At 41.6% G+C, this 57,402-nt stretch carries 58 protein-coding genes, 2 pseudogenes and 1 riboswitch (2 of these 61 running past the window's edge); of the genes and pseudogenes, 18 read left to right on the top strand and 42 right to left on the bottom strand.

Annotation, left to right across the window (positions count from 1 at the left end; translation table 11 throughout):
* The 3 genes in view from rseP to NML75_RS01145 are tightly spaced (at most 21 nt apart) and all read right to left on the bottom strand, a layout consistent with a single transcriptional unit that may run on beyond the window.
* Positions 1-210 carry the 5' end (the start) of an RIP metalloprotease RseP gene (gene rseP / locus NML75_RS01135; protein WP_254731342.1) on the bottom strand. Its footprint begins 1,047 nt before the window's first position, so the window shows 210 of its 1,257 coding nt (coding positions 1-210); the start codon lies at positions 208-210; its stop codon lies beyond the left edge, outside the window.
* Positions 211-231: 21 nt separating this feature from the next.
* On the bottom strand, positions 232-1,035 hold the full coding sequence (locus NML75_RS01140; protein WP_254731345.1) for a phosphatidate cytidylyltransferase: 804 nt from the start codon (positions 1,033-1,035) through the stop codon (positions 232-234).
* A gap of 9 nt (positions 1,036-1,044) precedes the next feature.
* The gene (locus NML75_RS01145) at positions 1,045-1,797 is read right to left on the bottom strand and encodes an isoprenyl transferase (protein WP_254731348.1); all 753 of its coding nucleotides are present in this window, start codon (positions 1,795-1,797) and stop codon (positions 1,045-1,047) included.
* A gap of 213 nt (positions 1,798-2,010) precedes the next feature.
* Between NML75_RS01145 and NML75_RS01150 the strand changes: the two genes are divergently transcribed.
* The 4 genes from NML75_RS01150 to NML75_RS01165 all read left to right on the top strand — a co-directional run bounded on the left by NML75_RS01150 (position 2,011) and on the right by NML75_RS01165 (position 6,551).
* Complete coding sequence (locus tag NML75_RS01150; protein ID WP_004250587.1) at positions 2,011-2,406, top strand: helix-hairpin-helix domain-containing protein; 396 nt, start codon at positions 2,011-2,013, stop codon at positions 2,404-2,406.
* Between the two features lie 362 nt (positions 2,407-2,768).
* Positions 2,769-3,329 (top strand): GNAT family N-acetyltransferase, encoded by a 561-nt coding sequence (locus tag NML75_RS01155; protein WP_036758099.1) that lies wholly within the window; start codon positions 2,769-2,771, stop codon positions 3,327-3,329.
* Positions 3,329-3,907, top strand: a complete 579-nt coding sequence (locus NML75_RS01160; RefSeq protein WP_036758101.1) for an AAA family ATPase — start codon at positions 3,329-3,331, stop codon at positions 3,905-3,907. The genes NML75_RS01155 and NML75_RS01160 overlap by 1 nt, the downstream gene beginning before the upstream one ends.
* A complete protein-coding gene (locus tag NML75_RS01165; protein WP_254731351.1) occupies positions 3,900-6,551 on the top strand; it encodes a valine--tRNA ligase in 2,652 nt (883 codons plus the stop codon). Before NML75_RS01160 ends, NML75_RS01165 begins: the two co-directional genes overlap by 8 nt.
* A 54-nt stretch (positions 6,552-6,605) precedes the next feature.
* Here NML75_RS01165 and NML75_RS01170 read toward each other — a convergent pair whose 3' ends face one another.
* The 14 genes and pseudogenes from NML75_RS01170 to NML75_RS01235 form a co-directional block, all read right to left on the bottom strand.
* Complete coding sequence (locus tag NML75_RS01170; protein WP_254731354.1) at positions 6,606-7,205, bottom strand: response regulator transcription factor; 600 nt, start codon at positions 7,203-7,205, stop codon at positions 6,606-6,608.
* Positions 7,206-8,303, bottom strand: a complete 1,098-nt coding sequence (locus NML75_RS01175) for a sensor histidine kinase (protein WP_254731357.1) — start codon at positions 8,301-8,303, stop codon at positions 7,206-7,208. It lies immediately after the preceding gene.
* On the bottom strand, positions 8,303-9,040 hold the full coding sequence (locus NML75_RS01180; RefSeq protein ID WP_254731360.1) for an ABC transporter permease: 738 nt from the start codon (positions 9,038-9,040) through the stop codon (positions 8,303-8,305). Before NML75_RS01180 ends, NML75_RS01175 begins: the two co-directional genes overlap by 1 nt.
* Position 9,041: 1 nt before the next feature.
* A complete protein-coding gene (locus NML75_RS01185) occupies positions 9,042-9,926 on the bottom strand; it encodes an ABC transporter ATP-binding protein (RefSeq protein ID WP_254731363.1) in 885 nt (294 codons plus the stop codon).
* Positions 9,913-10,107, bottom strand: a complete 195-nt coding sequence (locus NML75_RS01190; RefSeq protein WP_004250555.1) for a hypothetical protein — start codon at positions 10,105-10,107, stop codon at positions 9,913-9,915. The genes NML75_RS01185 and NML75_RS01190 overlap by 14 nt, the downstream gene beginning before the upstream one ends.
* Positions 10,104-10,295, bottom strand: coding sequence for a hypothetical protein (locus NML75_RS01195; RefSeq protein ID WP_000681201.1), 192 nt, complete (start codon positions 10,293-10,295; stop codon positions 10,104-10,106). Before NML75_RS01195 ends, NML75_RS01190 begins: the two co-directional genes overlap by 4 nt.
* 140 nt (positions 10,296-10,435) lie before the next feature.
* The gene (locus NML75_RS01200; protein ID WP_225749942.1) at positions 10,436-12,100 is read right to left on the bottom strand and encodes a DAK2 domain-containing protein; all 1,665 of its coding nucleotides are present in this window, start codon (positions 12,098-12,100) and stop codon (positions 10,436-10,438) included.
* A gap of 2 nt (positions 12,101-12,102) precedes the next feature.
* The gene (locus NML75_RS01205) at positions 12,103-12,468 is read right to left on the bottom strand and encodes an Asp23/Gls24 family envelope stress response protein (protein ID WP_000216443.1); all 366 of its coding nucleotides are present in this window, start codon (positions 12,466-12,468) and stop codon (positions 12,103-12,105) included.
* Positions 12,469-12,621: 153 nt separating this feature from the next.
* Positions 12,622-12,810: a 50S ribosomal protein L28 gene (gene rpmB / locus NML75_RS01210; protein WP_001140948.1), complete on the bottom strand. Its 189-nt coding sequence runs from the start codon at positions 12,808-12,810 to the stop codon at positions 12,622-12,624.
* A 106-nt stretch (positions 12,811-12,916) separates the two neighbouring features.
* Positions 12,917-13,591, bottom strand: a complete 675-nt coding sequence (locus NML75_RS01215; protein ID WP_036758119.1) for a LiaF transmembrane domain-containing protein — start codon at positions 13,589-13,591, stop codon at positions 12,917-12,919.
* A gap of 4 nt (positions 13,592-13,595) precedes the next feature.
* The gene (locus tag NML75_RS01220; protein ID WP_254731366.1) at positions 13,596-14,042 is read right to left on the bottom strand and encodes a LytTR family DNA-binding domain-containing protein; all 447 of its coding nucleotides are present in this window, start codon (positions 14,040-14,042) and stop codon (positions 13,596-13,598) included.
* A 118-nt stretch (positions 14,043-14,160) separates the two neighbouring features.
* Complete coding sequence (locus tag NML75_RS01225) at positions 14,161-14,664, bottom strand: phosphatase PAP2 family protein (RefSeq protein ID WP_254731369.1); 504 nt, start codon at positions 14,662-14,664, stop codon at positions 14,161-14,163.
* Positions 14,665-14,777: 113 nt separating this feature from the next.
* Positions 14,778-14,942: pseudogene (locus tag NML75_RS01230) on the bottom strand (ABC transporter ATP-binding protein); the annotation flags it as partial.
* A pseudogene (locus NML75_RS01235) lies at positions 14,934-15,104 on the bottom strand (ABC transporter ATP-binding protein); the annotation flags it as partial. The pseudogenes NML75_RS01235 and NML75_RS01230, both read right to left, overlap by 9 nt.
* Before the next feature lie 186 nt (positions 15,105-15,290).
* On the opposite strand from NML75_RS01235, the gene NML75_RS01240 reads away from it, so the two are divergent.
* Positions 15,291-15,962, top strand: coding sequence for a CD20-like domain-containing protein (locus NML75_RS01240; RefSeq protein ID WP_254731372.1), 672 nt, complete (start codon positions 15,291-15,293; stop codon positions 15,960-15,962).
* A 44-nt stretch (positions 15,963-16,006) separates the two neighbouring features.
* On the opposite strand, the gene NML75_RS01245 is transcribed toward NML75_RS01240, so the two are convergent.
* Together NML75_RS01245 and NML75_RS01250 are read right to left on the bottom strand one after the other, a co-directional pair.
* Entirely contained in the window at positions 16,007-16,723 is a 717-nt protein-coding gene (locus NML75_RS01245) for a YebC/PmpR family DNA-binding transcriptional regulator (protein WP_254731376.1), read from the bottom strand.
* Positions 16,724-16,820: 97 nt separating this feature from the next.
* Entirely contained in the window at positions 16,821-18,191 is a 1,371-nt protein-coding gene (locus NML75_RS01250) for an MATE family efflux transporter (RefSeq protein WP_254731379.1), read from the bottom strand.
* A 108-nt stretch (positions 18,192-18,299) separates the two neighbouring features.
* Here NML75_RS01250 and NML75_RS01255 point away from each other — a divergent pair, with 108 nt between their 5' ends.
* On the top strand, positions 18,300-18,854 hold the full coding sequence (locus NML75_RS01255; protein WP_049496861.1) for a GNAT family N-acetyltransferase: 555 nt from the start codon (positions 18,300-18,302) through the stop codon (positions 18,852-18,854).
* Positions 18,855-18,898: 44 nt separating this feature from the next.
* On the opposite strand, the gene recA is transcribed toward NML75_RS01255, so the two are convergent.
* The 6 genes from recA to NML75_RS01285 form a co-directional block, all read right to left on the bottom strand.
* Positions 18,899-20,047 (bottom strand): recombinase RecA, encoded by a 1,149-nt coding sequence (recA, locus tag NML75_RS01260; protein WP_006149228.1) that lies wholly within the window; start codon positions 20,045-20,047, stop codon positions 18,899-18,901.
* A gap of 54 nt (positions 20,048-20,101) precedes the next feature.
* Positions 20,102-21,358 (bottom strand): competence/damage-inducible protein A, encoded by a 1,257-nt coding sequence (locus NML75_RS01265; RefSeq protein WP_254731382.1) that lies wholly within the window; start codon positions 21,356-21,358, stop codon positions 20,102-20,104.
* Positions 21,359-21,434: 76 nt separating this feature from the next.
* Complete coding sequence (lytR, locus tag NML75_RS01270; RefSeq protein WP_254731385.1) at positions 21,435-22,484, bottom strand: glycopolymer--peptidoglycan transferase LytR; 1,050 nt, start codon at positions 22,482-22,484, stop codon at positions 21,435-21,437.
* A 4-nt stretch (positions 22,485-22,488) separates the two neighbouring features.
* Positions 22,489-23,010, bottom strand: coding sequence for a GNAT family N-acetyltransferase (locus NML75_RS01275; RefSeq protein WP_254731388.1), 522 nt, complete (start codon positions 23,008-23,010; stop codon positions 22,489-22,491).
* Positions 23,000-23,443 carry a tRNA (adenosine(37)-N6)-threonylcarbamoyltransferase complex ATPase subunit type 1 TsaE gene (gene tsaE, locus NML75_RS01280; RefSeq protein WP_042759478.1) on the bottom strand — a complete coding sequence of 148 codons (444 nt, stop codon included), beginning with the start codon at positions 23,441-23,443 and terminating at the stop codon, positions 23,000-23,002. Before tsaE ends, NML75_RS01275 begins: the two co-directional genes overlap by 11 nt.
* An 88-nt stretch (positions 23,444-23,531) precedes the next feature.
* A complete protein-coding gene (locus tag NML75_RS01285; protein WP_195183424.1) occupies positions 23,532-24,953 on the bottom strand; it encodes an NCS2 family permease in 1,422 nt (473 codons plus the stop codon).
* Between the two features lie 196 nt (positions 24,954-25,149).
* Here NML75_RS01285 and NML75_RS01290 point away from each other — a divergent pair, with 196 nt between their 5' ends.
* A complete protein-coding gene (locus tag NML75_RS01290) occupies positions 25,150-25,962 on the top strand; it encodes a Cof-type HAD-IIB family hydrolase (protein WP_254731391.1) in 813 nt (270 codons plus the stop codon).
* A 133-nt stretch (positions 25,963-26,095) separates the two neighbouring features.
* On the opposite strand, the gene NML75_RS01295 is transcribed toward NML75_RS01290, so the two are convergent.
* From NML75_RS01295 to uvrA, 10 genes are all read right to left on the bottom strand, one after another.
* The gene (locus tag NML75_RS01295; protein WP_049496839.1) at positions 26,096-26,521 is read right to left on the bottom strand and encodes an SP_0198 family lipoprotein; all 426 of its coding nucleotides are present in this window, start codon (positions 26,519-26,521) and stop codon (positions 26,096-26,098) included.
* Positions 26,522-26,621: 100 nt separating this feature from the next.
* Positions 26,622-27,857 carry a bifunctional folylpolyglutamate synthase/dihydrofolate synthase gene (locus NML75_RS01300; protein WP_254731394.1) on the bottom strand — a complete coding sequence of 412 codons (1,236 nt, stop codon included), beginning with the start codon at positions 27,855-27,857 and terminating at the stop codon, positions 26,622-26,624.
* A gap of 218 nt (positions 27,858-28,075) precedes the next feature.
* Positions 28,076-28,381 (bottom strand): DUF1292 domain-containing protein, encoded by a 306-nt coding sequence (locus NML75_RS01305; protein WP_000017624.1) that lies wholly within the window; start codon positions 28,379-28,381, stop codon positions 28,076-28,078.
* A gap of 15 nt (positions 28,382-28,396) precedes the next feature.
* Positions 28,397-28,816 carry a Holliday junction resolvase RuvX gene (gene ruvX / locus NML75_RS01310; protein WP_006152930.1) on the bottom strand — a complete coding sequence of 140 codons (420 nt, stop codon included), beginning with the start codon at positions 28,814-28,816 and terminating at the stop codon, positions 28,397-28,399.
* 3 nt (positions 28,817-28,819) lie between these two features.
* Positions 28,820-29,086, bottom strand: a complete 267-nt coding sequence (locus tag NML75_RS01315) for an IreB family regulatory phosphoprotein (protein ID WP_004250500.1) — start codon at positions 29,084-29,086, stop codon at positions 28,820-28,822.
* A gap of 97 nt (positions 29,087-29,183) precedes the next feature.
* Positions 29,184-29,756 carry an SP0191 family lipoprotein gene (locus NML75_RS01320; protein WP_254731397.1) on the bottom strand — a complete coding sequence of 191 codons (573 nt, stop codon included), beginning with the start codon at positions 29,754-29,756 and terminating at the stop codon, positions 29,184-29,186.
* A 60-nt stretch (positions 29,757-29,816) separates the two neighbouring features.
* Entirely contained in the window at positions 29,817-30,215 is a 399-nt protein-coding gene (spx, locus tag NML75_RS01325) for a transcriptional regulator Spx (RefSeq protein WP_006149601.1), read from the bottom strand.
* Positions 30,216-30,350: 135 nt separating this feature from the next.
* Positions 30,351-33,011 (bottom strand): magnesium-translocating P-type ATPase, encoded by a 2,661-nt coding sequence (gene mgtA, locus NML75_RS01330; RefSeq protein WP_254731400.1) that lies wholly within the window; start codon positions 33,009-33,011, stop codon positions 30,351-30,353.
* Positions 33,012-33,354: 343 nt separating this feature from the next.
* Positions 33,355-33,508: riboswitch (M-box (ykoK) riboswitch) on the bottom strand.
* 53 nt (positions 33,509-33,561) lie between these two features.
* The gene (locus tag NML75_RS01335; protein WP_254731404.1) at positions 33,562-34,623 is read right to left on the bottom strand and encodes a M24 family metallopeptidase; all 1,062 of its coding nucleotides are present in this window, start codon (positions 34,621-34,623) and stop codon (positions 33,562-33,564) included.
* Positions 34,616-37,447 (bottom strand): excinuclease ABC subunit UvrA, encoded by a 2,832-nt coding sequence (gene uvrA / locus NML75_RS01340; RefSeq protein WP_254731407.1) that lies wholly within the window; start codon positions 37,445-37,447, stop codon positions 34,616-34,618. The genes NML75_RS01335 and uvrA overlap by 8 nt, the downstream gene beginning before the upstream one ends.
* 142 nt (positions 37,448-37,589) lie before the next feature.
* Here uvrA and NML75_RS01345 point away from each other — a divergent pair, with 142 nt between their 5' ends.
* From NML75_RS01345 to NML75_RS01360, 4 genes are all read left to right on the top strand, one after another.
* Positions 37,590-38,534 (top strand): magnesium transporter CorA family protein, encoded by a 945-nt coding sequence (locus NML75_RS01345; RefSeq protein WP_049508953.1) that lies wholly within the window; start codon positions 37,590-37,592, stop codon positions 38,532-38,534.
* 12 nt (positions 38,535-38,546) lie between these two features.
* A complete protein-coding gene (locus tag NML75_RS01350; RefSeq protein ID WP_254731410.1) occupies positions 38,547-39,221 on the top strand; it encodes a DUF1129 domain-containing protein in 675 nt (224 codons plus the stop codon).
* Between the two features lie 198 nt (positions 39,222-39,419).
* Entirely contained in the window at positions 39,420-39,683 is a 264-nt protein-coding gene (locus NML75_RS01355; RefSeq protein WP_049496815.1) for a SemiSWEET family transporter, read from the top strand.
* 148 nt (positions 39,684-39,831) lie between these two features.
* Positions 39,832-40,869, top strand: coding sequence for a S66 family peptidase (locus tag NML75_RS01360; RefSeq protein ID WP_070678368.1), 1,038 nt, complete (start codon positions 39,832-39,834; stop codon positions 40,867-40,869).
* Positions 40,870-40,923: 54 nt separating this feature from the next.
* Here NML75_RS01360 and NML75_RS01365 read toward each other — a convergent pair whose 3' ends face one another.
* From NML75_RS01365 to mutL, 4 genes are all read right to left on the bottom strand, one after another.
* Complete coding sequence (locus tag NML75_RS01365; RefSeq protein ID WP_070678365.1) at positions 40,924-41,487, bottom strand: DNA-3-methyladenine glycosylase I; 564 nt, start codon at positions 41,485-41,487, stop codon at positions 40,924-40,926.
* Position 41,488: 1 nt separating this feature from the next.
* Positions 41,489-42,058 (bottom strand): hypothetical protein, encoded by a 570-nt coding sequence (locus NML75_RS01370; protein ID WP_074324458.1) that lies wholly within the window; start codon positions 42,056-42,058, stop codon positions 41,489-41,491.
* The gene (ruvA, locus tag NML75_RS01375) at positions 42,058-42,651 is read right to left on the bottom strand and encodes a Holliday junction branch migration protein RuvA (protein WP_074324457.1); all 594 of its coding nucleotides are present in this window, start codon (positions 42,649-42,651) and stop codon (positions 42,058-42,060) included. The genes NML75_RS01370 and ruvA overlap by 1 nt, the downstream gene beginning before the upstream one ends.
* A 119-nt stretch (positions 42,652-42,770) precedes the next feature.
* Positions 42,771-44,720 (bottom strand): DNA mismatch repair endonuclease MutL, encoded by a 1,950-nt coding sequence (gene mutL / locus NML75_RS01380; RefSeq protein ID WP_074324456.1) that lies wholly within the window; start codon positions 44,718-44,720, stop codon positions 42,771-42,773.
* 183 nt (positions 44,721-44,903) lie between these two features.
* Between mutL and tyrS the strand changes: the two genes are divergently transcribed.
* On the top strand, positions 44,904-46,160 hold the full coding sequence (tyrS, locus tag NML75_RS01385) for a tyrosine--tRNA ligase (protein ID WP_074324455.1): 1,257 nt from the start codon (positions 44,904-44,906) through the stop codon (positions 46,158-46,160).
* Between the two features lie 53 nt (positions 46,161-46,213).
* Positions 46,214-47,062: a putative RNA methyltransferase gene (locus NML75_RS01390; RefSeq protein WP_074324454.1), complete on the top strand. Its 849-nt coding sequence runs from the start codon at positions 46,214-46,216 to the stop codon at positions 47,060-47,062.
* A 70-nt stretch (positions 47,063-47,132) separates the two neighbouring features.
* Here NML75_RS01390 and glgP read toward each other — a convergent pair whose 3' ends face one another.
* Together glgP and malQ are read right to left on the bottom strand one after the other, a co-directional pair.
* Complete coding sequence (gene glgP / locus NML75_RS01395) at positions 47,133-49,391, bottom strand: glycogen/starch/alpha-glucan family phosphorylase (RefSeq protein WP_254731413.1); 2,259 nt, start codon at positions 49,389-49,391, stop codon at positions 47,133-47,135.
* A 23-nt stretch (positions 49,392-49,414) separates the two neighbouring features.
* Positions 49,415-50,932 carry a 4-alpha-glucanotransferase gene (gene malQ, locus NML75_RS01400; protein WP_254731416.1) on the bottom strand — a complete coding sequence of 506 codons (1,518 nt, stop codon included), beginning with the start codon at positions 50,930-50,932 and terminating at the stop codon, positions 49,415-49,417.
* A 418-nt stretch (positions 50,933-51,350) separates the two neighbouring features.
* On the opposite strand from malQ, the gene NML75_RS01405 reads away from it, so the two are divergent.
* The 5 genes from NML75_RS01405 (at position 51,351) to NML75_RS01425 (ending at position 56,878) form a co-directional block, all read left to right on the top strand.
* Positions 51,351-52,619 (top strand): extracellular solute-binding protein, encoded by a 1,269-nt coding sequence (locus NML75_RS01405; RefSeq protein ID WP_006149197.1) that lies wholly within the window; start codon positions 51,351-51,353, stop codon positions 52,617-52,619.
* 123 nt (positions 52,620-52,742) lie between these two features.
* Positions 52,743-54,032 carry a carbohydrate ABC transporter permease gene (locus tag NML75_RS01410; protein WP_006155780.1) on the top strand — a complete coding sequence of 430 codons (1,290 nt, stop codon included), beginning with the start codon at positions 52,743-52,745 and terminating at the stop codon, positions 54,030-54,032.
* Position 54,033: 1 nt separating this feature from the next.
* Complete coding sequence (locus tag NML75_RS01415; RefSeq protein ID WP_004250462.1) at positions 54,034-54,876, top strand: sugar ABC transporter permease; 843 nt, start codon at positions 54,034-54,036, stop codon at positions 54,874-54,876.
* A 205-nt stretch (positions 54,877-55,081) separates the two neighbouring features.
* On the top strand, positions 55,082-55,882 hold the full coding sequence (locus tag NML75_RS01420; RefSeq protein WP_254731419.1) for a DUF1189 domain-containing protein: 801 nt from the start codon (positions 55,082-55,084) through the stop codon (positions 55,880-55,882).
* Positions 55,883-55,891: 9 nt separating this feature from the next.
* Positions 55,892-56,878 carry a LacI family DNA-binding transcriptional regulator gene (locus NML75_RS01425; RefSeq protein ID WP_254731422.1) on the top strand — a complete coding sequence of 329 codons (987 nt, stop codon included), beginning with the start codon at positions 55,892-55,894 and terminating at the stop codon, positions 56,876-56,878.
* Between the two features lie 54 nt (positions 56,879-56,932).
* On the opposite strand, the gene NML75_RS01430 is transcribed toward NML75_RS01425, so the two are convergent.
* On the bottom strand, positions 56,933-57,402 hold the final stretch of the coding sequence (locus NML75_RS01430) for a YitT family protein (RefSeq protein ID WP_254731425.1). Its footprint extends 472 nt past the window's final position; the window shows 470 of its 942 coding nt (coding positions 473-942); the start codon falls outside the window, past its right edge; the stop codon is at positions 56,933-56,935.

Here is a 57,402-nt window from a genome sequence, read left to right on the forward strand (position 1 = left end):
ACCTGCCATACGGACATAACCACCAAGCGGCAAGAGACGAATCGTGTAAGCAGTTCCGTCTTTCCCGATATGGGCAAAAATCTTCGGACCCATACCAATGGCAAATTCACGAACCAGAATTCCAGACTTCTTAGCAAAGTAGAAATGGCCGAATTCGTGGACCACCACGATAATCCCAAAAACAAGGATAAAGGTTAATAATCCTAACATTTAATATTTGTTCACCTTTCCTTAAAATAAGCCAAAGAGGTGCATAATAGGGAAAACGGCTAACATAGAGTCAAAGCGATCCATCACTCCACCATGCCCTGGGATAAAGAACCCTGAGTCCTTGACTCCAAAATGGCGTTTTATGGCACTCTCAATCAAGTCACCCAATTGACCTGCAATACTAAAGAAAATAGCAAAGAGCATCATTTTGTAAATCCCGTAAGGAAGGGCAACCGTACTATCCACTAACATAAAGATAAGAGTGACAAGCATGGCACCGACGATTCCACCAAAGGCTCCCTCGATTGATTTGTTTGGAGAGACTCTCGGAGCCAATCTTCTCTTACCGAAATTCATCCCTACCAAGTAGGCACCACTATCTGTTGCCCATACGATACAGAGGGCCAAGAGTGCTTTATCCAAGCCTGCGATTCGAGCATCCACTAAAGCATTGAATCCAAAACCAACATAGAAACTCATGGCAATCGGGTAGGCAGCATCTTCAATCGTGTAGTTTTTACTGAAGACAGTCGCTCCCAGCATGACAAAAATCACGACACTGTATGCGACAACATTCCCATCTACAGGCAAAAATGTCAAGTAATTTTCTAGGGGGATTGTCAGTGCGAAAGTCGCTAATAAGGTCAGCAAGCCCTCAGGAGTCATAGTATTTAACCCCTTCATCTGGAGCAATTCACGAACCCCAAGCATGGCTAAAATTCCCATAGCAATCTGTAACCAAAGCCCACCAATCATCAAGAGCGGGATAAAGATTGCTAAAGCCAAACCGGCAAATATCGTTCTCTTTAAAAAATCCTTTTTCATAACTTCTTCCTAAACTCCTCCAAATCGACGATTGCGGCGATTATACTCTGCAATAGCCTCTTTCAAAGCTTCCTCATCAAAGTCAGGCCACAAAACATCTGTGAAATAAAGTTCACTATAAGCTGCTTGCCAAGGCAAGAAATTGCTCAAGCGAAGCTCCCCACTCGTTCGGATAATTAAGTCCGGATCACGCAAGACCTTAGGCAAATGCCCTGTAAAGAGGTATTCCCCAATCAACTCTTCTGTAATATCGCCTGGATTCACCTTAGCATCCAAAACATCCTGTGCAATCAACTTGACCGCTTGTGTAATCTCAGCTCGTCCACCGTAATTAAGGGCAAAGTTAAGAATCAAACCTGTGTTTAACTTGGTCAACTCTTCCGCTTTTTTCAAAGATTCAAAAGTTTGTTTTGGCAAGCGATCGGTTTCCCCAATCATTTGGATCTTCATGTTCTTTTGGTGCAATTCGGGGACATACTTATCATAAAATTCAACAGGCAAGTTCATGATAAACTTGACTTCCTGGTCTGGACGTGTCCAATTTTCAGTAGAGAAGGCATAAACAGTCATAGCCTTGACACCCATATCACTAGCAGCAATGGCTACCGTTCTCAAAGCATCCATCCCAGCCTTATGACCAAAGACACGCGGTTGCATCCGTTTTTTAGCCCAACGACCATTGCCATCCATGATAACTCCGATATGCGCTGGCACCACTGTTGGTGTTTCTGTTACTTTATCTTTTTTTAAAAATCCAAACATGATTGTATTCCTATTCAAAAATCTATCGTTTCATTATACCATATTTTTCGCTTTTCTTCTATCATATTCTCTTATTCTAAGGCGGAATTCCCTATAGGACTCCTATCTTTCTAAACTAACAAGCCTTGCATTTCCCAAAGAAAGTTGATACAATAAAACATAAAGATTTATCCTTGTTCAATCACAGGGGTTTTTTATTGAAAGGATCTTATCATGTCAAAAAAGCTACAACGTAAAAAACAATTAAGAAACAGCCTTCGTCGCTCAGGTGCACTTTCAAATGCTGTAAACAAGGTTGTCGAAGAAACAAAAAAAGTTGTGAAGCATGCTGAAAAAGCAGCAAGTGAGGCAGGAAAAGCTGTCTCTAAGCAAGTAGAAAAAGCTGTAGAAGCAACTAAAGAGCAAGCCCACAAGCTTACAACTTCTGTTGAAGATTTCGCAGCTGACCTAGGCGGACTTCCACTTGACCGTGCTAAAACTTTCTACGATGAAGGGATCAAGTCTGCTGCTGACTTCAAAAACTGGACAGAAAAAGAACTCCTTGCCTTGAAAGGAATCGGTCCAGCTACTATCAAGAAATTAAAAGAAAACGGCATCAAGTTCAAGTAATCTTTCTTGTCCCTTGCATTTCCGTGAAAAACTTGTTAAAATAAAGCCATTAGAGGTGTTTTGAGTCCCACATTTTACAGGAAGTGGCGGTGCTGAGAAGTCCACAAATGTGTCAAAACTGGTTGCTAGTGAGTTGAAATTAAAAATTGAAATATAAATCTTTTTGTTTCCTTTTAGGACTAGGCAGCGAGTTGCAGGCTGTACTCAAGTACGCCAAGACGAGCTAACGACGTCATAAAAGAGAAACAAGAAGATTAAAGATGCGGGCTCTGCCCGAAATTGGGTGGTACCGCGGATAAACACATTCGTCCCTGTCAGATTGATGACAGGGGCGATTTTTTTGTAGAAAGCGAGGTAGAAGGATGACAAGAGCTGAACTGCCAGAACGAATAGAGACTGACCGACTTGTCTTACGAGTCCGTACCGTGGCTGATGCCGAGGATATCCATGCCTACGCTAGTCTGCCAGAAGTCTCTTATCCAGCGGGCTTTCCGCCCGTTAAGACCTTGGAAGATGAGATTTATTATCTAGAGCATATCCTTCCTGAACGCAATCAAAAGGAAAATCTTCCAGTTGGTTATGGAATTGTTGTTAAAGGGACTGATAGGGTTATCGGTTCTGTTGACTTCAATCACCGCCACGAAGACGATGTGCTGGAGATTGGCTATACCTTGCACCCAGACTATTGGGGTCGAGGTTATGTGCCAGAAGCAGCTCGTTCCTTGATTGATTTAGCTTTTAAAGAACTAAACCTACACAAGATTGAATTGTCTTGCTTTAGCTACAATGTCCAAAGTCAACGAGTCGCTGAGAAACTTGGTTTTACCCTTGAAGCTCGCATAAGGGATCGCAAAGATGCCCAAGGCAACCGCTGTGATGATTTGAGGTATGGCTTGCTGAAGAGTGAGTGGGAGGCGGATTGATGCATGTTTTCATCATTGGAGCTCCAGCCTCAGGTAAAATGACCATTGGTCAGGAACTTTCGAAACTCACCGGTGCGACTCTCTTTTTCAACCATCAACCAATTGATTTCGCACTCGAAATTTATCAGGATTTTACGGAAGAAATGTGGGAATTTGTTCGTAGCGTTAACTTTTCTTTTCTTGGAACAAGCGCCAGGAATCATCGGTCGGTGATTTTAACAGATGTAATTGACTTTTCAAATCAATATCGTCTGATGTATTTGAAGAATATTCAAGATTTATTAAATGAGTATCATCAAGAGATTCTCTTTGTTGAATTAGAAACGTCTCTTGAGGAGCGCTTACGTCGCAATCGGACGGAGAATCGGTTGAAATACAAACCCTTGAAACGGAATTTTGAGATATCTGAAAGAGAAATTTTAGAGACTGATAAAACAAATCAACTTAATTCTCAAAAGCAACCGAGTGGTCTTCACTACTACCTTAAAATTGATAATACGAATCTGTCTGCAGAAGAAGTCGCAAAGCAGATTCAAGAAAAAATGAAAACAATAGAGAAAGGACACACACATGTCTAAAGAACTTTCACCTAAATACAATCCAGCCGAGGTTGAGGCTGGTCGTTACCAAAAATGGCTTGATGCTGATGTTTTCAAGCCTTCAGGCGATCAAAAGGCTAAGCCTTATTCGATCGTCATTCCACCTCCAAACGTTACAGGTAAACTCCACCTTGGTCACGCTTGGGATACGACTTTGCAGGATATCATCATCCGTCAAAAACGTATGCAAGGTTTTGATACGCTTTGGCTTCCAGGGATGGACCACGCTGGGATTGCGACTCAGGCTAAGGTTGAGGAGCGCTTGCGTGGTGAGGGTATTACGCGTTACGACCTGGGTCGTGAAAAATTCCTTGACAAAGTCTGGGAATGGAAAGACGAATATGCCACTACCATCAAGGAACAATGGGGCAAGATGGGGCTCTCTGTAGACTACTCTCGTGAGCGTTTCACTCTTGACGAAGGTTTGTCAAAAGCCGTTCGCAAGGTCTTTGTGGACCTTTACAAGAAAGGTTGGATCTATCGTGGTGAGTTTATCATCAACTGGGACCCAGCAGCTCGCACAGCCCTTTCTGATATCGAGGTGATTCACAAGGATGTTGAAGGTGCCTTCTACCACATGAACTACATACTGGAAGATGGCTCACGCGCTCTTGAAGTTGCGACCACTCGTCCTGAGACTATGTTTGGGGACGTTGCCGTTGCGGTTAATCCAGAAGACCCACGCTACAAGGACTTGATCGGTAAACATGTTATCCTTCCAATCGCTAATAAATTGATTCCAATCGTTGGAGACGAGCACGCAGATCCTGAGTTTGGTACTGGTGTCGTGAAAATCACACCTGCCCACGATCCAAACGACTTCTTGGTTGGTCAACGCCATAACTTGCCACAAGTCAACGTGATGAACGACGATGGAACCATGAACGAGCTTGCTTTCGAATTTGCAGGTATGGACCGTTTCGAAGCTCGTAAGGCAGTCGTTGCCAAGTTGGAAGAAATCGGTGCCCTCATCAAAATCGAAAAACGTGTCCACAGTGTTGGTCACTCAGAACGTACAGGTGTTGTAGTTGAGCCACGCTTGTCTACTCAATGGTTCGTGAAGATGGATCAATTGGCTAAGAATGCCATTGCTAACCAAGACACAGATGATAAGGTAGAATTCTATCCTCCTCGTTTCAACGATACCTTCCTCCAATGGATGGAAAATGTCCACGACTGGGTAATCTCTCGTCAGCTCTGGTGGGGTCACCAAATCCCTGCTTGGTACAATGCTGAGGGTGAAATGTACGTCGGTGAAGAAGCTCCTGAAGGTGACGGATGGACTCAGGACGAAGACGTCTTGGATACTTGGTTCAGTTCTGCCCTTTGGCCATTCTCAACTATGGGCTGGCCTGATGTCGACTCAGAAGACTTCAAACGTTACTTCCCAACTTCAACCTTGGTAACTGGTTACGACATCATCTTCTTCTGGGTCTCTCGTATGATCTTCCAATCATTGGAATTCACGGGCCGTCAGCCATTCCAAAATGTTCTTATCCACGGTCTTATCCGTGACGAGCAAGGACGCAAGATGTCTAAATCTCTCGGTAACGGGATTGACCCAATGGATGTTATTGAGAAATACGGTGCCGATGCCCTTCGTTGGTTCCTTTCAAACGGTTCTGCACCAGGTCAAGACGTGCGCTTCTCTTACGAGAAAATGGATGCTTCATGGAACTTCATTAACAAGATCTGGAACATCTCTCGCTACATCCTCATGAACAATGAAGGCTTGACCCTTGAACAAGCAACTGCCAATGTCGAAAAAGTTGCTAACAAGGAAGCTGGAAACGTTACTGACCGCTGGATTCTCCACAACCTCAACGAAACAATCGGAAAAGTCACTGAAAACTTTGACAAGTTTGAGTTTGGTGTTGCAGGTCATATCCTCTACAACTTCATCTGGGATGAGTTTGCGGACTGGTACGTTGAGTTGACCAAGGAAGTCCTTTATAGCGATAACGAAGAAGAGAAAATCATTACACGTTCTGTTCTCCTATACACCTTGGACAAGATCCTTCGTCTCCTTCACCCAATCATGCCATTCGTGACAGAGGAAATCTTTGGACAAATCTCAGAAGGTTCTATCGTTACAGCAGCATACCCAACTGTCAACCCAGCCTTTGAAGACCTTGCAGCTCACACTGGTGTCGAAAGCCTCAAAGACTTGATCCGCGCTGTTCGTAATGCGCGTGCGGAAGTAAACGTTGCTCCAAGCAAGCCAATCACAATCCTTGTGAAGACAAGCGATAGCGACTTGGAAGCTTTCTTTAACAGCAATGTCAACTACATCAAACGCTTCACAAATCCAGAACACCTGGAAATTGCATCAAACATCCCTGCACCTGAACTCGCGATGTCAAGTGTCATCACAGGGGCAGAAATCTACTTGCCTCTAGCAGACCTTCTCAATGTAGAAGAAGAATTGGCTCGCCTCGACAAGGAACTGGCTAAATGGCAAAAAGAACTGGATATGGTCGGTAAGAAGCTCTCTAACGAACGCTTCGTAGCCAATGCCAAACCAGAAGTCGTCCAAAAAGAACGCGACAAACAAGCCGACTACCAAGCGAAATACGATGCGACAGTCGCACGTATTGATGAGATGAAGAAGTTGGTGAAATAAAAATAGAAAAATCTCTTAGATCCATTTCTAAGAGATTTTTCCTTTCTCTCCCCCTCACAACCAGCCTTCTTCTTCGGCAGTTTTGGCTGCTTCAGTTCGGTTGCTGGCGCCTAGTTTGGAGAGGATATTGGTCATGTAATTACGGACGGTGCCGTTTGAGAGGTAGAGCTTATCCGCAATTTCTTTGTTGGAGAGCCCCTGTGCAACTCCATGCAAAACAGCTACTTCTTGCTCAGTCAAGGGATTGGGATGGGTCATCATGACTTCCATCAGCTCTGGAGAATATTCCTTGCGTCCCTCTAACACTGTATGCAGGGTTTGCATGAGTTCGGCGATGCTTCGCTCTTTCAAAACATAGGCGTCGACTCCTGCTTTGACCGCTCGTTCAAAATAGCCTGGGCGTTTAAAGGTCGTAACGATAACTACCTTGGTTTCAGGCACTTCTTGTTTGATCCACTCGAGCGCTTCTAGTCCCGTCTTAACTGGCATTTCGACGTCAAGGATGGCAATATCTACTGCTTCTTTCCCTAAAACTTCGATAGCTTCAGCTCCATTTTTCGCCTGCAAGATAGTCTCCACATCTGGTTGAAAGCTTAAGAGCTGGCACATGGCATCTCTAAGCATACTTTGATCTTCTGCGACTAATACTTTCATCTACTTTCTCTCCTTATAAGGCAGATGCACGCGCACCTCTGTGGGATCTTTCAAACTGACCAGCTCTACTTGACCTGAGAAGGCTGCTGCACGGTCACGGACTGTATGGAGTTCATTTCCTTTTACAGTTGCAAATCCTTTCCCGTCATCTCTAACTGTCAGGACTAATTCCTGATCTGTACGTTCCAGTTTTAGATAGGCTTTTTCAGCTCTGGCATGCTTGATGATATTGGTCGCAAGTTCTAACAAAATCATAGCGGCTGTCGACTCTACATCCTGGGTCAAACTAGCCTTGTCCAAGTGATTGTCAATCTGAACTTCAATCCCAGCAATCTCTAGCATCTTTTTGACAGTCTCAAGCTCTGAAGCTAGGGTCCGTGATTTCAGATTTTCCACGATAGTTCGCACTTCATTCATGGAATCCTTGCTGATCTGGTGAATTTCTTTTAATTCCTTTTCCACCTGTGGATAAGCCTGCATCTGAAATAACTGCAAGGCTAAATCTGTCTTGACACTCAGCATCGCAAAGGTATGTCCCAGACTATCATGCAAATCCTGACCGATACGACTACGTTCATTTTCAGCAAGCAATAGATTTATCTGGGCATTTTGCTTGGCCTGAGCTTCTTTCAAATCCTCCACAATCCGAATCCGAATCAAACCAAAAGTCATTAAATCGACAAAAGCAAGAATTACAAGTAGATAGAATAGATACTCAACTTCGATTCTCTGAAAAATCAAAAGTTGGCCCAAAACAAGGACTTGAGCAAGAAGAAAAGTCCAGACATGTAAAGACTTTAAACCACCTACATTGAAATGATAACTTAAGAGATTGGATAGGAAAAAGAAAAACCAGATATAATTAACAGCAACAAAGGCAGTATTCTCAACTACATAAGTCAGCATGATCCCCCAGAAAAGCCAAGATAGGCGCTGGCTCTTAGTTGTTAAAATACCCAAATACGCCACTACAAATAGAATATCAATCAATAAATGCCAGGCAGAAAGCCACCCAGTCACTACAGGTAGGATGGGGAAAATCATAAAAATCAAACTGGCCCAAAACATATAGTGTATGCTTTTCAGTCTTTCAAGCATTAAGCATTCTCCTTATGACCTTGAAGGTAAATGGTCAAACCAAATAAAACTGCTGAAAAAACAAGTAGATAAATTGTGGCTGATAGATTGATGCCACCCTCATTTAAGAAGGTCTTGATTAATTCCATCAACTGATAGCTTGGTAGGCGCTTCCCGATTGCTTGCATCCAGTCTGGAAATAAAGAGATGGGCATCCAGAGTCCGCCTAAAACAGCCAAGCCTAGATAGAGAAGATTGCCCACGACAGACATCAGCTGACTAGAAGGCAAGAGTGTCAAGGTCAAGCCAAGCGCTACAAAGGCAATACTTCCCGCAATCAGTAAGAACGCAGCCCCAATCCAGTTTCCTAGAGGCATATCTACACCTCTGACCAAGTGCCCAACTGAGAAAACAACCAGGATTGAGACCAAATAATCAACCATCATACTTGTTATCTTTGATAGATAATATTCTACCATATTTACTGGAGTATGGCGTAATGTTTTCTGCCAGTTGTTGATCTTGTCGGTATGTAAGACAGCTGGAAATGAAAACATAGCTGTCGACATCATGGAAAAGGCTGTCATGGAGATGAGGTAATCGCGCATAAAATTATCTGGTCCACCAGGTGTGTCCTGGTACATACCTGAAAAGAATAAATAGAAGGCTGTCGGCATCCCTACGGATAACAGATAATAGACTAATTGTCGTTTGGTCAATAGAAATTCTATCTTATTTAGTGCGATCCATCGTTTCATCTTAGTCATCTCCTTTTTGTGTTTCTTCAAAGATTGTATCCAACAAGCTACGATTATTGACTTCAATTTCTTGAATCCTACATCCTGCTTGCACTAACAGTTGCCAGAAAGCATCTGCTTCGCGTGTGACTACTTGTAGAGCATCTTGTTTTTGTGACCAGTTTTCAACCAAGTTTGACTGTTCAACGACTTCCTTATAAGCCAGAGGTAGGATAAAGTGCTTTTCAATCTCCTCACTGCGCATGGCTAGAGGTGTTGTATCGCGAATCAACTCTCCCTTATTCAAGACCAAGATTCGGTCCGCTGTATGTTCTACCTCTTCGATATAATGGGATGAATAGAGAATGGTGACTCCCTGCGCTTTTAGATCCTGGACAATTTCCCAAAAACGTTGACGAGTTGAGGTATCCATGGCTGCAGTAGGCTCATCCAAAAAGACAAGCTTTGGTCGGCCAATCAAGGTCAAGACAAAAGAGAAGAGACGCTTTTGCCCACCTGACAATTTTTCTGCCAATTGTTCTTTTTGTTGCTTGTCAAACTGCAATAGTTGATCGATTTCCTGGTTGCTCAAGGGTTTTGGGTAAATGCTTTGAAAGAAAGCAATCAACTCTTTAACTTTTAATTTCTGAACAATGACATTTTCTTGAGGGAGGTAGGATCTTGTATAGTCTAACTTAGAGCTCGTCACTGGCAAGCCTTGGATGGATACTTGACCGCTGGTGACCAGTTTATCTCCAAGCAAACAGTCCAAGAGTGTGGTCTTCCCAGCACCATTGGGCCCAATCAAGGCAACGCATTCACCTTCAGCTACCTCAAAGGAAATATCCTTCAAAATAGCCTTGCCCTTGATGTTTTTATTTAGGCTTTCTACCTTAATCATGTTCATGATATTCTCCTTTCAGCCACTCCTTTCCCATCGGAAAAGCGATAAAAATCATAAATCCTAGACCCCAAGCACCGCGAATGACTTGGTGAAGGAAGGCTTGATCAAACCAACCTGTAAACATTTCTACCAACCATACCACTAGTGATAGTCCAATAAAAAGATAGAGAATCGCTTTTTTCATTTTTCAAACTCCTTTTTCACATCTGAGACTAATTTCAAACCTTCTCGGATCAACCAAGACATCATGCCAAATCCTGCAAATAGCTCCCAAGGAAAATGATAGAAACCTTCATCCAATCCTGAGAACATGAGATAAGTCATGACTCCTGCTGCTACTAAACTCATTGCGACAATTACTTTATGTTTCATTTTTTTCTTCCTCCATTTGATACATCTAGTATAATTCTTTGAAGGTAGAATCACTAGAAGCTTCTGTCATGAGGAAATATGACAAATGTCACAAAAAAAGAAAGTTGATTTCTCAACTTTCTTTTTCTATTATTTAATCTTTATTCCACACTGAAAAGATATGGGTAAACCGGTTGTTGACCTTGGTGGATTTCTACTTCGACATCTTCGAATTCTTCTGCGATTTCTTGAGCAATTTCATTTGCCAATTCTTCGCTTCCGTCTTCTCCAACATAGAAGGTTACGATTTCACTGTCTTCGTCCAACATATGTTTCAATGTTTCAGTCAAGGTTTGGTGCATATCAGGATTTGATACGAGAATCTTACCATCCACCATACCAAGATTGTCATTTTCATGAATTTCTAGACCATCGATAGTCGTGTCACGAACGGCTGTTGTTACACTACCGCTGACAACATCGCCAAGGGCTGCAGTCATGCGTTCTTGGTTTTCTTCGATAGACTTGCTTGGGTCAAATGCTAGAAGGCTAGTCAATCCTTGAGGAATTGTACGAGCTTCTACTACAACAGCTGGTTGTTCCAATACTTCAGCTGCAGATTGAGCTGCCATGAAGATATTTTTGTTGTTTGGCAAGAAGATGATGTTGCGAGCATTGACTTTCTCAACAGCTTTGACAAAATCTTCTGTCGAAGGGTTCATGGTTTGTCCACCTTCGATGACATAGTCCACACCTTGTGCACGGAAGATGTCTGCCAAGCCTTGTCCAGCTACTACTGCGATAAGAGCATATTCTTTTTCTTCAGCTGGCTTGCTGACTTGCGCTTCTTTTTCTACTTGCGCTTCGTGTTGGTTACGCATGTTATCGACTTTAACCTTGACCAAGCTACCATATTTAAGACCTTCTTGCATAACAAGTCCTGGATCTTCTGTATGGACGTGAACTTTAACGATTTCGTCATCATTGACAACAAGTAGAGAATCCCCAAGTTCGTTCAAGTAGTTACGGAATTCTTCGTAGTCAAACTCTTTAGCATAAGTTGGACCTTGCTTGAGGGCAACCATGATTTCAGTACAGTAACCAAAGGTAATGTCTTCAGTTGCTACATGTCCGGCTACAGATTTGTGGTGTTCTGCATTGATCATCTCACCCATATTGGCTGGAGTAGCAACAAAGTCTTCAGATGCACTGTATTCACCAGTAAGAGCTGAAAGGAATCCTTCATAGATGAAGACCAAACCTTGACCACCTGAGTCCACAACTCCAACTTCCTTCAATACTGGAAGCATTTCTGGAGTTTTAGCAAGGGCTGCTTTAGCTCCTTCCAAGGCTGCACGCATCACTTCAACTGCGTCATCTGTCTGTTCTGCTTTTTTCTTAGCACCGATAGCAGCTCCACGTGATACAGTCAAGATTGTTCCTTCAACAGGCTTCATAACAGCCTTGTAGGCAACCTCAACACCTGATTGAAAAGCAAGAGCTAGGTCTTTTCCTGTTAGCTCTTCTTTTGTCTTGATGGCTTGTGAAAATCCGCGGAAAAGCTGAGAAGTGATAACTCCTGAGTTCCCACGCGCACCCATCAAAAGACCTTTAGCCAAGATACTTGCAGCCTCACCAACAGTTGAAGCTGGTTTGTCTGCTACTTCTTTAGCACCATTTTCGATTGTCATTCCCATGTTTGTTCCTGTATCTCCGTCTGGAACTGGGAAGACGTTCAATGAATTGACATATTCGGCTTGCTTGTTCAAACGAGTTGAAGCAGCCTGTACCATTTCTTGAAATAAGCTTGTAGTAATATTTGACACGATTATTCTCCTACAACTTTAATATTTTGAATGTAGACATTCACAGTTTGAGCAGTGATTCCAAGTTGGTTCTCTAGGCTAAAGCGAACACGTTCTTGGATGTTTTTTGAAACTTCACTGATTTTTGTACCGTAGCTCAATACAGTATATACATCAACTGCAATACTACCGTCTTCAGCTGCTTTAACGACTACACCTTTTGAATAATTTTCCTTACCAAGAAGGGCTTGGAAATTATCTTTGAGGGCATTTTTACTAGCCATACCGACTACACCAAAAATTTCAGTTGCTGCACCACCTACGACAGTAGCGATCACATCATCTGTCAGTTCGACTTGACCATCTTTTGTATTAATTTTTACAGTCATTTTTTTTACCTCAAATAGTTGATACTCTATTTTATCATATTTCAGCCCAACTGTAAAAGCAGAATGATGTATCATCGGATATTTGCTTGATTTTTCAAATGATTTCAGCTGTCGAGCAAAACAAAAAAGACCCTGTAGGTCTTTTCATGTTTATTAAACGCGTTCTACTTTTCCTGATTTCAAAGCACGAGCTGAAGCCCAAACTTTTTTAGGTTTACCATCGATAAGAACAGTAACTTTTTGAAGGTTTGGTTTTACGGCACGTTTAGTTTGGTTCATCGCGTGTGAACGGTTGTTTCCTGATACAGTCTTACGACCTGTAAAGTAACATACTTTAGCCATTGTGTTTTCCTCCTATTAGATCTAATATAGCGGATGTGCTAGCACCACATACCGTACTATGTTATCACACTTTCTTATTTTTGGCAAGGGAATTGGAAGACTTTTTTTATTTGACGTAGACAACTTCTAATTTACCAAAAGCTACCTCTCCACGGATAATCAAGGTTTTGCTGGTTGGGGCTACAGGAGCATCTGCCTTAGCTACTCCACAAGAAGTCTCCACCTTCAGGTCCACTCTCCAGTGTTGGGGCACATAGATAACTGCATTCCCTAAACTAACTTCTACCTTCAAGGTTGCACTATCGCCTAACATCTCTGCATTGTCATAATAAATCTTAGCATTTCCACAGCTAACTTCAAACTGGTCTTCTACCAAGTCTTGGTCCTGTTTGTAAAAAGTTCCACTACCAAAGGAAACTTCCTTTTCTGTTAGAATGGTCTTTTCAGCGTCATACCACCATTTTTTCTCGTTCCATGTTTTGTTCGAATTAGTCAACATGCCAACTCCGAGAACGATTAGCACTCCCGCCCAGAACAATGATTGATTGGGAATCGGTAAAATGTCATAAAAATGATTAGCAATCATGAGGGCTACTAGGGCTGTAAAGGAGGCTGAAGTGAAATGACGACGAAGAATTGCCTCAACTGATTGATAGGCAAAAAATCCAATACCAATCAAGGGCCAAATCTGCCCTCCAAATGAAGGAATACCAAAATTCCCTTGTAACAATACTAAAGCTGCCAATACTAGCAACACAATACCAAATGCTTTCTTTTTCATGTTATTACCTCATGTTTCTTAGATTTTCTTTTAGGAGGGATTGGTAGTGTCGTGACACGTGAACCTCCTTGTGGGTTTGATAAAAGGAAATAGTGCCTGTTCCTGAAAAGGACTTGTCAACTGAGTAAACTTGCCGAAGATTGGCTATGGTCGACTTGGATACCCGACTGAAAAAGCGGGGCAGGATGGACTCTAACTCATAAAGTTTGAGTCGAACCTCGTAGGCCTCTTTCTGGGTATGGGCGTAAATCTTGCTACCTTCCGTCTCAAAGAAGAGGATTTCTGCCAAGTCTAAGTAATACTCACCAGTCCCCTTGTAAAAGATTAACCTAGGAGCCTTGGTTTCTTGCAAGAGTCGTTGCAAGTCAGCTATCTCATCTGTCAGGGCTGCAGCCTTGATGACAATCTCTGTCTCAGTTAATTCACTATCAATCTCGATTCGTAACTTCATCCTATCTCCTTTCTGCATCTACTATACCAAAGGCCAGAAGACTTTACAAGGGCAAAAAAGCAAGTGGTCACTTTTGACCCGTAAGTGGTTACGAGGCCAAGCCCACTTGCTTTGCTTCTTACAAAATAAAGAAAAGAATTCCCAAAAGGAGGCCACAGGCGTAGCCAACTAAAACATCCTTGGGATAATGAACACCACCTAAAACCCGCACAAAGCCGAGAAAAGCTGATAAGACCAACAAAACCAACCCCACAAGCAGATTTGCATGCAAGCAAGCCATGGAAATGATGGTTGCTGAAAAGACATGGCGGCTGGGCATTGAATTCCCAAGGCTATCCTTGTCTAGTAGCGGAATAATTTCCCAAGTCTCATAAGGACGCGGTTGATTGATCCACTTACGAACAAGCGTCAATAGGACAAATCCTAAAGCTGGAACTAAAATATAGGCAGAAAGTTCTTTCCCAACCCCTTTACTTACAAAGTTTGTCCCCAACAGTGTCAAGTAAGCCAAGGGCATCAAAACTGTCATCATACGATTAAAGACTCGCATCAATTGCAATAGTTGTGGATATCGAAGAAGACTTGATTTCCTCTTCTCGTACCACTCTTGATAGTTTTTCATCTATTTTCTCGTTGTTTCTAGATTTTACACAAGAAGCCTGACAGAACCAGTCTGCTAGCATCTCCTACTCTAGTATAGTGCAGAAAAAGAAGGCCGTCAAGCCTTCTTTTGATTTATTCTTCTGCTTGGTCTTCTGTAAATTGACTATTGTAGAGGTCTGCATAGAAACCACCCTGAGCCATAAGTTCTTCATGATTTCCTTGCTCGATGATGTTTCCTTCTTTCATGACCAGAATCAAGTCAGCATTGTGGATCGTTGACAATGACTCCACCACTACTGCCCAAATCCAGTATTCTGACATGCCAAGGATTTTCCCAATGGCCCAAATAGCCATGATAGGACCACGAGTGACTACTTGGAGTCCCATGGTAAAGAGCATCTGAATCTGCGTGATATCATTAGTCGTCCGAGTCAATAGACTGGGGATTGAAAAACGTTTAAAGACCAACATCGGTTTATCCATTCTTTCTCCCTTCTAAGTAAAAATAGTTCTCATATGAACATTTAAGTTTCAATGAGAACTATCTAAGCAGAAATTGACATCAGCTCTTATTTTATCTATAATAAACACTATCTATCTCACACCTATAAGAGCACTTCCTGATTAGAAATGAGAAACTCACAAATGAAACAAAAAGAAGAAAAAATTTTAGGAATCTTTGCCATCATCTTTGGAACCTTGGCCCTTCTTGGTTCCTGGCTACCAATCATTAGCATACTAGCCTTTTTCTTTGCCATTATTGCTATAGCCCTAGGCATTTTTGGTATCGGCCTTAGTCTCAAAAATCGTAAAATATTGGCTATCATCGGAACAAGCCTAGGTATTCTATCCATTTTTCTTGTCTTAATGACGCAAGTATTACCTTCTGGTGTCTTTACTGACTTGGCTAAAAACTTTCGACACCCATACAGAAGTCTGACCTCTTTAACAGAGGATGCGGAATTTGGAAACTTACCAGATTATAGACATGATGAAGAGGATATCGAAGATACCGATACCTTCTCTTGGACCCAGGAGCAGTTCGATGCTTTGATAGAGGGAGACACTGCAAACAGAGGAAAAGGCGGCTCCAACTACAAAGATATCATCAGCAAGCATGGATTACCAGATTCTGAAATTGAGTCAACCTCAGGTGATTACGACATTAAGAAAATCACCTATCTATCCCTCGGTTCAAACACCAAGACAGTCGTACTCACTTTCGCAAAGCAGGAAAACGGCCAGTTTCTTCTCATCCGAAAATTTGCCCTAGGCTTGGATAGAAAAGAGAAAACTGATGATGGAGTGAAAGTTTAACATAACAAAAAAGCGAACAGCTATTAAGCCTGTTCGCTTTTCTATTAGAATCCATCTACGTTTGTGTAGATTTTTTGTACGTCTTCGTCGTCTTCAAGAACGCCATAAAGTTTTTCAAAGGTTTCAAGGTCATCCCCTGACAACTCAACTTCTGATTGAGGAATCATCTCAAGTTCTGTTACTTGGAATTCTTCGATACCAGATTCACGCAAAGCCACAATAGCTTTGTGAAGGTCAGTTGGAGCTGTGTAAACAGTGATTGTTCCTTCTTCTGATTCTACATCGTCTACATCGACATCTGCTTCAAGCAAGAGTTCAAAGATAGTATCAGCGTCGTCACCAGAAAATACGATGACACCCTTGTTGTCAAAGAGGTAAGATACTGAACCTGAAGCTCCCATGTTTCCACCATTTTTACCAAAGGCAGCACGGACATTGGCAGCTGTACGGTTAACGTTTGAAGTCAAGGTATCCACGATGAGCATTGAACCATTTGGCCCAAACCCTTCGTAACGCCCTTCTGTAAAGGTTTCGTCTGTATTCCCTTTTGCTTTATCGATTGCCTTATCAATAACGTGTTTTGGCACTTGCGCTTGTTTAGCACGGTCGATAACGAATTTCAAAGCTGAGTTTGATTCTGGATCTGGATCACCTTTTTTAGCTGCTACATAGATTTCTACACCAAATTTTGCATATACTTTAGAGTTAGCTCCATCTTTAGCCGTTTTCTTGGCTACGATATTGGCCCATTTACGTCCCATTAGGAATCTCCTTTTTTCACATTTTAATCTTTCTTATTATAACACAAGTCTAGTCGATTTTCACTAGAGGAAATGGAATTTTCTTTTTTAAATGAAGCTAGGATTGTCCGCCGACAGCCAAGATTTTCTTGCCTTCTTTTATCCAAGGGTGCTGAGAGAGTGAGATATAAAGCTGTACAGTCATAACAAGCCAAAGTAGCGGTTCACATAGAATCACACCTGTATAACCTGCCCATGGAATAATCCAAGCGACGAAAACAATTTTCCCGATAAATTCGATAAAACTAGATATGAGGGGTAAGAGTTTTTGACCGAGTCCCTGCAAACTATTTCTATAAATCAATAAAAGACTCAAAAACGGATAGAAAACAGAACTAATACGTAGGTACAAGGTTCCATTTTCAATCAAGTAACCATCTGTTGAACTCGCTAAGAAAGAAACTAGGCTAGGACTTGCAAAAAATAGGAACACACAAGCAAAGGTTGCCCAAGCCATACTCAAATAGCTCCCTAGACGAAGACCTTGGACGATACGATCTGGACGTTTTGCCCCAAAGTTTTGAGAGATAAAAGTTGTCATAGAAGCCGAAATTGCCGTCATTGGCAATAGGGCAAAGGCCATGATTCTACGTGCTGCCGTTTGGGCACTGATAATAACTGCTCCAAAACCATTAACAGAGGATTGCAAGATAACACTTCCGACAGAGACGATTGAACCCATCAGCCCCATGGCTAGCCCCTGCTCCAAGAGATCGACATAGAGATCCTTATTCCATTTGAAGTGCTTCAAGCTTGGAAGAAGCTCTGGAACACTCTTTCGAATATAGAAATAACAGAGAATAGCGGACAAACCTTGCGATATGATGGTTGCAAGACCTGCAGACTGAACCCCCAATTGCAGTTGTGTAATAAAATACAAATCTAAAATGACGTTAACAATGGCTGAAAAGATAAGAAAGGCAAGCGCCGCAAGGCTATCACCAATCGAGCGTAGTAATCCTGCAAAGAGATTATAGGCAAAGCTAACTCCCACGCAGCTAACAATCATTGAGATGTATTCATAAGATTGGGGAAGTATTTCTGCAGGTGTTTCGAGATATTGTAAGAGCGGATAAAGGCCGAAGAAACCCATCAGCATGACAAGACCACTCAGGATTGCACCTAAAATCCAAGTCGCTGCAACAGCCTCTTTAATCTTTGTGAAATTACGAGCACCATAAAGTCGAGCAATAACAACTCCCATCCCATTTCCGACTCCGAGAGCAAAGCCAATAATCAAATCAAAAATAGCTGTCGTAGCTCCGACTGCCGCCAAGGAATTTTGTCCCAAAAAACGCCCAACAATCAAAATATCAGCTGTATTGTATAGTTGCTGAAAGATATTGGACAGTAAAATCGGTAATGCAAAACTAATCAGTGAAGGAAGAATGGGACCATGAATCAAGTCCACCGTTGATTTTTTATTCATAGGGCTATTATATCAGCTTTCAAGTTGAGGAACAAGGGAGTTTCCTCGAGAAAGCGTTGCCTATATGTAAACAATCTGGTATAATCGTGACAGAAAAGGAGGGTATGTATGAGCTTAACAAGTCAGTTAATTACAGATGTATTCCCAGACCTTGAGAAAGTGGAACAATTAAACAAGGAGGCCTTCCCTGAAGAAGAACGCGTCTCTTTGGAGGAATTTTTAAGTTACCAGGATAGAGATGACGCCCACTTTTTCGCCTTTTATAATGAAGAAGAGTTTGTCGGCTTTGCTTTTGCCATTTCTAATCAAAAAGCTTTCTACATTAGCTTCTTTGCCATTATGCCCCATCTCCGTAGCCATGGATACGGGAGAGAAATCATTGAAAAACTCATTGATTTTTACCAGCGTACCATGATTCTTGAAGTGGAGCGCTTAGACGAAGACTGTGACAATCTCGCACAAAGAAAATCCCGCATGGACTTTTACTTACAAAATGGCTTTAAAACTGCCAACGCCTTCTTGGAATACGAGGGAATGAGTTTCGAAATTCTCTATCGTGGCGACCACTTTGATGAAGAGGCCTATCGGAACATCTTTCAAAAATTGCAAGAAGAGAACTACTTCGACTTTCGTATCGAATACCGACGCTTTAGTGACCACTAGTCATGATGAAACAAAAAGTAGCAGTTTTACTGCTACTTTTCTTTTTATTCTTCAATTTCGATTTCAAGAGCGTCGCCCAAATCAAGTGTTACTTCTTGGTTAGAATCTGCATCAGCTGCTGCACTTGCTTTAGAGCCTTCTTCCTCTTCAATTAAACCATATTGAACACGAACTTGGTGGTCGATTTCATCAAAGATTTCTGGGTGATCTGCCAAGTATTTCTTCGCATTTTCAGAACCTTGTCCGATTTTTTCACCCTTGTATGAGTACCAAGCACCTGCTTTTTGGATAATATCCAAATCACTAGCAATCTTCAAGAGTTCACCAGTTCTAGAAATCCCTTCACCATACATGATTTCAACAAGAGCTTCTTTGAACGGTGGAGCCACCTTGTTTTTCACAACTTTAATCTTAGTTTCTTTACCAACGTTCGTATCTTTTTGGTCACCAGTTCCCTTGATTTGTGTACTTCCACGCACATCCAAACGGACTGAAGCATAGAATTTAAGGGCGCGTCCACCAGGAGTTGTTTCTGGATTTCCAAACATAACCCCTACTTTTTCACGCAACTGGTTGATGAAGATAGCAATTGTCTTTGTCTTGTTGATAGAAGCACCGAGTTTACGCATAGCTTGGCTCATCATACGAGCTTGAAGACCAACGTGGCTATCTCCGATATCACCATCGATTTCCGCACGAGGAACAAGGGCTGCAACTGAGTCAATAACCACAAGGTCGACCGCACCTGAATCAATCAATTTTCCTGCAATTTCAAGACCTTGCTCACCTGAGTCTGGTTGTGACAAGAGCAATTCGTCAATGTTAACCCCAAGAGCTGCTGCATAGGCTGGGTCAAGAGCGTGTTCCGCATCGATAAAGGCTGCAATTCCACCTTCTTTTTGTGCTTGCGCTACAGCGTGAAGGGCAACTGTTGTCTTACCTGATGATTCTGGACCGTAGATTTCGATGATACGCCCCTTTGGATAACCACCTGAACCGAGTGCAATATCAAGTGCCAAAGAGCCTGAACTCATCACTTGTACTTTTTGCTCTGCACGCTCACCCAAGCGCATGATTGAGCCCTTACCAAAATCTTTTTCAATCAATTTAAGCGCATCATTCAAAGCTTTTTCACGATCAGCTCCAAATTTTTTCCCAATTTCATCTAATTTTTTTGTTGGTTTTTTCGCCATTTTGTTCTCCTATATTTTAATGATTCTAAGAACCTTGTTCTATTATATCAAAAGTTAGTCACTTAATAAAGCTTTGCGAACTAAGTTAAAAGCATGCATGACTGCAATTTTACGAACATCTGCTCGGCTTCTTCCAGCTATATTGACCTGAACAACTTCTGTTCCGGATGCTTGAGACAAACCGATAAAAACTGTACCTGCAGGATGCCCTTCTAGACTATCCGGACCAGCCACTCCTGTCAAGCTAACTCCAATGTCCGACTGGGTTTTAAGCCGTGCCTGATCTGCCATTTTTCTCGCCGTAAAGGCTGAAACAACTCCATGTTTTTCCAACTCTACTTGTGGAATATCTAACATCTTAGCCTTTTCTTCTAGACTATAAGTGACAAAACCACCTTTAAAGATAGCTGACACTCCCGAAAAGTCTGCCAAAGTTGCTTGAAAAAGCCCTGCTGTCAAACTTTCCGCAGCCGTTATGGTTTTATGCTGCTTTTTCAAGTCTTCAACAACTACACTAGCTAGACTCGCTTCCTCACCATAACCATAGCAAATATCCTTTAAAGCAACACCTTCAAAAGTCTGGCGTGCAAGAATTTGAACCTCAAGACGATCCAAAGATTTTCTTGCTTCTTCTTGACTAGTAGCCTTGGTAGACAAACGTAGAGTCACTTCTCCTGTTTTTGCATAAGGGGCCAAGGTTGGATCTGTCTGCTCTTCAATCAAATCCGATAGAATCGTTACTAGCTGGCTCTCGCCAATGCCAAAGAAACGAAGCACACGTGAGTACAACTTAGCTCCAGTTGTCAATCTCGGGAGCAATTCATTTAAAACCATGGGTTTCAGTTCACTTGGCGGCCCTGGTAGGACGACATAGGTCACGCCAGCTACCTCAATCATGCCTCCGACTGCTAGTCCTGTTTCATTAGGTAGCGGGATCGAACCCTCAACGATTTGAGCTTGGCGTTCATTATTTGGAGTTCGGGCATAGTCCGGCCGATGAGCAAAAAACTCATCTAGCTTAGCCTGTGCTTGAGCATCAAAAGTTAAATCACGCCCTAGAAAATGGGCCAAGGTTTGTTTGGTCAAATCATCCTCTGTCGGTCCCAATCCTCCTGTTAGGATAACCAGATTGCTACGATTCTTAGCAATCTCCAACAAGGATAAGAGACGAACCTCATTATCACCTACAGCCGTTTGGAAGTAGACATCAACACCGATTTCAGCCAACTTTTCAGATAAAAACTGAGCATTGGTATTGACAATTTGACCTGTTAGAATCTCTGTTCCAACAGCTATGATTTCCGCTTTCATTTTTTCCTCCTACCTATCTATTCGGATTTCTTTGAAAAAATCGCAGGAAAATTCCTACGATTTGAGTATTCATTTCTTATTGTTCTTGTTGTATTTGTTGCTCTTGATTTACAACGGAACCAGCTGTTTGTGGCAAATGACCATAAATATTTTCATACAAGACTACATTTGTCTCCAATTCGGTAACTTCTGGTTTACCCAATGAACGACGTAAAAGATTTTGCATCTCTAACATATGCTCAGATGTCACGATTTGGTAAGATGTCTCATCAATCATTGCATCCTCTCCACGCAATTGCTGAGACTCAATATTCTTAAAGGAATCTTGGTAGCCCATCAACTGAGGAATCGTTGTTGTCGTAATCTCGATATTTGTCTGCATGTTATCGCTAAGAGCCTTCAAAATTTCTTGGTAGTGGCTGACACTATTCAAACTAAGAATTTTTTCAACAATCTTTTGGATAACTTCGCGCTGACGTTTCTGACGACCGTAGTCTCCCTCTGGATCCTGATAGCGCATGCGTGAATATACTAACGCCTCGTCACCATTTAGGGTTTGTTTCCCAACACCGATAGAAATCGTGTTAAATGGTTCCTGGTCTTGGATAGAGATTGGGAAACCTAGAGTGTTGTTTACTGTGATACCTCCGACAGCATCAACCATTCTTTGAAGACCGTGCATATTGACCATCACATAGCGGTCGATATGGATATTCATCATTTTTTGAATGGTCGAAATGGCAAGCTCTGCCCCACCATCAGCATAGGCAGCGTTGAGTTTAGCTTCTCTAACACTACCATCTGGTTGTTGGATTTGTGTCAGAATATCACGTTCCAAACTCATCATAACGACTTTCTTGGTTTTAGGATTCACTGTTACTAAGATCATTGAATCACTATTTCCTGCCCATGGGTCTGTACGCTCAACGTTCCCCGTATCTACCCCCATCAATAGGATTGTCAAAGGTTCAGTTGCCTCGATAACCTTGGTTTCTTCTCCGATTTGTTTATAAGTTTTGGCTAAAGTCTGTGTACTTTGTTGGTAGATAGTATAGGCATAAGCTCCCACACCAAGCACTGTCACAAGAACAAAGCCTAAAAACATTCCGATTATTTTTTTTACCATATATTTATTCGTCTATCAGTCGACCCATCAGGTAAACATCAAGAAACTCTCCTCCTTCTATACAAGCGCCGCGTTCCTGTTGGCCTTCAATGATGAAGCCAAGCTTTTTATATAGATGAATAGCTGCCAGATTTCGTTTTTGAACTGTCAATTGTAAGCGTCGAATACTTCCACTCGATTGGGCCCACTCAATAGCTTCTTCCATCAAGATACTACCGAGACCATTTCCCCAATAGGCTTTTTTAATACCCAAAAAGATATCCCCAATATGCCGAACTCGCGGACGTTGATCAGCCGTTATATTGATCACTCCTGCCAATTCTTCATTCAAATAAGCTAGTAAAGTAATCTGATTATCCGACTGGGCCTGCTTGTTAATAAAACGCCGCATCTCAGATTCACTCATTGCAATTCCATTTTCATCCAGACTGGTAAAACTAGATTCATGACCAATCTGATCCAAAAGTGCAATAAGTTCTGTAGCATCTTGGGCTTCTGCTTCACGAATTAATAAATCATACTCCATCTGTCAACCTCTGCAAGAGTTCTGCTGCTCGTTGACCGTGGGCATGAAAGACAATCTCGCGCCCCTCACCGTCTTTAAGAATTTCTAATTCCAGATAGTCTGATGGGAGAGCCTCGCCTAATAGGTGTCCCCACTCAATAACCGTCACACCTGAACCAAAAAGAAATTCATCAAGGTCGATTGAATCTGCATCTCCTTCGATGCGGTAAACATCCAAGTGATATAAGGGTAGGCGTCCTTCATATTCTCGAACAATGGTATAAGTAGGACTTTTGATCATTTGATGAATCCCTAGTCCTTTAGCTAGACCTTTTGTTAATGTGGTTTTTCCAGCACCTAATTCACCAGTCAAAATCAATACATCATTTTTCTCTAGCAGAGAGCCGAGCTCTTGTCCAAGAGCAATGAGTTCATCTTCATTTTTTGTGTGCATGCTACTATTATACCAAAAAGTTTTCTTTTGTGATATCTCCACTAATAAAAAAAGAGGAGTTTCCTCCATCTTTTTTTAGGTTTAATCATTAGTTAAGAGCCATGCTAATGTAGTTCAAGATGAACAAAGCATCCAAAATCCAAATCATGACATGCACTTCTTTGATTTGACCTTTAACAATCTTTGTCAAAGTATAAGTCAAGAAACCAACGGCAATCCCTTGTGTGATTGAGTAGCTGAATCCCATAAAGATAGAAGTGAAGAAGGCTGGAACTGCTTCTGACATATCGTCCCAAGGGATATTTTTCAAGTTAGAGAGCATCATAATTCCGACAATAATCAAAATTGGTGCTGTCGCAGCTGAAGGAACAATCGCTAGAAGTGGGCTAAAGAAGCTTGATAGGGCAAAACAGATAGCAACAACTAAGGCTGTCAATCCAGTACGTCCACCAGCACCGATCCCTGCTGCTGACTCAATATAAGTTGTAACGTTTGAAGTACCTGCAATGGCACCAACTGATGTCGCCACCAAGTCAGAATATAGAGCCTTATCCAATTTAGCTGATTCATTGTTCTCACCACTTGTAGCGATGATACCAACTTTTTCACCTGTACCGATAAGAGTACCAATTGTATCAAAAATATCAGTCAATGAGAAGGCAAGAATGGCCATCAAGGTTTCAGGTAAACGTGAAGTATTTGAAATCAGAGAACCCAAACCTTCTGAACCAAGGGCTGCACCAAATAAAGTTCCTAGGTCGTTAACTGCTGCTGAAAGATTGTTGCTAGCAAAATCGATTCCTGACAAATTAACAAGACCAACCGCAATAGCAAGGACTGTCGTTGTTAAGATAGAAAGGATGATCCCACCTTTGATACCTTTAACAACAAAGAAGATCGTAATAGCAAGACCTGCAAGAGCTACTAATACAGCTGGAGTATTGAAATCTACCAAACCTGGAACAGCTGCTGAGTTTGCAGTAAGAGCCGCTTGAGCCTTATCTGCTCCTTCACCTGCTACAGTATAAGTACCGGGGTCAATTGAGAATTTCAAAAGGCCAGCATTCTTGATACCAACATAAGCAAGGAAAACACCAATACCAGCTGAAATTGCTGAACGAAGTGTTGTAGGAATAGACTCAATGATCATTTTACGAACATTGGTCAATGTAATAATCAGTGAAATAACTCCACAGATGAAGACCATCCCAAGAGCTTCTTTCCAAGTATAACCCATCCCAAATACGACTGTAAAGGTAAAGAAGGCGTTAAGTCCCATACCTGGGGCTTGAGCATATGGCAAGTTAGCATAGAAGGCCATCATCAAAGTTCCCACAACAGAACCGATGATTGTTGCCAAGAATACACCCTGAACAGGCATTCCTGTTTGCGAAAGCATTTGAGGGTTTACAAAGAGAATATAACTCATTGCAAAGAAAGTTGTTAAACCAGCAAGCACCTCTGTACGGACATCTGTCCCGTGCTCTTTTAGTTTAAATAATTTGTCCATTTTTAATCTCCTTTGTCATTTTACGAACAATATGACTATTATATCATCAATCATTCACATTTTCAAGCTGTTTTTCCTATTTTTAAAAATTCTTAAAGGATATGATTCTTCTTATTTTTGCTTATAATCAGCTTTTCTTTCAGCTTTTTGATATAATAGGAAACATCTTATCTGAAACTAAATTCGGGAGGATTTTATGACTAAAAAAATGATTGCCGTGGACTTAGACGGTACCTTACTTAATGGAGAAAGCAAACTCTCTGACTTTACAAAAGAAACCATTAAAGAAATTTCTAAGAAAGGCCACCATGTGGTTATCGCAACCGGTCGCCCATATCGTATGGCCAAAGATTTTTATGACCAACTTGAACTTGAGACTCCTATGATTAACTTCAACGGTTCGCTCACTCACCTACCTGGTAGGGCTTGGAAATATGAAAAATGCCTTACTGTGGACAAAAAATATCTCTTGGATATCGTAAAACGAAAAGAAGATATCGAGGCAGACTTTATCGCAGGTGAATACCGTAAAAAGTTTTACATTACATCCCCAGACAAGGAAATTGCAGATCCTAAATTGTTTGGTGTTGAAAACTTTCGCCCTGAAAATCAATTCAAGTCTGACTTAGTGACTAAGGGGCCTAACTGTATTTTATTACAAACTAGGGCAGACGATAAATATGCACTAGCAGAAGAGATGACTAGCTTTTACAAGCATCAGCTTAATATCAATACTTGGGGCGGTCCCTTGAACATTCTTGAATGTACTCCAAAAGGTGTTCACAAGGCCTTTGCTCTTGAATACCTTCTAAATGTCATGAATATAGACAGACAGAACCTTATTGCCTTTGGTGACGAACACAATGACCAAGAAATGCTCTCCTTTGCAGGTAGAGGATATGCCATGAAAAATGCTAATCCCGCTCTACTTTCTTTCGCAGACGAGCAATTACCACTAACCAACGAAGAAGACGGAGTCGCTCACTTTTTACAAGAGCAGTTCCTTTAATAAAAACTATCCCTCCATACTTTTTTGGTAGAAAACAGCTACCTTAATCGTATGGATTTTTTATGCCAAAAATCGATTAAAGAAAAAAGACCCGAATCCGTGTTAACGAGATTCAAATCCTTACAAAAGATGTCTATTTTTTTAGAACGATACGATCAGAAATTTCGCGATCCATATCATCAATGATCATTTGATTGCCATCAGCTACATAAACCTTGATATCATCTCCAATAAAGACTCTCTGGTTTTCTGGTTCGAAGGTGACCTTTTTAATTTCCTGATCGCCATCAGGTTCTACTTCTGTCCATGTTCCAGTATTACCAGTAACTACGAGAGTAATGCTATCTCCCTCATCTTGCCCTTTATAGGTTCCATCAATGTTGCTTACTGAGCTAGCAGTCGAACTCGAAATAGTCGTTTCAGCTTGCTGACCAGTTGTTACTTCCGTACTGGTGCTTGCTTGAGTTGAAGGAGCTGCCTGCTCTTTTGGCGAACATGCAACTAAGAGACTAAGACTTGCCAAAGAAGCAAGAGAAAGTGTGAATTTTTTTAGTGACATCATGTCTCCTTTCTTTTAGTGGCTTAAAATCAGAATAACCCTGCTGAGCCACCACACCCCTACTATAACAAATAAAGACAGGAGGGTCAATCAAATGAATCTAGGCCATGAAACAAGCTCGAACCTCAGATATAAAATAGAGAGATCCTGTCACAAATAGCAAGTCTTTCTCTTGTGCAGAAGCTTCAAAATTATCTATAAAATCTCGATAAGAAGCAATGCTTGTATAATCTCCAAAGTCTTGCTCTTCCAAGGAACCCTGATAGTCAAAACTCGTAACATAGAGAGCTATATCAGGTAAATGCTCTGTTAAATAAGCAAGCATCCCACTATAATCTTTCCGCTTTAGCGCACCAAATAGGATGTGAGGCTGATACCCTTGCTGGATTTTTTCTTGGATAAACTCAACCAAACGCTCTAGAGCTGGTAAATTGTGAGCCCCATCCAAATAGATGTGCTCAGTGACAGCTTCTAGCCTTCCAGCCCATTTAGTAGCTTGCAAGGCAGCACGTACTGCTTCTTGATCTACTTTCTCGTTTCTTTGTACCATAAATAGTAGAAAAGCCTGCAAGGCAAGAGCTGCATTTTCCTCCTGATATGCTCCCTCCAATCCCAATATTAGGTGGTGAAAGTCCGCTAGAGAGGAAGAAAAGTTCCCATTTTGGAAAGAAAAATCTTTATTAGATTGGTAGAGACTTACACCCAAATTAGTAGCAGTTTTTTGACAAACGAGTTGGGCTTCCGGTGCTAGATCGGCAATCACAGCTGATTTCCCAGGCTTAAAAATTCCTGCTTTCTGCTCTGCAATTGCTGTTAAACTATCGCCCAAGGTCTCCTGGTGATCGAGGCCGATTGATGTGATGATTGCAATTTCTCCTGTCACCACATTAGTGGTATCAAGAAGTCCACCTATCCCAACTTCCAGTAGGACCAAATCTACTTTTTGCTCTTTAAAATAAAGCAAAGCAATCAAGGTCAGCAACTCAAAAAAAGATAGCTGATCGTGGGTTTCTAGAAGTCTTTGCTCCATTGCTTTGACTTGATCTGCTAAACGAATGAAATCTGTATCCGAAATGGGTTCGCCATTAATACAGATACGGTCATGGATGCTGACAATGTGGGGCGAAGTAAAGGTACCAACCGTTTTCCCATGGGCAACAAAAAGCTCCCTCATAAAAGCAATAGTTGACCCCTTGCCATTTGTCCCTGTCACATGGATAATTGGATAGGTTTGCTCAGGATTCCCCAGCAAATCTACCGCTCTTTGCATTCGTCCTAAACCTGATCTGAAATTCAAGCCAATCCGACTATGAAGCCATTTTTCTACTTCAATCATGCTTATCTCCTTAATCCTTAATAAAAAAGCGAAGAATTTCTTCGCTTTTTACTCATTTTGCTAGATACTAGTTAAATTTTATTTTTAGCGTCAGGCTAAAAACGTCCACTGGACGTTCCAACTCTCTCCAGTTTCTATGAGTTGGGCTAAAAACATTCCCCGAACTTACTGACGGTTTTTATTTTTAGCGTCAGGCTAAAAACGTCCACTGGACGTTTTTACTCCTCCATAAAGCTGTTGAAGACTTCTTCAATCATGTTCCATTCATCTTCTGAATCTTCAGGGATTGGTTGCAATTCACCTTCAGTTCCATCTTCATTTTCGATGAATGAGTATGCTTGGATTTCAACTTCACCGTTTTCATCTTCTTCTGCGTTAACTGGTACAAGAAGGACATAGTTTTTACCAAATTCTTCTTTTCCGTCAATAGTCAAAAGGATTTCAAATAAAGTTTCGTTTCCTTGCTCATCTACAAGTGTAATAAGTTCACGTTCTTCGTGATCGTGGTTGTGATCGTGTGACATAGTTTCTCCTCTGTCTTAAAATTTTCTATCTAAATAATTTTGCAAAATCAATTGAGCTGCCAATTTATCAATAACTTTTTTACGCTTATTGCGACTAATGTCTGCTTGCTCAATCAACATGCGCTCAGCTGCAACCGTGGTTAGGCGCTCATCCTGGTACTCTACTGGCAAACCAAAGAGTTCTTCCAGTTTTGCTCCATAGGCTTGACTCGCTTCCACCCGAGGTCCACTGGTATTGTTCATATTTTTAGGTAAACCAACAACAAAGCGCTCTACCTTATAGGTGTCAACCAATTCCTTGAGTCGTTCAAAGCCGAACTCTCCTTGATCCTCATTGATTTGGATGATTTCAAGCCCTTGTGCTGTAAACCCTAACGGATCGCTAATCGCTACTCCTACTGTTTTGGAACCAACGTCCAACCCCATAATTCTCATTGGTTATAGATCGACTCCTTGTCCCTTAAGGTAGTAGCGGACCAATTCTTCAACAATCTCATCGCGTTCGTATTTACGGATTTGATTTCTTGCGTTATTGTAACGAGGAACGTAAGCTGGGTCTCCACTGAGAACATAGCCCACAATTTGGTTAATAGGGTTATACCCCTTCTCGTTCAATGAAGCATAGACTTCTGTCAATGTTTCACTAATTTCTTTTTTATTGGAATCATCCAATTTAAAACGTACGGTTTCTTCAGTAAATCCCATTCTAACACCCTCTTCCCTTAGAATAGTACTATTATAGCACATTCACAACCATTCTACAAATGACACAGCCTGATTCTGCTGATTTTCTGTGACTTCCTTACTGGACAGTCGCGCCACTTGCAACTCGATTTTCAATATATTCTTCTGGTTCGTTTTTTAGTAGATTTTCTAATCCCACATTTTTTAAATATTCGCTTTCGCTTGCCTTTTTAACGTCTAGAACTTGAAAATCATAACTTGTTTTTGTTTCAATCTCGGTTTCACTTAAAAGATTGGTTTCAAGGTTAAATCCAGGAATTTTACGTGCTTCTTGGACCGATTCATCCTTGTCTTCTCCTTCTTTCAAGGCCTTTTTTGCTTCCTCTAATCCATGCTCTACAATAAAGTTCTTGAGGTCTTCTGAAACTTGTCGTTTTTGCTGAATCGTTAAGGTCAAGAACTGTTTGCCCTTATAGGTAATGGTCTGGGTTTGTTGAACCCCATTTTCGTCAGCAGGTAGAACAAGCGTCTTTGTTACAACTGTATTGTTATTGGCATTTTCTAGAACAGGCAAAGTTGATTGAAGAGCTTCTGTCGTTGTATCTTTAGAAGGTGCCGCAGACTCTTTTTTCTGTCCACAGCCAGCTAGCAAAAATAGGAGCGCAACTGTACCGATAACTATCTTCTTCATATTCATTTTTCCTTATTTATCTATCAAATAAGGCTAGGAGTCACTCCCAGCCTTTATGTTTTATAGTGCTGCACGTAAACGTGCTTCTGCATTTTCTACATTGCGGACAGAGCGTGGCAAGAAGGCACGAATGTCATCTTCTTTATAGCCAACTTGCAAACGTTTCTCGTCAACAAGAATTGGACTTTTTAGGATACGTGGTGTTTCCATTATCAAAGTGAGCACTTCATTGACACTCAAATCTTCGATATCAACTCCAAGAGCTTTAGCGTAGCGATTCTTTGATGACACAATGCTCGCAATTCCATTGTCTGTTTTTGTTAGAATATCTAATAATTCTTCTCTAGAAATCCCCTCTTTACCGAGGTTTTGTTCTTTATAACTTAACTGGTGGGCATTGAGCCAGGTTTTAGCTTTTTTACAGCTAGTACAACTTGAGACTGTATATATTTTGATCATGTACCTACCCCTTTCGCTACATGTTACTATCAGTTTATTCTATTATACCATAAAAAACATCCGACTTGCGACCTATTTTTTAAAAAATTTAACTTTTTCCCCAGTTTTCTATCTTTTTTCTTGACAAAAACCGAACTATAACCATTCTTTGTACTTCCTAATGTAAAAATTCTTAATAAGGGTGACACTAAACATGTACAAGAAAATAATACAGATTAAGAATAAGAAGTAAGGCAGTCCCAATGGAGCTAAACGAAGGATATGTACTAGCGGTCCATAAGGTAGACTAGTTACAAAAAAGGCAGCAACTAAAGTCATCAAAATCACTAGCCAAGCTGGTCTGCTCTGTACAAAAGGAACTTTTGCTGTACGAAGCATATGGATGACCATTGTTTGAGACCACATCGATTCGATGAACCATCCTGTTTGGAAAAAGATAATAAACTGAAGGGCTGATTCAGATCCATGAACATAATCATGTCCTGTCATCAATGGAACAATGATAAAGTAAAGGAAGATAAAGGTCAAAATATCAAAGATAGATGAGATAGGTCCCATCCAAACCATAAATCGGGTAATGGATTTTGCTTCCCATGTATGGGGTTGTTTTAGGAAGTCTTGATCCACATTATCAAATGGCAATGCCACACAAGACAAATCATAAACTAGGTTTAGGACAATGAGATGAACAGGAGACATTGGTAGAAATGGCAAGAAGATACTTGCAACCAGAAGGGAGAAGATATTCCCAAAGTTTGAACTAACTGTCATCTTAATGTACTTGGTCATGTTGGCGTAGACCTTACGACCTTCCACGATACCCGTTTCAAGAACCATGAGATCCTTATCAAGCAAAATAACATCTGCTGTTTCCTTGGCAATATCGACTGCAGTATCAACAGAAATACCCACATCTGCAACCTTCATAGATGGGGCGTCGTTAATACCATCTCCCATATAACCAACACCGTGACCATTTCTCTTTAACTGTAGAATGATACGAGCTTTTTGATCAGGAGATAATTTTGCAAATACCGTTACTTTTTCTACAGCCTCTGCCAACTGCTCATCTGACATCTGTTCGATATCAGCCCCTAGGAGAATTTCCTCAACATCTAGGCCTACTTTTTCACAGATGGCTTGGGTTACTTTTTCATTATCTCCCGTCAAAATCTTGGTCTTAACACCATGTTCGAGTAAAGCCTTGATTGCAGGTGCTGCTGAAGGCTTTGGTGGATCCAAGAAGGCAAGATATCCGGTCAGGATCATATCCTTTTCATCTTGGACTGTATAGCTATAACCTTCTTGGATATCCGTCTTATAACCAATCCCTAAGACACGTAATCCTTGTTTATTTAATTGTCCGACTTCTGCTAAGATTTCTGAACGAATGGCATCCGTCAAAGGAGTGACTTCACCTTGATACTCTACACGAGACGAAATCGTGAGCATTTCTTCTAAGGCTCCCTTGGTCACCATACTAACGGTACCTTCATCATCTTTTACAATAACGCTCATCCGTCTACGTTCAAAGTCAAAAGGTAGTTCGTCGATTTTTTGGAAATTGGTATCTAGATTTTGTAGAATAGGATACTCTTTGGCTTCTTTTTCAGTTCTGCTAATGATGGCACGATCCATCAAATTTTTCAAACCTGTTTGGAAATATGAATTTAGATAAGCTCTTCTTAAGACAGCCATATCCAAATCTCCATGAATATCCAAAGGATATTCCAACACAATTTCGTCCTGAGTTAAAGTCCCTGTTTTATCAGTACATAGAATATCGATAGCACCTAAATCCTGGATGGCATTGAGTTTTTTGATGACGACCTTCTCTTTGGCCATGATGATAGAACCTTTTGCCAAGCTAGCTGTAATAATCATTGGAAGCATTTCTGGTGTAAGTCCGACACCAACGCTCAAGGCAAATACTCCAGCCTCTAGCCAGTCTCCATCGGTCAAACCGTTTGCGAAAAACACGATTGGAACCATGACAAGCATCAAGCGAATCAAGAGCCAAGAAATGCTGTTCATCTCACGTTCAAAAGAAGTGGGTTCATCATAGGTGTTGAGAGTCTGCTCAATGGCTCCCATCATAGTGTCATCACCAACCGCTAGAACCATAGCTGTTGCGCTTCCCGAAATAACGTTTGTCCCCATGAATGCCAAAGATTCTGCTTCTAAAAGACTTTCTACATTTTGATGGGGCGCTTTATTTAAAGCAAGCTTCTCGACCGCATCGCTTTCTCCAGTCAAACCTGACTGTTGAACGAAAAAGTCGCGTGATTCAGATAAGACAACATCTGCAGGAATCATGTCTCCTGCACTTAATTTGACTAGATCTCCCACAACCAACTCATCGATTGGTAACTCTTGTTCAAGACCCTCACGAATGACAGTTGCCGTATTGACAATCATTTTTGAAAGGTTGGTTGTTGCCTTATCACTTCGCAACTCTTGGACAAAACGGATACCTCCTGAAATCAAGACCAAGACAACGATAATGATAGATGTCGTTGGATCCTCTTGACCAGGCTTGGCAAGCCAGACATTTGTAACGAGAGAAATGAAGGCAATCACAAGCAAAATAATTGTGAAAGGATTGATAATGGACTCATAAATCTTTTTAAAGATTGAATCCTCTTGACCCTTGGTAATAGTGTTCTCGCCATATAGGTCACGGTTTTCTTCGACCTGTTCTTGGTCTAAACCTTTTAGACTTGTATGGTAAAAAGCTAGACTTTCTGTGAATGGAGTTTGAATAGCTGCTGCTAATCTTTCTTTTGTAGTTTTCATTGGTTTCTCCTATCTGTATGAATAATCATTTCATACTCAATGAAAATCAAAGAGCAAACTAGGAAACTAGCCGCAGGCTGCTCAAAACACCGTTTTGAGGTTGTGGATAGAACTGACGAAGTCAGTAACATATATACGGCAAGGCGACGTTGACGTGGTTTGAATTTGATTTTCGAAGAGTATCATACACAGGGACCAATCACTTTATAAGGACAGAACGACACAAATCAGCGATTGGCTGTGTATGTGCGGTTCTGGATGGTCGTCAATTTGCATCGTTTGTCTCCTTTCTTTGTTCTAAAACAGCAGAAAGTCCTGCCATAAAATGGCAGGACAAAAAACTTATTATCTGTTTTCGTTCAAACTTTAACTCCATAGGGCGATGTAATGAGCTTAGTCTTGACCTTCGCGACCAGGACTGTTGACCAACGAGTAGTGTCTCCACTGCTTTGCGGTAGTCATCCGTATCCCTATGGTAGCCTCACCTACCGTTTTCGCCTTTCAGTATAAACCTTTAACTAGTAAAAGTCAATGATTTATCTCATTTTTATTAGATAACAATCAATTCTTTTGGAGCAAGGGTCAATAGCTCGCAACCCTTATCTGTAATCAGGATATCATCTTCGATACGAACCCCGTATTTTCCTTCAATATAAATACCTGGTTCATCAGTCAAGACCATACCCGATTTAATAACTTCTTTCGAAGTTTGACTAAAGTAAGGCTCTTCGTGAATATCCAGTCCGATACCATGGCCAATACCGTGTGTAAAGTATTCTCCATAGCCTGCTTCCACAATGATATCACGAGGAATCTTGTCAAAATCACGGAATCCTAAGCCAGCCTTAGCCTGGTCAATCAGGGCCTGGTTAGCCTTCAAAACAGTGTTGTAGATTTCTGCTTGTTCGTCACTGACATGGCCTAGGTAGATGGTCCGTGTCATATCACTCACATAATGCTCGTAAAGGCAACCGAAGTCCATAGTAATGGCTTCGCCTAGTTCTACTGGTTTATGCATTGGGTGAGCATGGGGTTTAGAAGAGTTGATTCCACTCGCTAGGATGGTATCAAAAGACAAGCCTGCCGCTCCCAACTCACGCATGCGGAAGTCGAGGAAATTGGCAATTTCAATCTCAGTCTTCCCTGGCTTAATAAATTCAAGGGCATCGTGGAAAGCTTGATCTGAGATTGAACAAGCCTTGCGAATCGTCGCAATCTCTGTCTCATCCTTAATCATACGAAGAGCTTCAACAAACTGTGTCTGTGGAACTAGTTCCAACCCTTCAAAAGCTCCCTGCATACGGTGGTAATAAGAAACTGAAATTTCATCTTCAAAACCAATACGAGAAAGACCCATATCTTTAGCAATCTTTGCGATAGTAGCCAACTCGTCACGCTCTGCAAAAATCTCAAAACCAGTAACTTCCTGCTTAGCAGCGATGATATAGCGGGCATCCGTCACCAAAATTTGACGGTCACGACTGATAAAGACCGTACCATTTGAACCCCAAAATCCTGTCAAATAGTAGACATTTTTAAGGTTATTGATAATGATTCCATCTAGTTCTTTTTCTTGCATTTTATCGAGAAATGCTTGCACACGTTTATTCATGATGTAACTTTCCTTTCAAATACTGTCCTGTATAGCTAGCTTCATTGGCCGCTACTTCTTCTGGGGTTCCTGTTGCAATGATGGTACCACCACCGACACCGCCTTCTGGACCTAAGTCGATGATATGGTCTGCTGTTTTGATGACATCTAGATTGTGCTCAATCACGAGAACTGTATTACCATCATCGACAAAGCGAGACAAAACGGTAAGCAGACGAGCGATATCCTCGGTATGAAGACCAGTTGTCGGTTCATCTAGAATGTAGAAGGATTTACCGGTCGAGCGTTTATGGAGCTCACTAGCCAGCTTCATACGCTGCGCTTCTCCACCAGAAAGAGTTGTGGCAGGTTGTCCCAAGGTCACATAACCTAGACCTACATCCTTGATGGTCTGGAGTTTACGTTGAATTTTTGGAATGTGTTTGAAAAATTCCACCGCATCGTTGACAGTCATATCCAAGACTTGCGAGATATTCTTTTCCTTGTAGTGAACTTCTAGGGTCTCACTATTATAACGGGTTCCGTGGCAGACTTCACAAGCTACGTATACGTCTGGCAAGAAGTGCATCTCAATCTTGATAATCCCGTCACCTGAGCAGGCCTCACAGCGACCGCCCTTGACATTAAAACTAAAACGACCCTTCTTATAGCCACGAATCTTGGCTTCATTTGTCTGAGCGAAGAGGTCTCGAATGTCATCAAAGACACCTGTATAGGTTGCAGGATTGGACCTTGGTGTTCTTCCAATAGGACTCTGGTCAATATCAATCAGACGATCGATATGCTCAATTCCTGTAATCGCCTTAAACTTTCCAGGCTTGTCTGAATTGCGATTGAGATTTTGAGCAATGGCTTTTTTGAGAATGCTGTTAATAAGTGTCGACTTCCCTGAGCCAGAGACACCTGTCACCGCAATGAATTTCCCTAGCGGGAAGCGAGCGGTGATATTTTGTAGGTTGTTTTCACGCGCACCTGTCACTTCGATAAAGCGACCGTTCCCAACGCGGCGTTCTGACGGCACTGGAATCGCACGTTTTCCTGATAGATACTGTCCTGTAATGGATTTACTGTTGCGAGCCACCTGCTTAGGCGTTCCTGCTGCTACAATCTCTCCACCAAAGACCCCTGCACCAGGACCAACGTCAATCAGATAATCAGCCTCTCGCATGGTGTCTTCATCGTGTTCTACCACGATCAAGGTGTTCCCCAAATCACGCATCTTTTTCAGACTGGCAATCAGACGGTCATTGTCCCTTTGGTGAAGACCGATAGACGGCTCATCTAAGATATAGAGGACTCCTGAGAGATTGGAACCAATCTGGGTTGCCAAGCGAATACGTTGACTCTCCCCACCTGATAAGGTTCCTGCCGAACGAGAAAGGGTCAGATAGTTGAGACCGACATTATTGAGGAAGGTCAAGCGGTCCTTTATTTCCTTAAGAATCGGACGAGCAATGATGGCTTCATTTTTTGATAGGCTCAACTGATCAATAGCCTCCAAATGGTCTGCGATGGAGAGGTCTGAAATTTCTCCGATATTAGGTCCTTCCTCTCCTCCTACACGAACGGATAAGGCCTGATCATTGAGGCGATAACCGTGACAAGTGCCACAAGTTAGCTCATTCATATAAAGACGCATCTGTGTGCGGGTGTAGTCGCTATTGGTTTCATGGTAACGTCGCTTAATATTCCCTATAACACCTTCAAAAGGAATGTCGATATCACGAACTCCGCCGAATTCATTTTCATAGTGGAAATGGAACTCTTTACCATCTGAACCATAGAAAATGAGATTCTTATCCTCCTCTGACAAGGTTTCAAAAGGAGTATCCATGTCCACTCCGAAGGCTGTCATAGCTTGTTCTAGCATATTTGGATAATAGTTAGAAGAGATAGGATTCCAAGGCGCTAAGGCTCCCTCACGAAGGGTCTTGCTAGCATCTGGTACGACTAAGTCCGTATCAACCTCTAGCTTGATCCCTAAACCATCACACTCGCTACAAGAACCAAACGGAGCATTGAAAGAGAAAAGACGAGGTTCTAGTTCTGGAACTGTAAAACCACAGACTGGGCAGGCATAGTGTTCTGAGAAGAGCAACTCTGAATCATCCATAGTATCAATAACTACATAACCTTCAGCGATACGAAGCGCTGCTTCAATCGAATCAAAGAGTCGACTACGGATACCTTCCTTGATGATAATACGGTCTACCACCACATCGATGGTGTGTTGTTTATTCTTTTCAAGTTCAGGAACTTCGGTCACATCATAGACAACCCCATCGACACGGACACGAACATAACCATCCTTTTGAATCTTTTCAATCAGAGTCTTATGTTGCCCTTTTTTCTTACGAATAACAGGAGCCAAAATCTGCAGACGCTGGCGCTCTGGCAATTCCAAAACCTTGTCGACAATCTGTTCAACAGAAGAAGCCTTGATAGCCCCATGTCCATTGATACAGTAAGGTGTTCCTACACGAGCATAGAGGAGACGGAGATAGTCGTTGATTTCCGTCGTAGTACCGACAGTCGAGCGAGGGTTTTTACTAGTCGTTTTCTGGTCAATAGAAATGGCAGGGCTGAGACCATCGATAGAGTCCACATCTGGTTTTTCCATATTGCCCAAAAACTGACGAGCATAGGCTGATAAACTCTCTACGTAGCGGCGTTGCCCCTCTGCATACAGGGTATCAAAGGCAAGACTCGACTTGCCCGAACCCGACAGCCCCGTCACCACAACTAGCTTGTCACGTGGAATTTCCACGTCAATATTTTTTAAATTATGGGCGCGTGCCCCATGGATGACAATCTTATCTTGCATGTTACTTCTTTCTAGTCCATTGTTGCTTTCCATTATACCAAAAAAAGTGAAATTCTATTACCAAAAAAGCCGATTTTGTAGTATAATAGTACGGTGCTAAAAATCACTGAAACACGGATTAGATTAGGAAAGGATAGGAGATATGAAACAAGTCTTTCTCTCAACAACAACTGAATTTAAAGAGATCGATACGCTCCAACCGGGCACTTGGATCAATCTCGTCAATCCTACTCAAAGCGAATCGATGGAAATCGCCTCTGCCTTTGATATTGATATCGCTGACCTCCGTGCACCACTCGATGCAGAAGAAATGTCTCGTATCACGATTGAAGATGAATACACTCTGATCATCGTGGACGTTCCCATTACTGAAGAGAGAAATAACCAGACCTACTATGTGACTATTCCCTTGGGGATTATCATCACAGAAGAGGCTATTATTACTACTTGCTTGGAACCTCTCCCACTTCTAGATGTCTTTATCAATCGGAGACTTCGAAATTTCTATACCTTTATGCGTTCGCGCTTTATCTTCCAAATCCTCTACCGCAATGCGGAGATTTACCTAACTGCCCTACGTTCAATCGAACGTAAGAGTGAGCAAATCGAAACTCAACTTCACAAGTCTACTCGAAATGAAGAGTTGATTGAACTCATGGAGTTGGAAAAGACCATCGTCTACTTCAAGGCCTCTCTTAAGACAAACGAGCGCGTGATTAAAAAATTGACCAGCGCAACTAGCAATATTAAGAAATACCTTGAAGACGAAGACTTACTTGAAGATACCTTGATTGAAACGCAACAGGCCATCGAGATGGCGGATATCTATGGAAACGTCCTTCACTCTATGACAGAGACCTTTGCCTCTATCATTTCAAACAACCAGAACAATATCATGAAAACCTTGGCCCTCGTGACCATCGTTATGTCTATCCCGACTATGATTTTCTCAGCTTACGGAATGAACTTTAAGGACAATGAAATCCCTTTAAACGGAGAACCGCATGCTTTTTGGCTCATCGTCTTTATCGCCTTTGCTATGAGTGTTTCTCTCACTCTTTACCTCATCCATAAAAAATGGTTCTAAACAGGAGTTATTATGTCACAGATTGATTTAAAAGAATTAACCAAGAAAAACCAAGAATTTATCCACATTGCAACCCAACAATTTCTCAAGGACGGAAAAACCGACGCTGAAATCAAGGCTATCCTTGAAGAAGTCATTCCTCATATCCTTGAAGAACAACCAAAGGGAGTGACAGCTCGTTCTATCTACGGAGCACCAACTCACTGGGCTCACAGCTTCAGCGAAAAAGAGCAATATGAAAAAGAACATCCAAATGAAAATGACGAACCAAAATTGATGATGTTGGATTCAGCCCTTTTCATTACAGGACTGTTTGCAGTAGTTAGTGCCTTGATGAGCTTCTTCTCAAACCAACCAGTGGCTTATGGTTTGGTAACACTTATCAGTGTAGGAGCCTTCGGCGGAGTTGCCTTCTACCTTCTCTATCACTTCATCTACCGCTACTACGGACCAGATACAGACCGTAGCCAACGCCCTCCATTCTGGAAATCACTTTTGGTTATGCTAGTAACCATGTTTGCTTGGGTTCTCATCCTCTTCTTGAGTAACTTCCTTCCACAAGCCATCAACATTAGCTTACCACCTCTTGTTTTGTTGGTCATTGGAGGAGCTCTCCTTGCCCTACGTTTCTACCTCAAAAAACGTTTCAACATCAAGAGCGCAAGTGCTGGACCTGCTAGATATTAAGATAAACAAAAAAAGTAGTGTGTTTTGTAGACACACTACTTTTATTCTGTCTCCAAATCATTTTTCGATTCTCAAAAGAAGTAGACACATTTTCTAATAACATTCTAATGTAAAGTCTTCCCTTGGAATCCCGAGGTTTTATCCTTGATTCCAAGTTGTTTTTCTGTTATACTAATAAAGTAATAAGGAGAAATATATATGACAAAACAGAGAATTAATCAAATTGTCGGTTCAATTGGTGCCTTTATCGGAATTATTGTATTTATAGCCTACATCCCCCAAATTTTTGCCAATTTACAAGGAAATAAAGCTCAACCATTCCAACCTTTATCAGCAGCTGTTTCTTGCTTAATCTGGGTCATTTACGGATGGACAAAAGAGCCTAAGAAAGATTGGATTCTAATCATTCCAAACTCAGCCGGGGTTGTCCTTGGCGGACTGACCTTCCTTACTGCTCTATAAGAAATTAACTACTATAAAAGCAACCACACGATTGGTTGCTTTTTTACTACTTTCTTGATCTAAAAGTCTTCTTCTGACTCTAATTCTTGTTGTTTCCCCTCATCTTTTGTGATACAATAGCATCAATTTATTTCTAGGAGGATGAGATATGGTTTCTACTATTGGTATTGTTAGTTTGTCTAGTGGCATTATCGGAGAAGACTTTGTCAAACACGAAGTGGACTTGGGAGTCCAACGTCTCAAGGGCCTCGGACTCAATCCTATCTTTTTACCTCATTCACTAAAAGGCTTAGACTTTATCAAAGAACATCCCGAAGCTCGTGCGGAGGATTTAATTCAGGCCTTTTCTGATGATAGCATCGACATGATCCTATGCGCCATCGGTGGAAACGATACCTATCGTTTATTGCCCCATCTTTTTGAAAATGACCAACTACAAAAGGTTATCAAGCAAAAGATTTTTCTTGGCTTCTCGGATACGACCATGAACCATCTCATGTTGCATAAACTAGGAATCAAGACTTTTTATGGGCAATCCTTTTTAGCAGACATTTGTGAATTAGACAAGGAAATGCTGGACTATAGCCTTCACTACTTTAAAGAATTGATTGAGACTGGAAAAATCTCAGAAATTCGCCCTAGTAACGTTTGGTACGAGGAACGGACTGATTTTAGTCCCAAAGCCTTGGGAACACCTCGTGTCAGTCATGCAAATACAGGTTTTGACTTGTTACAAGGCAATGCCCAATTCGAAGGGGAAATCCTCGGTGGTTGCCTCGAATCTCTCTATGATATTTTTGACAACTCTCTACACGCAGATAGCACAGACCTCTGCCAAAGATACAAACTTTTCACTGATTTATCCGACTGGGAAGGAAAGATCCTACTGCTAGAAACAAGCGAAGAAAAACCTGAACCTGATGATTTCAAAAAAATGTTGCAGGCTTTAAAAGAAACTGGGATATTTGAAGTCATCAGTGGACTCTTGGTCGGAAAACCTATGGATGAAACCTTCTATGACGACTATAAGAAGACTTTAATGGACACCATTGATAGCACTATCCCGATTGTCTATAATCTAAACGTTGGCCATGCCACACCAAGAGCAATTGTTCCCTTTGGAGTCCACGCGTATGTAGATGCAACGGAGCAAGTCATTTGCTTTGACTATAACAAAGAAAGCTGAGATGAATTTCTCAGCTTTTTCTATATTCTCAAATACTTTCGCTATCTGTACTCACTACTTACCGCTTTTCCATTCACAATCATTCTCGTGGTCATCAACCAGACCTGCAGCTTGTAAAAATGACAAGACGGCGACTGGGCCTGTGAACTTAAAGCTTCGTTTTTTGAGATCTTTGGATAATTTTTCAGATAGAGCTGTTTTGGCAGGCGCCTGGCTGTAGTCAGGCACATCATTGACGATGGTTTGTCCATCCACAAAAGACCAAAGATAAGCATCAAAAGTTCCGAATTCTGCCTGAACTTGTAGAAAGGCCTGGGCGTTGGCACGTGTCGCAAAAATCTTAGCTCGATTTCGGATGATCGCTACATTGTCCATTAAAGCTTCCAATTCAGAGTCAGTCATCTCTGCGACTGCTTGAATTTGATATCCGTGAAACGCTTCTCGGAAGGCTTGACGTTTATTGAGCACCGTTTCCCAAGATAGTCCAGCCTGATAGGTCTCCATGCAGAGCAACTCAAAAAGAGCCTGGTCATCATGAAGGGGCTGGCCCCATTCCTCATCGTGGTAGGCTACATAGAGAGGGTTGTTCATTTTAACCCAGCCACAGCGTTTTGGCATCTTATTCTCCTATCTTTGAAACGTAGTCAGGCAAGGGAACAGTAGACTTATCCAATAGATTAATCCAACGATTAATATCTGGTGGTAGAGGGTTAAATTTTTCATCTGTTTGATATCTTGCTTGATCATCTGTTTCTATACCAGTTAATGTTTCAATCTGTTCTCGAAGCTGGTCTACAGACATCCAATCAGTCCAACCTTCAAATAAGCTTTCTGGAGCCATTGTTATCCCATACCATTCTTCAAACCATTCAATATAGTCTGTACCTAACAGGTAGAGTTTCTCGAAAGAACAAGATTCATCATTCACTTTTATACTTTCCACTATATTGTCATGATCTACTATGGCAATACTTGCACCACAAAATTCACAAGGAAGTGAGCCAACTTGACCATAGCGAGAGCCACTATGCAAGAATAATCCTGTTTGGCTCTGTTGACAATTTTTACAAAACAATGGAAAAACGGTACAGTGTAGCCATAGTTTATCAATCTTCCCATTTTTAAACTTTATCTTGACATGGTTGCTACTGTTCTTTGCTTCAACTAGAGTGATTCGAGCAATCCCCATTATTTCACCAACATCTTAAGGGCAGACTTGATGTAGTTTTCAGCTGTATCAGAAGTTCCTTCAAAGAATTTCTTGATTTTCTTGAGCTCTGTTGCCTTGTAGCCCAAGGCCAGCATGGCTTCCATAGCTTCTTCCAGTTCTTGGTTGTCACTGCTAGATGGAGCTGCAGCCTTAGCAGGGAGGTCGTCCCCTGCCACAACCACCTTACCTTCTAGATCCAATACCATCTGTTGGGCTGTTTTCTTACCTATTTTAGGGAACTTGGTCAAGTAGGTGATGTTCTTAGTCTCAATAGCTTGAACGAGGCCTGCATTGTCATCAGCCGCGATAATAGCAAGAGCAGAAACAGGGCCAATGCCCGACACCGAAATCAAGCTGAGAAAGAGCTTTTTTTCGTTTTCTGAACGAAAACCGTAAAGTAGATGAGCATCTTCACGTACAACTTGATGCACATAGATTTGTGCTTCTTGGTTGACTTGTCCTGAGTAGGCATAAGGGTTAGCTACATGCAGAATGTAGCCGATACCGTTAGCTTCTAGAACGATGTATTTAGCAGTAATTTTGGTAATAATACCCTTTAGATATTCGTACATAATTTTCCCTTCAATTTATACTCAATGAAAATCAAATCTAAACTAGGAAGCTAACCGTAGGCATAACTTGAGTTAGGCAAGGTAAGGCTGATGCAGTTTAGAGAGATTTTCGAAGAGTATTAGTATTTTCCTAGCTCTCGGAGGCTGGTATGATTTTCCTGAATGCGACGGAACATCTTTTCCATGTCCGACTTGGTAAAGTGTACCAAAACAGGACGTCCGTGTGGACAGTTATAGGGGTTGTCACATTGAGAGAGCTGATAGAGGAGTTGTCTAGCCGAGTGGTCATCAATACGATGGTTAGCCTTGATGGACCGCTTGCAGGACATCATAATGGCTAGCTCTGCTCGGTATTTCTTGATTGAAACTTCCTTGGTCAAGAGGAGCATGTCGCACATCTCATAGATTCCAGACTCGATTTCCTCCTCTGCCATCCAAATGGGATGTTCGCGCAAGATAAATTGATTCTCCCCGTACTCTGCTAGAAAGACGCCTACTTCCTCTAAAAGAGGCTTTCTTTCCTTGAGACGAAGAGCATCATCCGCAGGAAATTCAAAGATAAAGGGCACTAGGAGTTGCTGCTGGCTCTGGTCAACATTGCCAATGCTCTCACGGTACTCCTCGTACTTAACCCGCTCCTGAGCCGCATGCTGGTCTATGATGTAAAGTCCATCTCGACCTTGGGCAAAGAGGTAGGTCCCGTGCATTTGTCCGAAAAACTCCAACTCTGGGAAGCTTGAAGATTCTTCTCGCTCCAGCTTATCATAAGCCTTATCCAAACTAGCTAGATCTAACTCTGGATGGTCCAGTTGGTCATAGCTAGCAGGCTTTCTCTCTGCAAAATGCAGTTTAGCTGGCTTGGTCATCTGGTCCAAGGTTTCCTTAGCAAACAGATTCAAATCCTGTTTCTCTTCAGTCAGGTTCACCTGATGGTCTGCCACCTCAGCTTGTGTCGGTCTTGTCGGTTCATTTTTTTCATAATAGAGCGTATTTTCTCTCAGTGGCAAAGTCGTTTGCTCCACCTTTTCACGATTTCTAACCGCAGATTTGGCTAGATTTTCCAAGGCATCTGGAATCAAGGTCTGTTCCTTGAGACTCTTTGCAATAGCTTCTGAAACCAGCGCCATTAGTTCTCTTTCCTTGGAAATCCGCACCTCTTGCTTGGTCGGGTGCACATTGACATCTGCTAGATAAGGATCGATATGGATGTGAATGACAGCCAGCGGAAAACGCCCCACCATGAGCTTGCTACCGTATCCATCTAAAATGGCACGATTGAGCAGGAAGTTTTTGATATAACGGCCATTGATAAAAAGGCTGATATAGTTTCGATTAGCCCGTGTTAATTCCGGCAATGAGACAAAACCAGAAATTTCAAAATCCAGGTCAGCATTCTCAATCTCAACCATTTTTTTAGCACTGGCTAAACCATAAATCCCAGCAATGGCTTGACGCAGTTGACCCGTACCAGCTGTTCGTGTCATTTCCTTGCCATCACTAATCAAACTAAAGGAAATCTCAGGATGGGCTAGCCCCAGACGGTTGACAATATCAATGATATGAGACAACTCTGCCTGCTGGCTCTTCATATACTTGAGACGAGCTGGTGTATTGAAAAAGAGGTCTTCCACACAAACCTTAGTCCCCACAGGACTGGTCGCAGGAATGATTTCCTCAACTTCTCCCCCACGAGCCACTAGCTTGGTCCCGTGACTGGCACCGTCCACCGCTGTCAACAAAGTCAAAACACTAACAGATGCGATAGAGGGCAGGGCTTCACCACGAAAGCCGAGGGTCCGAATCCGAAAAAGATCCGCTTGATTTTTAATCTTACTGGTCGCATGACGGCGAAGGGCCAACTCTACCTCGTCGTGAGCAATTCCATGTCCATTATCTGTGATTTGGATTTTCTTAAGCCCAGCTTCTTCAATCTCAACGATAATCTGGCTAGAGCCAGCATCGATGGCATTTTCAACTAGCTCCTTAACCACACTAGCAGGGCGTTCGATAACTTCTCCTGCTGCAATCTGGTTGGCCAAGATTTCTGGCAATTCAATAATATGAGACATCTTTCAGCCCCTTTCTTAACTATTTTTATCTATTTCTCTGAAAATAAGCTAGTGCTATTATACCATATTTCACTCGTTTCCAAAAAAGTCCAAGCAGCAACTTTCTTCCCGATTTTACTAGGTTATTTGCCAAGTTTGTGGTACAATAGGTAGAAACAATATTTTAAAAAGGAGAAAAGACACATGCACATTTTTGATGAGCTAAAAGAGCGTGGTTTGATTTTTCAAACGACTGATGAAGAAGCTTTGCGTAAAGCCCTAGAAGAAGGTCAAATTTCTTATTATACTGGCTACGATCCAACTGCTGACAGCCTTCACCTAGGTCACCTTGTCGCAATCTTGACAAGTCGTCGTTTGCAGTTAGCAGGTCACAAACCTTATGCGCTCGTTGGCGGTGCTACAGGTCTCATCGGAGATCCGTCCTTCAAAGATGCTGAGCGTAGTCTCCAAACAAAAGACACAGTAGATGGCTGGGTCAAGTCTATCCAAGGACAACTTTCTCGCTTTCTTGACTTTGAAAATGGGGAAAACAAAGCTGTCATGATCAACAACTACGACTGGTTTGGCAGCATCAGCTTCATTGACTTCCTCCGTGATATCGGAAAATACTTCACTGTCAACTACATGATGAGCAAGGAGTCTGTGAAGAAACGGATCGAAACAGGGATTTCTTACACTGAATTTGCCTACCAAATCATGCAAGGGTACGACTTCTTTGTCCTCAACCAAGAACACAATGTAACCCTTCAAATCGGTGGTTCTGACCAATGGGGAAACATGACAGCTGGTACCGAGTTGCTTCGTCGTAAGGCTGACAAGACTGGTCACGTAATTACTGTTCCACTGATTACAGATGCCACGGGTAAGAAATTTGGTAAATCAGAAGGAAACGCAGTTTGGCTCAACCCTGAAAAGACTTCTCCATACGAAATGTACCAATTCTGGATGAACGTTATGGACGCTGACGCTGTTCGTTTCTTGAAAATCTTTACTTTCTTGTCATTAGACGAGATTGAAGACATCCGTAAACAATTCGAAGCAGCACCACACGAACGCTTGGCTCAAAAAGTCCTCGCTCGTGAAGTTGTGACTCTTGTTCACGGAGAAGAAGCCTACAAAGAAGCCCTTAACATCACTGAACAACTCTTTGCAGGAAATATCAAAAACCTTTCTGTCAAAGAACTCAAACAAGGACTTCGTGGCGTGCCAAACTACCAAGTACAAGCAGACGAAAATCACAACATCGTTGAACTTCTTGTATCTTCTGGCGTGGTTAACTCAAAACGCCAAGCCCGTGAAGACGTTCAAAACGGTGCTATCTACGTCAACGGCGACCGTATCCAAGACCTTGACTATGTCTTGAGTGACGCAGATAAGTTAGAGAACGAACTCACTGTTATCCGCCGTGGTAAGAAAAAATACTTCGTCCTTACATATTAAAAAACAGACTGGATGCATTTGCTATCCAGTCCTTTTTTTGCTAGACTAAAACTATGAATACAAACCTCAAACCCAAACTCCAGCGCTTTGCTTCTGCGACTGCCTTTGCCTGCCCCATCTGCCAAGAAAATCTGACCTTGGTAGAGGGCAGTCTCAAGTGTGATAATCGTCATTCTTTTGACCTGGCAAAATTTGGCTATGTCAATCTGGCTCCTCAAATCAAGCAATCGACCAACTACGACAAGGAAAACTTTCAAAATCGCCAGCAAATCCTAGAAGCTGGCTTTTATCAGGCTATTTTAGAAGGTATCTCGGACTTACTAGCAACCAAACCATCCGCAAAAACAGTCTTGGATATCGGTTGTGGTGAAGGTTTCTACTCTCGCAAACTCCAAGAAGTGCACCCTGAAAAAACCTTTTACGCCTTTGATATCTCGAAAGACTCAGTTCAGATCGCTGCCAAAAGCGAACCCAACTGGGCAGTCAACTGGTTCGTTGGCGACCTGGCTCGCCTTCCTATAAAAGACGCTAGTATGGATATCCTGCTTGATATCTTCTCACCTGCCAACTACGGTGAATTTCGCCGTGTCTTATCCAAGGACGGCATCTTAATCAAGGTTATTCCTACTGAAAACCATCTCAAGGAAATCCGCCAAATGGTACAGGAACAACTGACAAAGAAAGATTATTCTAACCAAGATATCAAAGAACATTTTCAAGAACATTTCAGCATCCAATCTAGTCAAATCGCTTCCCTGACCAAGCCCATTACAGCAGAACAACGCCAAGCCTTACTCAGCATGACTCCCCTCCTCTTTCACGTAGATCAAAGCAAGATTGACTGGAGTCAATTAACGAAGATTACCATCGAAGCAGAGATTCTGGTTGGGAAAGCACTATAAACTAGTCTAAATACAAAAAAACGCATCTATTTAAGATGCGTTTTTGTTTTATAATCTGTTACAAAGAATCTTAGTTCAAGTGCCAGATATCTTCATTATACTGAGCGATTGTACGGTCAGATGAGAAGAATCCTGCTTTCGCAATGTTGACGATGACTTTATCCAACCATGCATCACGGTCTTCGTAGTCAGAAAGCATTTGCTCTTTAACTTTGATGTAGTCTTCCAAGTCAAGAAGAGTCATGAACCAGTCTTTGTTGATCAATTCGTTGTAAAGACGTTCCAAGCGCTCTTTCTTACCGACTGCAAGAACAGCATCGCTTACGATGAAGTCAACCAATGGTTTGATCGCTTTACGAGCGTAAAATTCGCTTGATTTGTAGGCTGATTTCGCATAAAGGTCGATAACAGTTTCTGAATCTTCACCGAAGATGTAGATGTTTTCATCTCCAACCAATTCAGCGATTTCAACGTTAGCTCCGTCCATAGTACCAAGAGTCAAAGCTCCGTTCAACATGAATTTCATGTTACCAGTACCTGAAGCCTCTTTAGAAGCAAGTGAGATTTGTTCTGAGATGTCACATGCTGGGATCAAGAAGCTTGCTGCAGTCACGTTGTAGTTTTCAACCATGACAACTTGCAAGTGTGGAGCTACTACTGGGTCGTTTGCAATTACTTCTGACAAGCAAAGGATCAAGTGGATGATATCTTGAGCGATTGTGTAGGCAGGAGCTGCTTTACCACCAAAGAATACTGTGATTGGACGAGCAGGGATGTTACCAGCCTTGATGTCCAAATATTTGTGGATGACATACAAAGCGTTCATTTGTTGACGTTTGTACTCGTGAAGACGTTTGATTTGGATATCAAAGATAGAGTTTGTATTGATTTCCACACCTTGGTGCTCTTTCAAGTGACGAGCCAATTTACGTTTGTTGTGAGCTTTGATGCTTTCCAATTTTTCTTTGACAGCAGCCTTGTCTTCGTATGAAAGAAGGTCTTCCAATTTAGAAGCTTCGTGGTGCCATTCGCGTCCAAGAATCTCATCCAAGTAGTGAGACAAGCTTGGGTTAGCATGCATGAGCCAACGACGGAAAGTAATACCGTTTGTTTTGTTGTTGAATTTTTCTGGGTAAAGATCGTAGAAAGCTTTCAACTCAGAGTTCTTCAAGATTTCAGTGTGAAGAGCGGCAACCCCGTTTACGCTGTATCCATAGTGGATATCCATGTGAGCCATGTGTACACGATCGTTTTCATCAATGATTTGAACAGCTGGATCTTTGTATTCAGCACGAACACGACGGTCCAATTCTTTGATGATTGGTACCAAGTGAGGAACCACTTCTTCCAAGAATTCAAGAGGCCATTTTTCAAGGGCTTCAGCAAGGATTGTGTGGTTTGTGTAAGCAGTCATGCTACGAACGATAGAGATTGCTTCATCAAGTTCGATACCACGTTCAGTCAAAAGATGGATCAATTCAGGAATCACCATTGATGGGTGAGTATCGTTGATTTGTACAACTGCGTAGTCAGCAAGGTCATGCAAGTTGCTTCCTTTTTCGATTGCTTCATCGATGATCAATTGAGCACCGTTTGAAACCATGAAGTATTGTTGGAAGATACGGAGCAATTCACCTTGTTTGTCGCTATCGTCTGGGTAAAGGAAAAGAGTCAAGTTGCGAGCGATGTCTGTCTTATCAAAGTTAATGCCATCTTCAATGATAGATGAATCAACTGAATCCAAGTCAAACAAACGCAAGCGGTTTTTAGTAGCTGTTTTGTAACCAGGTACATCGATATCGTAAAGAGTAGATGTCAATGTGAAGTGTGCAAATGGTACTTGGTAGCTACGACTTGAGCGAACCAACCAGTTTTGGTCAGTCAACCAAGCGTTAGGAATTGTTTCTTGTTGATTGTTTTTAAGAACTTGTTGGAAAAGACCAAAGTGGTAGTTCAAACCAACACCGTCACCGTTCAAACCAAGTGTAGCGATTGAGTCGATAAAGCAGGCTGCCAAACGTCCCAAACCACCATTACCAAGTGATGGCTCCAATTCTACTTCTTCGATTTCGATCAACTCTTTACCTGCGTCAGCAAGTTCTTTTTTAACTTCGTCATAAAGACCAAGGTTAATCAAGTTGTTAGACAAGAGTTTACCAATCAAGAACTCAGCTGAGATATAGTAAACTTTTTTCTTACCAGTGTTGACTGGTTTTTGGCTGCTTGCAAGTTTGCTGTAGTTAAGAAGAGCAAGGTAAAGCTCTTCGTTGCTACATTCTGCGATAGATTTATTGTAACGATTTTGTACAAATTCTTTTAATGGTAACATTTTTTGTGTCTCCTGATAATGTCTTATTTCTTTAATTCTACCAAATTTTCATTGATTCGGCGATAAATTGTAGTCAAGTCAAGCAAAGTTTCTTCGACAGCAGGAGTCAATTGATCCTCTGTCATACGCCATGACCAGTTTCCACCAAGAGTAGATGGGAAGTTCATACGAGCTGAACCATCCAACTCTAGCAAATCTTGCATAGTAGCGATAGTCATAAAGCTTACTGATGAGAAGGCTGTACGAAGCATAGCATGTACTACTGTTTCATATTCCTTGCGGTTTGTGTAACGTGCCATGTACTCACGAGTTGGATCGTCGATTTCATTGCGATACCAACCAAGAACAGTGTTGTTATCGTGTGTTCCTGTGTACATAACTGAGTTGGCTGGTGCCAAGTGTGGACTGTCGATACTTTCGTGCTCTGGGTTGAAGGCAAATTGAAGGACTTTCATTCCTGGGAAGCCAGTGCGTTCACGTAGTTCAATAACTTCGTCAGTCATGAATCCAAGGTCTTCTGCGATGATGTTCAAGTCACCAAGTTCCTCTTTCACCGCTGCAAAGAGTTTGTAGTCAGGTCCTTTCACCCATTTACCAGGTGCTGCTGTTTCAGAACCAGCAGGAATTTCCCAGTAAGACTCAAATCCACGGAAGTGGTCGATACGAACGATATCGTAGATTTTGAAGCTTTCACGCAAGCGTTCAATCCACCATTTGTAACCATCTTTGTCCATAGCTTCCCAGTCATAGATTGGGTTACCCCAGAGCTGACCAGTAGCAGAGAATTCATCTGGTGGGCATCCTGCGATGCAAGTCGCCTTACCGTTGACATCTGTCTTGAAGAGATGTGGATTTGCCCACATATCGCTTGAATCTTCCGCTACATAGATAGGCATATCTCCGACAATCTCGATGTGATTTTCGTTAGCGTATGCTTTCAATTTCAACCATTGTTGGAAGAAAAGGTATTGGGTTACGCGGTGGTAAACAAGCTTGTCAGCTAATTTCTCACGGTATCTTTCAAGAGTTGAAGCTTTACGAGCACGAGCATCTGCATCTGGCCATTCTGTCCAAGCAAGATTATCAAAATGCTCCTTGATAGCCATATACTCTGCAAATAGTTCAAGCCATGATTGATTTTTTTGAGCAAATTTTTCGAAGTCTTTGACAGCTCCGACTTCAAGGAAACGTTTGACAGCTTTCTCTAGAAGTGGACGACGTGCATAGTAGATTTTAGCGTAGTCAACTTCAATTGGGTTGCTACCAAAGTCCACACCTTCAAGATCACTTGCTTCCAACAAACCTTGCTCCACCAAAATATCAAGGTCGATAAAATGAGTGTTTCCAGCAAAGGCTGAGAATGATTGGTATGGAGAATCTCCATAGCTAGTTGTTCCCAAAGGAAGGATTTGCCAGTAACGTTGCTTTGTACGAACCAAGAAGTCAACGAAATCATAGGCGCTTTGACCAAATGATCCGATTCCGTATGCTCCTGGAAGTGATGAGATGTGCATTAACACACCGCTTTGACGTTTTTTCATATTAGCACCTCAAGTGTTTATATTGTTAATTATTTCAATTTTTGCGCAAACGTTTGCGCTAAGTCAAGTATACCCCATTTCTAAAATAAATGCAAGCGTTTGTAAAAAAAACTTTTTCTCTACTTTTTATTTCCGAAATCGGAAATTCCCTATATTTTAATTTTCCCCCTCCATTTGTTTCGTCTTCTATTTATGCAATCGTTTCCCTTCAATTATTTTTGAATTGAAATTTACACGATTTTCTATTTCTCTTCTATTATACAAACAATTTTAGGAATTAGCCAGTCACAAGCTTTTTTAATTTTTTTCAAAAAAAAAGCTTGCAACCGTTTTCTGTTTGTGCTATACTAAGGTCATAAGGGAAAACGTTTGCGTTTCCTCGAAATTAAAATTTGTTATTCTTTAGGAGGAATACACTATGTCAACTAAATTCATGAAGAGCGCTGCTGTACTTGGTACTGCTACTCTTGCTAGCTTGCTTTTGGTAGCTTGCGGAAGCAAAACTGCTGATAAAGCAGCTGATTCTTCTGCATCAGGAAGCCAAGAAATCACTTTCTACGTTGAAGACCAATATAAAGCTTACGCTGAGAAAGTTGCTGCTGCTTATGAAAAAGAATCAGGAACAAAAGTTAACATCAAATCTGGTGACCAACTTGGTGGACTTGATAAACTTTCACTTGACAACCAATCAGGTCAAGCCGCTGACGTTATGATGGCTCCATACGACCGTGTAGGTAGCCTTGGTACTGACGGACAACTTTCAGAAGTAACTTTGAGCGACGGTGCTAAAACTGATGACACTACTAAATCTCTTGTAACTGTTGGTGGTAAAGTTTACGGTGCTCCAGCTGTTATCGAGTCACTTGTTCTATACTACAACAAAGACTTGATTAAAGAAGCTCCAAAAACATTTGCTGACTTAGAAAACCTTGCTAAAGATAGCAAATACGCTTTCGCTGGTGAAGAAGGTAAAACTACTGCTTTCCTAGCTGACTGGACTAACTTCTACTACGCATACGGACTTCTTGCTGGTAACGGAGCTTACGTATTTGGTGACAATGGTAAAAATCCTAAAGATATCGGTCTTGCTAACGATGGTGCTATCGCAGGTATCGAATACGCTAAAACTTGGTACGAAAAATGGCCTAAAGGTATGCAAGATACTGAAGGTGCTGGAAACTTGATCCAAACTCAATTCCAAGAAGGTAAAACAGCTGCTATCATCGATGGTCCTTGGAAAGCTCAAGCATTCAAAGATGCTAAAGTAAACTACGGTGTTGCAACTATCCCAACTCTTCCAAACGGTAAAAACTACGCAGCCTTTGGTGGTGGTAAAGCTTGGATCATCCCATCAAGCACTAAGAACCTTGAAGGCGCTCAAAAATTTGTAGACTTCCTTGTTTCAACTGAACAACAAAAAGCATTCTACGATGCTACTAACGAAATCCCAGCTAACACTGAAGCTCGTGCTTACGCTGAAGGTAAAAAAGATGAGTTGACTACAGCTGTTATCGAGCAGTTCAAGAACGCTCAACCAATGCCAAACATCTCTCAAATGTCAACAGTTTGGGACCCAGCTAAAACAATGCTCTTTGACGCTGTAAGCGGTAAGAAAGATGCTAAAACAGCTGCTAATGATGCTGTAACATTGATCAAAGAAACAATCCAACAAAAATTTGGTAACTAATTGATTGATTCAAGGGAGATAATTTAAACATCTCCCTTGATTTTTAGATATATTGATAATGTTTTCAGCAATTTTGCTGATTAGCATCGAGCTCAATGCTCGTATCTTATGAAAGGAGCACTCATGGAACAACAACCAAAAAAAGCAGCCTTGCTTTCATTGATTCCTGGGTTGGGACAAATCTACAACAAACAAAAAGCTAAAGGTTTTATCTTCCTTGCTGTAACAGTGGCTTTTGTCCTCTATTTTATAGTACTTGCAGCACCTGAATTGAGCAACTTAATCACGCTTGGTGAAAAACCTGGCCGTGACAACTCTCTCTTCATGTTGATTCGTGGTGCATTCCACTCTATTTTTGTAATTGTTTATCTAGCCTTTTATATTCTCAATATTAAAGACGCTCACACTATTGCAAAACGTATCAATAATGGCATCCCTGTCCCATTGACACTTAAGGATATGATTAAAGGTATCTATGAAAATGGATTCCCTTACTTGCTTATCATTCCATCTTACGTTGCCATGACATTTGCCATCATCTTCCCGGTTATTGTAACCTTGATGATTGCCTTTACTAACTACGATTTCCAACACTTACCACCAAATAAATTATTGGATTGGGTTGGATTGACTAACTTCACAAATATCTGGAGCTTGAGTACCTTCCGTTCAGCCTTCGGTTCTGTTCTTTCTTGGACTATTATCTGGGCTTTATCTGCATCTACTTTGCAAATCGTACTCGGTATCTTTACAGCTATTATTGCTAACCAACCATTCATCAAGGGTAAACGTATCTTTGGTGTTATCTTCCTTCTACCTTGGGCGGTTCCAGCCTTCATCACTATCTTGACATTCTCAAACATGTTCAACGATAGTGTTGGTGCTATCAATACCCAAGTTATCCCTCTCTTTGCTAAGGTTCTTCCTTTCTTAGATGGCGTTCTTATCCCTTGGAAGACAAATCCAACTTGGACTAAAATTGCCTTGATTATGATGCAAGGATGGCTTGGTTTCCCTTATATCTACGTCTTGACTCTCGGTATCCTACAGTCTATTCCAAATGACTTGTATGAAGCAGCTTATATCGACGGTGCTAATGCTTGGCAAAAATTCCGTAACATCACTTTCCCAATGATTTTGGCTGTTGCGGCGCCTACATTGATCAGTCAATACACCTTCAACTTCAACAACTTCTCTATCATGTACCTCTTCAATGGTGGTGGTCCTGGTAGTGTCGGTGGTGGAGCTGGTTCAACCGATATCTTGATCTCATGGATCTACCGTTTGACAACTGGTACAGCTCCTCAATACTCTATGGCAGCTGCCGTTACCTTGATTATTTCAATCATCGTCATCTCTATTTCTATGATTGCATTCAAGAAACTACACGCATTTGATATGGAGGACGTCTAAGATGAATAACTCAGTCAAAATCAAACGTAGACTGTCTCAAACCCTTACTTATCTTTACTTAATTGGACTTTCAATCGTTATTATCTATCCTCTTTTAATCACGATTATGTCAGCCTTTAAGGCCGGTAACGTTGTGGCCTTCAAACTCGACAGCAATGTCAATTTCAGTCTTGATAACTTCAAAGGGCTCTTTACAGAAACCTTGTACGGCACATGGTACCTCAACACTTTGATTATCGCTTTGATCACTATGGTTGTTCAGACAAGTATTATCGTACTTGCTGGTTATGCCTATAGCCGTTACAACTTCTTGGCTCGTAAACAAAGTTTGGTCTTCTTCTTGATTATCCAAATGGTGCCAACAATGGCCGCTTTGACTGCCTTCTTCGTTATGGCCCTCATGTTGAACGCCCTTAACCAAAGCTGGTTCCTCATCTTCCTCTACGTTGGTGGAGGTATCCCGATGAATGCTTGGTTGATGAAAGGTTACTTTGACACCGTGCCAATGTCTCTTGATGAGTCTGCAAAACTTGATGGTGCAGGACATTTCCGCCGCTTCTGGCAAATCGTTCTCCCTCTTGTTCGCCCAATGGTTGCTGTACAAGCACTCTGGGCCTTCATGGGACCTTTCGGAGACTATATCCTCTCTAGTTTCTTGCTTCGTGAAAAAGAATACTATACAGTTGCCGTTGGTCTACAAACCTTCGTCAGCAATGCGAAGAACTTGAAGATCGCCTACTTCTCAGCAGGTGCTATCCTCATTGCTCTTCCAATCTGTACACTTTTCTTCTTCTTGCAAAAGAACTTCGTTTCAGGACTTACAAGCGGTGGCGACAAGGGGTAATATACCCCCGCCACCCTTTTTCATTTTTGAACTTGTACATCGATTGTCTGGTGAGAAACAAGAGCTTGCTGAGATTACCTTGTTAGTTAGTGGACGAATCATAACAAACATTCACTTTTAACAAGGATTCTACTATCCCCGCTTGAAATAAAAAACATTTCTCTATATAATACTCGTATAGAAAAATGCCTATAGAAAGAGATTTATGTTACCATATCCATTTTCTTATTTTAATAGTATTTGGGGATTTCGTAAGCCCCTATCTCATCGTTTTGGTCTAAATTGGTTTCAACTGATTTTTACCAGTATTTTCTTGATTAGCTTATCCATGGTGCCTATTGCTATCCAGAACAGTTCTCAGGGAACCTATCCTTTAGAGACGTTCATCGATGATGTCTATGCTCCATTGACGGACGAAGTCGTTCAGGATCTGACTACCAATGCTCAAATTGTAGATGGTAAACTAAGCTATACTGGTTCGACTCCTCATCAAGATTCTGTACAAATCGGGGCTACTGCTAGTTCAAGTTTCCCTGAGGAATTACTTCTTAGCTTTGAACCTGAGCAACTCGTCATCAGTAAGCAAGGAAAAGAACTAACCAGCATTCGCTATCATGCTATCACAACTGATAGTTTCCAAAGCAAGGAAAGCTTGACTCAGGCTATTTCAAAAGACTGGTATCAACAGAACCGCGTCTATATCAGCCTCTTCCTGGTCTTAGGTGCTAGTTTTCTCTTTGGACTTAATTTTTTCATTGTAGCTTTAGGTGCTAGCCTTCTGCTCTACTTCACGAAAAAATCTCGTCTCTTCTCATTTAAGACCTATAAAGAGTGCTATCATTTTATTTTGAACTGTTTAGGATTACCAACTTTACTGACCATGATTTTAGGTCTTTTGGGGCAGAATATGGCAACTTTGATCACTGTTCAAAACATTTTATTTGTTCTATATCTGGTCACTATCTTTTATAAGACTCATTATCGTGATCCAGACTACAAAAAGTAGGTGATTATTATGCCTGTTACGATTAAAGACGTGGCCAAAGCTGCAGGAGTTTCTCCTTCAACCGTAACCCGTGTTATTCAAAACAAATCAACGATTAGTGACGAAACAAAAAAAAGAGTTCGAAAGACAATGAAAGAACTCAATTATCATCCTAATCTTAATGCTCGAAGTCTTGTTAGCAGTTATACGCAAGTTATTGGCTTAGTCCTTCCAGATGATTCAGATGTTTTCTACCAAAACCCTTTCTTCCCTTCTGTTCTTAGAGGGATTGCACAGGTTGCCTCGGAAAATCACTATGCCATCCAGATTGCGACTGGTAAGGATGAAAAAGAGCGTTTAAACGCCATTTCACAAATGGTCTACGGAAAACGTGTGGATGGGCTTATCTTCTTGTATGCTCAAGAAAATGATCCTTTGGTGCAACTGGTTGTCGAGGAGCAATTCCCCTTCCTCATTCTTGGAAAATCACTTTCCCCTTTCATACCGCTTGTTGATAATGATAACATCCAAGCCGGATTTGATGCGACCGAATATTTCATCAAAAAAGGTTGCAGTCGCATTGCTTTCATTGGTGGTACCAAGAAACTCTTCGTTACCCAGGACCGTCTGACAGGTTACGAGCAAGCTCTTCAAGAACACAATCTGCCTCTTGATAATCACCGTACCTTCTTTGCAGACGAGTTTCTAGAAGAAAAGGGCTGTAACTTTAGTAAACAACTCTTTAAATATGACCCTCAGACCGATGCTATTATCACAACAGATAGTCTCCTAGCTGAAGGTGTCTGTAACTACCTCAACGAACACCAACTTGATGTTCCGGTCCTCAGCTTTGACTCGGTAAATCCAAGATTAAATCTGGCTGCCTATGTTGATATCAATAGTCTTGCTCTTGGCCGAACTTCATTTGAAACCATTCTTCAAATCATTAATGATGTCAAAGAGAATCGTCAAATCTGCTATCGTCAGGTGATTGCACACGAAATCGTTGAAAAATAAAAAACCAACTCTCTTTTTTGAGTTGGTTTTTTTGTATCCTATTTACCTGAACGACTAGTTTTCAACTTCGACAAATCGCCCAAGAATATGGACATTTTCTGAGACAGATACAAAGGCTGTCGGATCAACTTGTTTCATGATGAGTTTAAAATCATTAAATTCTGCACGAGTGATAACCGTTATCAAAACTGCCTTACGCTCGTGGTTATAAGTCCCTTCAGCATCGTGAATCATGGTCGCACCACGGTGCAATTTATGATGGATTTTCTCAATCACTGCGTCAGGATTGCTAGTGACGATCATGGCCTGCATGCGTTTCTGTTTGGTGAAAACTGCATCTGTTACACGGCTGGAGACAAAGATCGTAATCATGGAATAAAGGGCATATTTCCAACCAAAGGTCAAGCCAGCAATCAGCATGATTGTCCCGTTCACTAGGAAGGAGATACTTCCGACGTTACGCCCCGTCTTCTTACGAATAGTCAGACTGACAATATCTGTTCCACCACTGGAGATGTTATGGC

It is taken from the genome of Streptococcus sp. CF4-3 (assembly GCF_024295385.1).
In the GTDB taxonomy this organism is placed as follows: domain Bacteria; phylum Bacillota; class Bacilli; order Lactobacillales; family Streptococcaceae; genus Streptococcus; species Streptococcus infantis_I.

Excerpts from the sequence above, each read along its gene's own strand:
- NML75_RS01140 (WP_254731345.1), bottom strand. The coding sequence starts at position 1,035 with ATGAAAAAGGATTTTTTAAAGAGAACGATATTTGCCGGTTTGGCTTTA.
- NML75_RS01145 (WP_254731348.1), bottom strand. The coding sequence starts at position 1,797 with ATGTTTGGATTTTTAAAAAAAGATAAAGTAACAGAAACACCAACAGTG.
- NML75_RS01150 (WP_004250587.1), top strand. The coding sequence starts at position 2,011 with ATGTCAAAAAAGCTACAACGTAAAAAACAATTAAGAAACAGCCTTCGT.
- NML75_RS01155 (WP_036758099.1), top strand. The coding sequence starts at position 2,769 with ATGACAAGAGCTGAACTGCCAGAACGAATAGAGACTGACCGACTTGTC.
- NML75_RS01160 (WP_036758101.1), top strand. The coding sequence starts at position 3,329 with ATGCATGTTTTCATCATTGGAGCTCCAGCCTCAGGTAAAATGACCATT.
- NML75_RS01165 (WP_254731351.1), top strand. The coding sequence starts at position 3,900 with ATGTCTAAAGAACTTTCACCTAAATACAATCCAGCCGAGGTTGAGGCT.
- NML75_RS01170 (WP_254731354.1), bottom strand. The coding sequence starts at position 7,205 with ATGAAAGTATTAGTCGCAGAAGATCAAAGTATGCTTAGAGATGCCATG.
- NML75_RS01175 (WP_254731357.1), bottom strand. The coding sequence starts at position 8,303 with ATGCTTGAAAGACTGAAAAGCATACACTATATGTTTTGGGCCAGTTTG.
- NML75_RS01180 (WP_254731360.1), bottom strand. The coding sequence starts at position 9,040 with ATGAAACGATGGATCGCACTAAATAAGATAGAATTTCTATTGACCAAA.
- NML75_RS01185 (WP_254731363.1), bottom strand. The coding sequence starts at position 9,926 with ATGAACATGATTAAGGTAGAAAGCCTAAATAAAAACATCAAGGGCAAG.
- NML75_RS01190 (WP_004250555.1), bottom strand. The coding sequence starts at position 10,107 with ATGAAAAAAGCGATTCTCTATCTTTTTATTGGACTATCACTAGTGGTA.
- NML75_RS01195 (WP_000681201.1), bottom strand. The coding sequence starts at position 10,295 with ATGAAACATAAAGTAATTGTCGCAATGAGTTTAGTAGCAGCAGGAGTC.
- NML75_RS01205 (WP_000216443.1), bottom strand. The coding sequence starts at position 12,468 with ATGACTGTAAAAATTAATACAAAAGATGGTCAAGTCGAACTGACAGAT.
- rpmB (WP_001140948.1), bottom strand. The coding sequence starts at position 12,810 with ATGGCTAAAGTATGTTACTTTACAGGTCGTAAGACTGTATCAGGAAAC.
- NML75_RS01215 (WP_036758119.1), bottom strand. The coding sequence starts at position 13,591 with ATGAAAAAGAAAGCATTTGGTATTGTGTTGCTAGTATTGGCAGCTTTA.
- NML75_RS01220 (WP_254731366.1), bottom strand. The coding sequence starts at position 14,042 with ATGAAGTTACGAATCGAGATTGATAGTGAATTAACTGAGACAGAGATT.
- NML75_RS01225 (WP_254731369.1), bottom strand. The coding sequence starts at position 14,664 with ATGAAAAACTATCAAGAGTGGTACGAGAAGAGGAAATCAAGTCTTCTT.
- NML75_RS01240 (WP_254731372.1), top strand. The coding sequence starts at position 15,291 with ATGAAACAAAAAGAAGAAAAAATTTTAGGAATCTTTGCCATCATCTTT.
- NML75_RS01245 (WP_254731376.1), bottom strand. The coding sequence starts at position 16,723 with ATGGGACGTAAATGGGCCAATATCGTAGCCAAGAAAACGGCTAAAGAT.
- NML75_RS01250 (WP_254731379.1), bottom strand. The coding sequence starts at position 18,191 with ATGAATAAAAAATCAACGGTGGACTTGATTCATGGTCCCATTCTTCCT.
- NML75_RS01255 (WP_049496861.1), top strand. The coding sequence starts at position 18,300 with ATGAGCTTAACAAGTCAGTTAATTACAGATGTATTCCCAGACCTTGAG.
- recA (WP_006149228.1), bottom strand. The coding sequence starts at position 20,047 with ATGGCGAAAAAACCAACAAAAAAATTAGATGAAATTGGGAAAAAATTT.
- NML75_RS01265 (WP_254731382.1), bottom strand. The coding sequence starts at position 21,358 with ATGAAAGCGGAAATCATAGCTGTTGGAACAGAGATTCTAACAGGTCAA.
- lytR (WP_254731385.1), bottom strand. The coding sequence starts at position 22,484 with ATGGTAAAAAAAATAATCGGAATGTTTTTAGGCTTTGTTCTTGTGACA.
- NML75_RS01275 (WP_254731388.1), bottom strand. The coding sequence starts at position 23,010 with ATGGAGTATGATTTATTAATTCGTGAAGCAGAAGCCCAAGATGCTACA.
- tsaE (WP_042759478.1), bottom strand. The coding sequence starts at position 23,443 with ATGCACACAAAAAATGAAGATGAACTCATTGCTCTTGGACAAGAGCTC.
- NML75_RS01285 (WP_195183424.1), bottom strand. The coding sequence starts at position 24,953 with ATGGACAAATTATTTAAACTAAAAGAGCACGGGACAGATGTCCGTACA.
- NML75_RS01290 (WP_254731391.1), top strand. The coding sequence starts at position 25,150 with ATGACTAAAAAAATGATTGCCGTGGACTTAGACGGTACCTTACTTAAT.
- NML75_RS01295 (WP_049496839.1), bottom strand. The coding sequence starts at position 26,521 with ATGTCACTAAAAAAATTCACACTTTCTCTTGCTTCTTTGGCAAGTCTT.
- NML75_RS01300 (WP_254731394.1), bottom strand. The coding sequence starts at position 27,857 with ATGATTGAAGTAGAAAAATGGCTTCATAGTCGGATTGGCTTGAATTTC.
- NML75_RS01305 (WP_000017624.1), bottom strand. The coding sequence starts at position 28,381 with ATGTCACACGATCACAACCACGATCACGAAGAACGTGAACTTATTACA.
- ruvX (WP_006152930.1), bottom strand. The coding sequence starts at position 28,816 with ATGAGAATTATGGGGTTGGACGTTGGTTCCAAAACAGTAGGAGTAGCG.
- NML75_RS01315 (WP_004250500.1), bottom strand. The coding sequence starts at position 29,086 with ATGGGATTTACTGAAGAAACCGTACGTTTTAAATTGGATGATTCCAAT.
- NML75_RS01320 (WP_254731397.1), bottom strand. The coding sequence starts at position 29,756 with ATGAAGAAGATAGTTATCGGTACAGTTGCGCTCCTATTTTTGCTAGCT.
- spx (WP_006149601.1), bottom strand. The coding sequence starts at position 30,215 with ATGATCAAAATATATACAGTCTCAAGTTGTACTAGCTGTAAAAAAGCT.
- mgtA (WP_254731400.1), bottom strand. The coding sequence starts at position 33,011 with ATGAAAACTACAAAAGAAAGATTAGCAGCAGCTATTCAAACTCCATTC.
- NML75_RS01335 (WP_254731404.1), bottom strand. The coding sequence starts at position 34,623 with ATGAATAAACGTGTGCAAGCATTTCTCGATAAAATGCAAGAAAAAGAA.
- uvrA (WP_254731407.1), bottom strand. The coding sequence starts at position 37,447 with ATGCAAGATAAGATTGTCATCCATGGGGCACGCGCCCATAATTTAAAA.
- NML75_RS01345 (WP_049508953.1), top strand. The coding sequence starts at position 37,590 with ATGAAACAAGTCTTTCTCTCAACAACAACTGAATTTAAAGAGATCGAT.
- NML75_RS01350 (WP_254731410.1), top strand. The coding sequence starts at position 38,547 with ATGTCACAGATTGATTTAAAAGAATTAACCAAGAAAAACCAAGAATTT.
- NML75_RS01355 (WP_049496815.1), top strand. The coding sequence starts at position 39,420 with ATGACAAAACAGAGAATTAATCAAATTGTCGGTTCAATTGGTGCCTTT.
- NML75_RS01360 (WP_070678368.1), top strand. The coding sequence starts at position 39,832 with ATGGTTTCTACTATTGGTATTGTTAGTTTGTCTAGTGGCATTATCGGA.
- NML75_RS01365 (WP_070678365.1), bottom strand. The coding sequence starts at position 41,487 with ATGCCAAAACGCTGTGGCTGGGTTAAAATGAACAACCCTCTCTATGTA.
- NML75_RS01370 (WP_074324458.1), bottom strand. The coding sequence starts at position 42,058 with ATGGGGATTGCTCGAATCACTCTAGTTGAAGCAAAGAACAGTAGCAAC.
- ruvA (WP_074324457.1), bottom strand. The coding sequence starts at position 42,651 with ATGTACGAATATCTAAAGGGTATTATTACCAAAATTACTGCTAAATAC.
- mutL (WP_074324456.1), bottom strand. The coding sequence starts at position 44,720 with ATGTCTCATATTATTGAATTGCCAGAAATCTTGGCCAACCAGATTGCA.
- tyrS (WP_074324455.1), top strand. The coding sequence starts at position 44,904 with ATGCACATTTTTGATGAGCTAAAAGAGCGTGGTTTGATTTTTCAAACG.
- NML75_RS01390 (WP_074324454.1), top strand. The coding sequence starts at position 46,214 with ATGAATACAAACCTCAAACCCAAACTCCAGCGCTTTGCTTCTGCGACT.
- glgP (WP_254731413.1), bottom strand. The coding sequence starts at position 49,391 with ATGTTACCATTAAAAGAATTTGTACAAAATCGTTACAATAAATCTATC.
- malQ (WP_254731416.1), bottom strand. The coding sequence starts at position 50,932 with ATGAAAAAACGTCAAAGCGGTGTGTTAATGCACATCTCATCACTTCCA.
- NML75_RS01405 (WP_006149197.1), top strand. The coding sequence starts at position 51,351 with ATGTCAACTAAATTCATGAAGAGCGCTGCTGTACTTGGTACTGCTACT.
- NML75_RS01410 (WP_006155780.1), top strand. The coding sequence starts at position 52,743 with ATGGAACAACAACCAAAAAAAGCAGCCTTGCTTTCATTGATTCCTGGG.
- NML75_RS01415 (WP_004250462.1), top strand. The coding sequence starts at position 54,034 with ATGAATAACTCAGTCAAAATCAAACGTAGACTGTCTCAAACCCTTACT.
- NML75_RS01420 (WP_254731419.1), top strand. The coding sequence starts at position 55,082 with ATGTTACCATATCCATTTTCTTATTTTAATAGTATTTGGGGATTTCGT.
- NML75_RS01425 (WP_254731422.1), top strand. The coding sequence starts at position 55,892 with ATGCCTGTTACGATTAAAGACGTGGCCAAAGCTGCAGGAGTTTCTCCT.